This is a genomic window from Planctellipticum variicoloris, from assembly GCF_030622045.1.
Classification (GTDB): domain Bacteria; phylum Planctomycetota; class Planctomycetia; order Planctomycetales; family Planctomycetaceae; genus Planctellipticum; species Planctellipticum variicoloris.
This window is the reverse complement of the sequence record NZ_CP130886.1, coordinates 2,479,875-2,537,545: the sequence shown is the minus strand read 5'-3', so window position 1 is coordinate 2,537,545 and position 57,671 is coordinate 2,479,875. Positions and strand designations below refer to the sequence as shown.

Below are 57,671 nucleotides of genomic sequence, written 5' to 3'. Positions count from 1 at the left end.
TGACGACGTTCTCGACCGCCTTGTGACCGAATTCGTCCGTCGCGCCGTAGACGCAGCCCCGCTTGATCCCGCCCCCCGCCAGCCACATGCTGAAACCGTACGTGTTGTGGTCCCGGCCGATGTTCTTCTCGTTCTGAATCACCGGCAGCCGCCCCATCTCGCCTCCCCAGTGGACCAGCGTCGTATCCAGCATGCCGCGGGCCTTCAGGTCCGCCACCAGCGCCGCACCGGGCCGATCGACTTTCTTGCAGACCGCCGGCAACCCCTTTTCGATGTTGCCGTGATGATCCCAGGTCTGATTGCCGGTATGGATCTGCACGAAGCGGACTCCCCGCTCCACCAGCCTCCGGGCGATCAGGCACCGCGAACCGTAGTCGCGCGTCAGCGGATCGTCGAGCCCGTACAGCTTGTGGACCGCTTCGCTCTCCTGCGTCAGATCGAGGGCTTCCTTCGCCGCCACCTGCATCCGGGCCGCCAGCTCGTAGCTCTGAATGCGCGCCGCCAGATCGAGTTCTCCCGCGTGACGGTCGAGGTGCTCCCGGTTGATCTGACCCAGATACGACAGGAATCGGTCCTGCGCCGGTCCCTTGAGGTGGGCCGGCGGATCGAGGTTCAGAATCCGCGGTTCCTGCGGCCGGACGACCGTCCCCTGATACAGCGACGGCAGCCAGCCGTTTTGCCAGTTCTCGACCCCCAGCACCGGCAGCCCGGTCGGATCGGTGAGGACGACAAACGCCGGCAGATTCTGGCTCTCCGAACCCAGCCCGTAAGTCATCCACGACCCGAGCGCCGGCCGCCCAGGCGTCACCCGCCCGGTATTCAGCGCATTGATCGACTGGCCGTGGTTGTTAACCCCGGTGTGCATCGACCGGATCAGGCAGATGTCATCCGCCACCCCCGCCAGCCCCGGCAGCAGCTCGCTCAGGTCCATGCCGCATTCGCCGTGCCTGGCGAACTTCCACGGGCTGGCGAACAGCTTGGCGCTCGCCTCGGCCGCGTTGTCGTACTTGATGTCCCCGGTAAAGCTCTGCAGATGCCGCTTCTGCAGTTCGGGCTTGGGGTCGAACAGGTCGATATGGCTCGGCCCCCCCTGCATGAACATCGAAATCATCGCGCGCGCCTGCGGCTCCTGCTTAGGCCGCTTGGGAAGCAGATCGTACGTCGGCCGCTCCAGCGTCGGTTTGGCCGGCGCGGCGGAAACGCCGTCCTGCTTGAGGAGATAGGCCAGAGCAACGCCGGACAGACCGAAGGCCTGCTGGGAGAGGAAGTGGCGGCGGGAATGGTTCATCGGGCGGGCTTCGGGCTTCGGGTTTCGGGCTTCGCAGAGAGATGACGGAGATCTCTGCGACTATGATTCTTTCAACGACAGGGCAAGCTTCGTCAGCATCTGCCCCACATTCTGAGCAATGGGCCACGTGTCGGCGACAGGTTTTCTGTCAATCAGTTTTAAACGCACTGCCAGCTCAAGCTGGACTTCCAGTTCCATCAAAGATCCTCGCGCGATCAGGACATGCCTGCGATATCCGCCGGCTCCGAGGCCAAATCCTTCGGCGATGTTGGATGGCACGGAAACCGCTGCTCGCTGCATCTGAGAGATCAACCCATACTTCTCGTTTGACGGTAACTGCCGACAGATCTCGTAGACCAGCTCAACGAGTTCCATCGACTTCTGCCAGACGTCCAGATCTCGGTAACTGACTGGTTTCGCCATCTCGTGCTCCTACGTCTTCTCTGCGAAGCCCGAAGCCCGAGACCCGAAGCCCGCTAGTCCACGTACATTGCACCATTCGAACTCACCAACGCCTGACACAGCGTGCTCAGCGCCAGCGTCAGCGGCTCCGGCGGCGTCGCTTTTGGCTTCGCTGCGGGAGGATGCGCGGTGAAATGCTGAATCTGCTCGGTCAGGAACGCCGTCCCGCCTGCTTGTTCGGCCTCAGTCGGCATCCGGCCCAGCGTCAGCGTCCACGCTCGCGTAAACAGGGCCGCCGGATCGTCCCCCACCTCGCTTCGCAGCCGCACCGCCATCGCTGTCGTCTGGTCCACGACGAACTCGCTGTTCATCATCAGCAGCGACTGCGGGGCCACCGTCGACGACGCCCGCTGTTCGCAATTTGGGGCCATCACCGGCACGTCGAACGGCTCCAGCATCCCCAGCGGCATCGACCGTCGGGCCTGCACGTAAATGCTCCTGCGGTACTCGTCCTCGCCCAAGGGGATCACCTTGCCGCTCGGCCGGCCCGCCGAGTCGCGAGTGTCCACCCCCACCACGATCTGGCCGACGTCGTCGGGCATGACCACCACCGGCGTACCCGTCATCTTGTCCGACAGCCGTCCCGCCAGAGCCAGCAGCGTGTCGCGGACCGTTTCCGCTTCCAGCCGGCGGACCGACATCCGCCCCAGCAGCCGGTTTTCCGGATCGATCGCGTCGAGTTCGCTGGTCCGTTGCGACGACTGCCGGTAGGCCTGCGACGTCACAATCAGCCGCTGCAGCTTCTTGAGCTGCCACCCCGACTGCATGAACTCCGAAGCCAGCCAGTCCAGCAGCTCCGGATGCGAAGGCTTCTCCCCCAGCATGCCGAAGTCCCCCGGCGTCGCCACCAGCCCCCGCCCGAAATGATTCAGCCAGATCCGGTTCACCAGCACGCGGGCCACCAGCGGATGTTCGCCGCTGGTCAGCGTTTTTGCATACGCCAGCCGGCGCCCGCTGGTCGGCAGCGCAGGATCATCCACGGGCAACGACGCATTCACCGCATTCAGCACCGCCAGCTCCCCCGGCAGCACATCCTCGCGCGGCTGATTGAAGTCGCCCCGGGAAAACAGCTTCGTCGCCGGGATCTGCCCCGGCACTTCCGTCAGGCACTGGATAAAGTCATCCGCCGGCCGCTTCTTCTTTGTCTCTTCCGTCGTGGCGTCCCACTTCTTGTTGAACCCGGTCAGCCGGTCCTTCAGATAAAGGTACACCGTGCCGCGATTCACGTTGAGGAACGGATACTCCTTGATGAGCTGCTTGTGCTCGTCGGTCCGGTCTTTCTCGGCGGTTGCTCGAACCTCGCGGGCTTTGGGCTGAATCTCCTCGGGCAGCTTCGCCAGCTCCTGCTCGAACGTCTCGGCGACGATCTTGTCGAGCTCTTCGTTCCGCTGCTTCTGGACTTCGGCCAGTTCCTTCTCTGCCTCAGTCACCTTCTGCCGAGTCTCGTCCGACCACTGCGACACCAGCCGGGCGTTCGGCGCCCGCCACTGCTTCCAGTCGTACGCCGGCTCAAAGATCGCCCGCACACGGTAGTAATCAGCCTGCGTGATCGGATCGTACCGGTGAGCGTGACACTGGGCGCACCCCACCGTCATCCCCAGCAGCGACGTCGAGACAATCTTGATCGTCTCCGCCAGCACCTCGTTCCGGGCAACATTCTGGTCAACCGATCCGTCCCCGGTCCCGTCCGGCCCCATCCGCAGAAACCCCGTCGCAATCAGCTTGTCCGCTTGGTCGGGAGTCAGATTTGCAAACGGCTGCGTCAGCAGTTCGTCCCCGGCAAGCTGTTCGACGAGGAACTCATTCCACGATTTGTCCTCGTTGAACGCCCGGATCACATAGTCCCGGTACTTCCAGGCCCACTTCCGTTCCAGGTCCTTTTCGCTGTACCCGTCACTGTCCGCATAGCCCGCGACATCCAGCCAGTGCCGCGCCCACCGCTCACCGTAAGCCGGGGAATCGAGCATCTGATCGACCAGCCGCTCGTAGGCATCGGGAGACATGTCCGCAACGAACGCGGCAACAGCCTCCGGGCTCGGCGGCAATCCCAGCAGATCGAACGACAGCCTCCGGATCTGCGTCGCCCGGTCCGCCTCGGCGGAAAGCGTCAGCCGATCCCGCCCCAGCCGTTCGAGCAGAAACGCGTCGATCGGCGACCTCGCCTGCTCCGCATGTTCTGTGGTCGGAACGCCCGGCCGACGGATCGGCTGAAACGACCAGTGCGACCGGTCGTCGTCCGTGAAGATATCTCCCGCCGCCAGCGACTCCGGCTCCGGACGGGCCGTCTTCGCCCCTTCATCGATCCAGCGCGCCAGCAGCTCCTTCTCCCGCGGAGTAAGCTTCTTCTCGCCGGGAGGCATCTCGTCGCTCGCGACCCGCTGATAAACCAGGCTCTCGGCGTGCTTGCCCGCCGCGATGGCCGTCCCCGACTCCCCCCCCTTCTGCAGGAACCGCACCAGCCGCAGATCCAGCCCCCCTTCGGGCTTCTCTTCCTCGCCGTGGCAATGCCAGCATTGCGCCTTCAGCAGCGGCCGGATATCCGCTTCAAACGAGAGCGGACGGGAACCCGGCTCGGCGGCCGAGGCAGGAACAACCAGCACACACAGCGCCAGCAGGGGCGTGAATCGAAACATGGGCAGGCGACCGTCAGGCAGGAGGAAGCAGGCGGGATCAACACTTGTTGATTCTTCCAGATCCGCCCCTTTCCTTCAATCTTTTTGTCCCGTTTCTCAAGGAAGTCGGCAGAAAACGGCGGTTGGGCCGGGCGGCACGCCCAGAGGCTTTGCGATGGGTGTGGTCTTCCGACGATGACAAAACACGCCCTTCGAGGACTCAGGGCGTGCCCCCGGAACCACTCAGGACTACTTGCTCTTCGCGTCCCCAATGGCCCTTCGCAGCAAATTGTGCGTCATCTGCTGCACCCGCTCATCCGGACCGTGCGGACGCGACCAGTGCGACCACGGCAGCGTGTGCCCCGGCGGATGGCTCAGCCCCTGCGCCCAGAAGATCGTTGAGCCCTGAAACACGAAGTTCCCCTTCGGCCCCGGATAGATCGTCGCCTGCCACTGCTGCGGATTGACGCCCCCCTGGAACGCGGTCCCGCCGCCGACGATTTCCAGCCCCGGAATCGCCGGAGGATCGCCGTGATACTCCCAGCCGATCAGTCCCGGAATGCGATCCCCCTGCTTCATCCCCGTGTTCTTGAAGATCCAGTGCTCGGGTTTCACGGCCGTCCAGTCCCCTCCGCCGTTGACCGGCTCGATGTTCCGGGCGCCCATCAGAAAGCCCTCGTCCGGACCGCGATGCGGGAACGGCCCGTGATCCTTCTCGCGCCCGACCGCATACTTGTAATCGCCCCCATACGGACCGCCGCGGAAGATGATCCGGTTCGGCCGCCCGTCCCAGCTCTCGCGAAACGGCGTCACCCAGCAGACCGAATTTCCCGACAGGAAGATCAGGTTCACCCCGGCATCGCGCATCTTCACGGCGCTTTCGTACTGACGGAGATCCCAGTACTCGTCATGCCCGACGCTCAAGAACGACTTGCAGCGGAGGCCCCGCTCGGGGCTCACCATGTCGCTGTTCGAGCAGTACGTCACGTCGTAGCCGTGCTGTTCCAGAAAGTACGCCAGCGGAAACTCGAACGACAGCCACTCGCCCGCCCCCACCGACAGCGGATCGTTCACCACGCTGTTGTACTGGGCGTAGCGCCCGTACGGCCGGTCGAAGCTGACGTCGGCCCACGGTCCCTGGTTGCCTTTCGGATGCGTATAGATCGAGTAGTTCGACGGCCACGGGTTGTAGGCATGCCACGTGTTGTCCGAAACCTGCAGCAGCACGTCCGCCGGCCGGTCGTCGGTCACCAGGAACACGACGTAGCTCTGCCAGTACGGCGTCTGATCATCCTTCGGAATCGTCGTCAGGCGACCGAGGTAAACACCGCTCACCCAGTCGGCGGGGATTTTCAGGGAGGTCGTGGCCTTCCAGCGGCACTCGTGCAGATTCTTCTCACCAGGCGCCGGCGTCGGCTGCGCCGTCCCCTCGAACGGTCCCAGCGTCGTCATCAGCCGGGCCCCGCGTCCGCCGTAGTATCCCGTCCGAAAGATCTCGATCCGGAACGGCGACGGGGGATTCGTCGACACCAGGATGTCGATCGATTCGCCCGCTCCGACGCTCTGCTTCGAGCAATACCCCTCGATCACCGAGGACCGGCAACCGGTCGGACTGTCGAGTTTCACCCGCGTGAGCTGCCAGTCCGTCGACCCCGGCTTCGCATTCTCCGCTCGAATCAGATCTGGCCGCCGCTCCGCAGCCCCGGCCATCCCGCACGACACCACCAGAACAAACGCCAGCATCAGCCGCATCAATCGGTTCTCCACAAGGGAATCCATCGTGCAAGTCAGGAAGACGGATTTACCGCGTAGACGCGGAGGACGCGGAGGACGCGGAGTTAAGACGAGAAATCTCAGGAAAATGAACAGTGAGTATTGAGTAGTGATGAGTGCAAAGTGAGGGAATTGTGAGAGCCCGGCCTATCGCGGATCTTTGCATTCTGCACGACTCACTCTTCACGACTCACTTTTCACTTTCCTGACTCTTCTCCCGCATTTCTCCGCGTCCTCCGCGCCTCCGCGGTGAATCCTTCTTCCTCATCAGTCAGGCAAACAACCCATCCACGACGTTCCCCTCGACGTCCGTCAGCCGGAAATCCCGGCCGGCGTACCGGTAGGTCAGACGCTCGTGGTCGAGTCCCAGCAGGTGCAGAATCGTCGCGTGCATGTCGTGAATATGCACCTTGTCCTGCTGAGCATAGAAGCCGTACTCGTCCGTGGCTCCGTAACGCAGGCCCGGCTTCACGCCCCCCCCCGCCAGCCACATCGTGAAGCCTTCGGGGTTGTGATCCCGGCCGTTCGAGCCTTCGACCGTCGGCGTCCGACCGAATTCGCCCCCCCACCAGACCAGCGTATCTTCCAGCAGCCCGCGGGCCTTCAGATCCTGCAGTAAACCGGCGATCGGCTTGTCGACCTCCCGGGCGTTCTTTTCGTGGCCGGCCTTCAGATTGCTGTGCTGGTCCCACTGCACGTTGCTGTCGCTGTGCGTCACCTGGATAAACCGCACCCCCGCCTCCGCGAACCGACGGGCCTTCAGACACATCCGGCCGAAGTTCGCCGTCACTGGATCATCCATGCCGTAAAGGGCCTGCGTCGCGACGGATTCCTGCGACAGGTCTTCCACCAGCGGCATCTCCGCCTGCATCCGAAACGCCAGCTCGAACGAGTTGATCCTGGCTTCCAATGCGGAATCCGGAGTCCCCTCCGCCAGATGGGCGCGGTTCATCGCACTCAGCCGGTCGAGTTGCAGCCGCTGCACCTCGCGCGGCAGCCGGGGATTGCTGATGTACCGCACCGCCGCCTGGTCCGACGGCACACTGGCGTTCCCCAGCGGAGTCCCCTGATAGAGCGCCGGAAGAAACGCCGAGCTCCAGTTGCTGATCCCGCCATGCGCCAGCGTCGGGCAGATCGTAATGAACGCCGGGAGATTCGCGTTGTCCGTCCCCAGTCCGTAAGTCACCCACGAGCCCATGCTCGGCCGGACAAAGTTATCGCTCCCCGTGTGCAGCTTCAGCAGCGCCCCGCCGTGTGCCGGATTCGTCCCGTGAACCGAATGCACCATGCAGAGGTCGTCGACACATCCGGCCACGTGCGGAAACAGTTCGCTGACCGGGATTCCGCTCTCGCCGTACTGCTGGAACTTCCAGGGGGACTTCAGCAGGTTCCCGGTCGGAGCGAACTGCACCCGCGGCTTGGCGAAAGGCAGCGGCTTCCCGTCGTCACGATCCAGCAGCGGCTTCGGGTCGAACGTATCGAGGTGCGACGGCCCCCCCTTCATGAACAGGAAGATCACCCGCTTGGCGCGGGCGGGAAAGTGCGGCTGCTTCGCCGCCAGCGGGTCGGCCACGGCAGCCTTCGCCGACGACTGCTCGGCCAGCAGCGACGCCAGCGCCAGCGAACCAAATCCCACGGCGCTGCGCTGCAACAAGTGACGGCGGGAAAAGGGAGCAGAAAACATGGCAGATTCTCGAATTCAGGCGGGAAAGTCGTCGCAGTTCAGGCGGGTTCGTCAACGCAGGTAAACAAATTCGTTGGCGGCCAGCACCACCTGGCACAGTCCACTCCAGGCAGCCTGCTTGCGGGCAGCGTCATCCATGCGATCGGTCGGCATCGCCCCTTCCAGCGCCTGCTGGAAAGTCCGTGCCTCGGCCAGTTCTTCATCCGACGAGTCCCGTCCATACGCCAGCCGGTACATCCGCCGCACTCGCTCGGAGTCGTCGATCGCTAAGTCTGACAGCAGCCGCGCGGCAAACTTGTCCGCGGCCTGCATGACAAATTCGCTGTTGAGCATCAGCAGCGCCTGCGGCGCAATCACCGTCGTCGAGCGGTCCCCGCTCGGCACGGACGCATCGGGGAAATCCAGCAATTGAAACACGTCGTACAGATTGTTCCGGATGATCGGCAGATACACGCTCCGTCGCACGCTCGAATAATCCGTCAGGTCCTTCGACGTGTGATCGAACAGGTAACCCCGGTTCTTCACCTTCAGCACCGGACCTCCCGGCGTCCGATCGAGCTGCCCGCTCACCGCCAGCACCGCATCGCGGACCTCTTCCGCCTCCAGCCGGCGGAGCTCTCTCCGCCCGTAAAGCAGATTGTCCGGATCGGCCTGCAGCGTCGCGTCGGACGCACGGCTGTCCTGCTGATACGTTGCCGACAGCACGATCAGTCGGTGCAGCGACTTGACCGACCAGCCTCCCTCGACAAATCGCACCGCCAGCCAGTCCAGCAGCTCCGGATGTGTCGGTGCTTCCCCAAGCAGCCCAAAGTTGTCGGGCGTCCGGACCAGCCCCTTCCCGAAGTGCCACCGCCAGACGCGGTTCACCATCACCCGCGCCGTCAGCGGGTGCTGCGGATCGACCAGCCATCTGGCGAGCTCCATCCGCCCGCTTTGGTCCGACGGAAACGCCGGGCTGGCAGGTCCCCGCATCACCGCCGGCACGTGCCGCGGCACCACCTCGCCCAGCTTCAGGTGACTCCCCCGCACGTGGATCGGCACGTCGGCCACCGCGGCCTCCGTCGCCCCCATCGCTGACGGCAATTCTGGCGGCGTCTTCTCGAGCTGCGTCAGTTCATCCTTGAGCTGTTTCAGTTTCGCCTTCGTCTCCGCCGGGAACAGCGTTTCGAGATTTGCAGGCGGCTTTGCGTCTGCCGTCAGACCAGCCCGAGCGGCCACCTCCGCGGCCTCGGTGGCCTCGTTCAATGCCCTCTTTTTCGTCGCAATCTGCGCGACATACTCGGCCTGCATCGCCTCGCTCTCGGGAGACGGCAGGGGGTTTTCGTGCCACTTCGCAACCTTTTTGAAATGCTCCATCGTGCGGGTGCTCGTAAACACTCCCGCCAGACCGTAGTAGTCCGCAGTCGAAACCGGATCGAACTTGTGATCGTGACACCGGGCGCAGCCGAACGTCATTCCCAGGAGTGCCCGGCCCACCGTGTCGATCTGCTCGTCGACGATGTCCATCTGCATCTTGGTCTCGTCGACCTCAGCCAGCACCTTCGGCCCCAGCGCCAGGAATCCGGTCGCAATCAGGTTCTGCTGACGGTCCGCCGCGTCGGTCGGTGTCAGCAGATCCCCCGCAAGCTGCTCGACCACGAACTGGTCATACGGCAGATCCCGGTTGAAAGCGTCGATCACATAGTCGCGGTAACGCCACGCGTTCCCGTGCGCCACATTCTCATCCAGCCCGTTCGAGTCCGCATAGCGGGCCACGTCCAGCCAGTGCCGCCCCCAGCGCTCTCCATACGCCGGCGATGCCAGCAATCGCTCCACGAGCCGCGAGTAAGCCCCCTCCCCCGCATCGGCCAGAAACGCTGCGACTTCTTCGGGAGTCGGTGGCAAACCGGTCAGGTCGAATGTGACCCGGCGAATCAAGGTCCGCCGGTCCGCGGCAACGGCAGGCGACAACCCGGCCAACTCCAGCCGCGCCAACACGAAATGATCCAGCCCCGTCTGCGCCCACGTCGTATTCTTCGTCGTCGGAACAGCCGGATCGCGCGGCGGCTGGAATGCCCAGTGATTCGGATCGCGACTCCGATCCGCCTTTCCCGCGGCGCTGGCGGGGTATGGCGCTCCCTGCCGAACCCAGTCGACCAGGGTCGCAATCTGCCGGTCCGACAGCTTTTCGTCAGGCGGCATCTGCAGGTCGTCGGAATGCCGCACGGCCTGGATCAAACGACTCTCCTCCGGCTTGCCCGGCACGATTGCGGGGCCGTTCTCGCCCCCCTTGAGGAGCGCTTCGTGCGAATCGAGCCGCAGCGCCCCCCACTGCTTCTTTTCGCCGTGGCACTTCTGGCAATGCTCGACCAGCAACGGTCGCACGGACGTTTCAAAGAACTTGAGCTGCTCCGCCGTCGGCTCCGCACACTCCGCACGTCCCGCGACAGAGATCATTCCCAGCATCAGACACAACATCGACAACCGTGGCATTTCGGCCTCTCACCCGTTGAATTCCAGAGGGAAGTCTGCCCCAGGTCCGGTGTGTCATCGGCGGCGCTTCCGCCAGTGCTCTGCGACAACCGGTCGCCGGCGCGTTTTCTGCCCTTCACACTCGTCCCGAGGTTCCCATCAATTCCGGAATCGCCGCTCCCTCGCGGACGATCGGCACCGGTCGCCCGGCAAAGTTCGGAATCGCCACTCGTTCGTAGTCAATCTGCAGGTGTCGGTAAATTGTCGCCAGAAAGTCGCCGGGGGAAACCCTCCGGTCCACCACATCTTCGCCGCGGGCGTCCGTCCCGCCAATAATCTGACCGGTCTGAATGCCGCCGCCGGCGAACAGCATCGAATTCGCCCGCGGCCAGTGATCGCGCCCCGGCTGCACCGTCCCCGCCGGCGCGCTGGCCACCCCGCCGCCGCTGCTGGCGACATACGAAATCCGCGGGGTCCGCCCGAACTCCCCGGTCACCACCACCAGTACCCGTCGGTCGAGCCCGCGGGCATAAATGTCTTCAATCAACGCCGAGACGGCCTGATCGACCGTTGGCATGCGGAAGCTCAACGCATCGAAAACATGCTGATTGACCGCATGATCGTCCCAGTTAGCGACTCGACCGCACAGCGGACCGTCGAATTCCGTCGCCACGACATCCACGCCAGCTTCCACCAGCCGCCGGGCCATCAGGCACTGCTGCCCCCACGCGTTCCGACCGTAGCGGTCGCGGATCGGATCCGGCTCCCGCGACAGGTCGAACGCTTCCCGCGCCGACGCGCTCGTCAGCAAATTCAACGCCTGGGCCTCGAAGTCGTCGACGGCCCGCATCGCTCCCGACTGATCGAGACCGTCCCGCATCCGGTCGAAATCCCGGCTCAGGTGCACCCTCCGCAGCAGCCGATCCGCGACGGAACCATCTTTCAGTCCGATATTCGGCACCTCAAACGTCGGCTGACTGGGATCCCCCGTCACCCGGAAAGCCTCATAGGCGGGCCCCAGGTACGTCGGCCCGGCAATCGTGAAACTGTCGTAGTTGTCGACCGGATTGACCGCCACGTAGCTCGGCACCGTCCGGCGGGGATCCCGCCGCAAATAACTGACAATCGACATCCAGTCTGGATAAACCGGCTTGAGCTTGTCCTGAGCGTCGGGGTCGTCGCCGAGCACCTGCAGCGATCCGGCCGGGTGACCGCCCCCCGTATGTGCCATTGACCGCAGAATCGTGTACTTGTCGGCAATCTGCGCCAGCCGCGGCAGCAGTTCGGTAATTTGCATTCCGGGAACATTGGTCGCAATCGGATCAAACGGCCCGCGGTAGTCCGATGGAGCGTCAGGCTTCGGATCGAGCGTATCGAGATGGCTCGCACCGCCCCGCAGCCAGACCAGAATCACCGCCGTCCGGTCCCCGCCGCTCGCCGTCCCCGCCTGGACGCGCTGCTGCAGCAATTCCGCCAGCGACAGTGCTGAAAACCCCGTCAGCCCAGCCCGCAGCACTTCCCTTCGGGAAATCCCGCCTGCCGCGCCCGGCCCTCGGCACCTGCTCCCACGCATCCGCATCACCTGCAACTCCCAACCACCGCCCGCGCATCAGATCAACGCCAATTGATGTTACCAGATTCCCGCCCCCAACTTCCAGAACAGAACGAAATCGCAATCAAGGAATCGCGAATCGCCAGAGGACTCAGTCCGTGGTCAGTCGTCAGTCGTCAGTCGTCAGTGGTTGATTGCGGCTCGCGACGGCCTGGCTCTCGGCCATTGCCTTTCTTTCGAAATTCCACCTTCGACATTTCTCTCTTGTTGCGTCGTCGCGTCCCCGTCGCGTCGTTGCGTGAAACCTTCGACTTCTCTGCGAGCTCCTCTTCCCTCTGCCTGCGCCTCTGCGAGAAATCTTCGCCTGCTGGCATCAAAATTCGCAGTTGCGACGAACGCAGCAGAACTCCATGATGGGCCGGCAGTTGAATGGAATTTGCCCTCCGTCGCGGCGACGCGGCGGAGGGACAGCGCAGGACTCCCGGTAAAGGCCGCCATGAGACACTTCGACTATCACGCCCCGCAGTCCCTCGCGGGCGCCCTGGAACTCCTCGCGATGCACAAGGGCAAGGCCCGCCCGCTCGCTGGCGGGACCGACCTGATCGATCACGTCCGCATGGGCCGCCTCGAGCCCGACTCGATGATCGATATCAAGAAGATCGCCGAACTCAACATCCTCGAACTCGGCCCGGACGGCCTCCGACTCGGCGCATCCGTCCCCTGCTGCCGGGTTTACGAGCACGCGAAACTGGTTGAGCACTACTCCGCCCTGGCCGACAGCGCCCACATCATCGGCGGCGTGCAGATCCAGAGCCGGGCCAGTTTTGGCGGCAATCTCTGCAATTCCGGCCCGGCCGCCGATTCGACCCCCGCGATGATCGCCCTGGGAGGCAAGTGCGTGATCGCCAGCCACTCCGGAACCCGCGAAGTCCCGGTCGAGGAGTTCTGCTCCGGCCCCGGCAAGAACGTCCTTCAGCCCGGCGAACTTCTGGTCGAAATCCGCTTCCCCGCTCGCCCCGCAAACAGCGGCTCCCATTATCGCCGGTTCATTCCCCGCAACGAAATGGACATCGCCGTCGTCGGTGTCGGAGCCTCGGTGACTCTGGATGCGGGCGGCGAGAAATTTCTCGCCGCCCGCATCGCCCTCGGGGCCGTCGCCCCGACCCCGCTCTATGCGACGGCGGCCTCCGCCGCTCTGGTCGGGCAGCCCGTCAACGACGAAACCATCGCCAAAGCCGCCGCCGCCGCCCGGTCGATCGCCTCGCCGATCACCGACATGCGCGGCACCCGCGAATACCGCCTCCACCTGGTCGGCGTGCTGACCGAACGCGTCGTCAAAGCGGCAGTCGCCCGAGCCCGCTGCGAAACTCTCGTCTACCGACCGGGTCACTGAGTCGCGCACGCCATCCCTGACACAATCAGCCATCAGAAATCACCGGCCGCCGACAGGCCTTTTACGACAAGGACGCCTCATGTCCAAGAAGCACGTGGTGACCGCCACCGTCAATGGCGAAGAGACCGAATTCCTCTGCGAACCGCGACAGACGCTGCTCGAAGTCCTTCGCGACGTCCTTGAACTCACCGGGACCAAAGAAGGTTGCGCCAACGGTAACTGCGGCTCCTGCACCGTCCATATGAACGGCCGCCCTGTCACAAGCTGCCTCGTCCTGGCCGTTGAAGCCGAGGGGGCCGAGCTGAAAACGATCGAAGGAGTCGCCTGCGGCGGCCATCTCGACTGCGTCCAGCAGGCCTTTCTGGAAGGGGCCGCCCTGCAGTGCGGCATCTGCACGCCGGGCTTCATCATGCAGACGGAAGCCCTGCTCGCCGAGAATCCCAACCCGACCGAAGAAGACGTCCGCTTTTACCTCGCCGGAAATCTCTGTCGCTGTACAGGTTACGACAAAATCGTCCGCGCCGTCCTGACCGCCGCCGTCAAACGCCGCGCATCCGGCGAGCCTTGCAGCAAATAGCCTCTGAACATCGTCCTGCGGAACCCCCGATCATTCGACTCCAGCAGCCCGTGCGACCCGTCGGCCTGCCGTTTTTCAGGGAAGTCCACCATGTCCACCGCTGAACGCCCCAAGTACAAGGTCATCGGCACGCGCCCCATCCGCCACGACGGCGTCGATAAGGTCACCGGCCGCGCCAAGTACGGCGCCGACACCCATATGGCCGGCATGCTCCACGCCGCCATGCTCCGCAGCCCCCACGCCCACGCCCGCATCACGCGGATCGACACCTCCAAGGCCGAAGCCCTGCCGGGCGTCCGGGCCGTCGTCACCTCCAAAGACCTCCCCTACCACGGCGACCGGGTCGTCGAGCTCGGCGAAGGGGCGGTCAACATGAAGCACCTCAGCGCCAACGTGCTCGCCCACGACAAGGTGCTCTACAAGGGCCACGCCATCGCCGGCGTCGCCGCCGACAACATCCACATCGCCGAGCAGGCGGTGAAACTGATCGAGGTCGACTACGAACTGCTCCCCCCCGTCCTGGACGTGCTGGCCGCCATGCAGCCGGACGCCCCGATTCTGAACGACGACGTCCGCACGGAAATCCCCGGCGGAAAGGCACCCGATCCCTCGGCGCTGCCGTCGAACATTGCGAAGCAATTCCTGTTCGAGCGGGGCGACGTCGACGCCGCCTTTGATCAGGCTGCGGTGGTCGTCGAGCGCGAATTCCGCACGGCGACCGTCCATCAGGGGTACATCGAGCCTCACAACGCGACTGTTTTCTGGAACGCCGACGGCAAAGTGACCGTCTGGATGAGCACCCAGGGGACCTTTACCGCCCGCCAGCAGACCGCCGAACTGCTGCGGATCCCCGTCTCCGATGTCAAAGTCGTTCCGATGGAGATCGGCGGCGGATTCGGCGGGAAAATCTCCGTCTACCTGCCCCCGGTCGCCGCCGCGCTGTCCAAGAAGACCGGCCGGCCCGTCAAACTCATCATGGACCGGGCCGCGGTCTTCGAAGCGACCGGTCCGACGCCCGGGTCGTACATGAAGGTCAAACTCGGCGCCGACAAGACCGGCAAGCTCGTCGCGGGCGAGGCCTGGCTGGCGTTCGAAGCGGGCGCCTATCCCGGCTCGCCGATCGGACCGGGCTGCATGTGCGTCTTCGCCTGCTACGACGTTCCGAACGGGAGGGTCGAGGGCTTCGATGTCTGCGTCAACAAACCCCGCAGCAACGCCTACCGGGCGCCGGGATCGACACATGTCGCCTTCGCGACCGAGACCCTCGTCGATGAAATCTGCGAGCAGCTCAAGCTCGACCCCGCCGAGTTCCGCCTCATGAACGCGGCGAAGGAAGGGACCCGCCGGGTCGACGGCCCGGTCTATTCCCGCATCGGCATGGTCGAAACCGTCGAGGCCATCCGCGACAGCGAGCACTACCGCTCGCCACTCAGCGGCTTGAACTACGGCCGGGGGATCGCCAGCGGCTTCTGGTTCAACGCCGGCCTCAAATCTTCCGTAACCGCCACCGTCAACCCGAACGGCACCGTTTCGCTGATCGAAGGCTCGTCCGACATCGGCGGCTCCCGCGCCGGCATCGCCATGCAACTCGCCGAGACACTTGGCATCGGGGCCGAAGATGTCAATCCGCAGGTAGCCGACACTGACAGCGTCGGCTACACGGACGTCACCGGCGGCAGCCGCGTCACCTTCGCCACCGGCATCGCCGCGATCGAGGCCGCCCGCGACATTCAGCGGCAGATGATTCAGCGCTGCGCCGTCCTCTGGAACGTCCCCGCGGATCAGCTTCAGTTTGTTGACGGCGGAGTTGTCGGGGCCGGCAAGTGCGTCCCGTTCAAAGAACTGGCCGCCGAACTGCACGAAGCGGGGGGGCCGATCGTCGGCAACGGCACCTCCAGCACCGCCAACCAGGCGGGGGCCTTCGGCACGCACTGCGTCGATGTCGAAGTCGACATCGAGACCGGCAAGGTGCAGATCCTGCGTTATACCGTGGCGCAGGACGTCGGCACCGCGATCCATCCCAGCTATGTCGAAGGCCAGCTTCAGGGGGGGGCGGTTCAGGGGATCGGCTGGGCCCTCAACGAGGAGTACTGGTACGACGACAAAGGCTCGATGCGCAACGCGACTTACCTCGACTACCGCATTCCGACCTGTTACGACGTCCCGATGATCGACACGATCCTCGTCGAAGTCCCCGACCCCAATCACCCGTACGGCGTCCGGGGCGTCGGCGAAGTCCCGATCTGCCCGCCCCCCGCCGCCATCGCCAACGCCATCTACGCGGCTACGGGGGTCCGGATGCACCAGCTCCCGATGTCTCCTCCCCGCCTGATGGCCGCCATCCTCGAAAAACAGGCCGAACAATAGTTTCGAACGGAAAGAAATCCGGGCGACACGCCCTGAGTCAGCGGAGGGCGTGTCGTCTCCGGTTCGACGACGATTCGGCACACGGGAAAGGCATCGCGCCACAATGGCTCAGGTCCACCTCCCCAGCGCCCTGCGCGATCTCACCGACGGAACCGCCGTGGTCGTCGCGGGAGGTGCCACGGTCCGGGAGGTCGTCGAAAACTTGGAACGCCAGTTTCCCGGCATCACAGGCCGTCTCTGCCGTGGAGCCGTCCTCCGTCCGGGCCTGATGGCTGTTGTCGGCTCGAAGATGTCTGCCGGACTCAACGAACCGGTCGGACCGGACGACGAAGTCCACTTTCTCCCCGCGCTCGGCGGCGGCTGATCTCCGTCCCCGTCACAGAAGGACGCCCGATGCAACGCCTGACTCTGTTGACCGCCCTCTGTCTCACAGCATCCCCCCTACCCGCACAAGAGAAGCCGACCCGATTGACTCTGACTCCGGAGACGCAGGCGCGTTGCGTGCAGATTCTCCGAGACGGCTTCAAGTCCGACGAATTCTGGCCCTCCATGCATGCTGCCGAGGGACTCACCGTCGCCGGCTACGGGGCCGAAGTCCGCCAGGCCCTCCCCGCCCGCATTCCTGCCGAAACCGACGATCAGCGGAAGTGCGGACTCGCTCGCGAGCTCGTCCGGGCCGGGGACCTTTCCCGCACTCGCCTGATGCTCGACGTCCTCGCCAGCGAGAATCCGCACGGTCACGTCCACGCGTGCGAGAGTCTGTTCAAGGTGTGGCAGATTGGCGATGGCAGACTCCTCCGGGAATCGCTGACTTCCGACAATCCCAAACAGGTCATGATGGCGGCAGCGGCCCTGACCCGCTGGGGCCATCCCGGCGCCCTGCCCCTCCTGCGGAAGTACGTGCACCACGCAGAGGGCGAACAGGCCCGGATCGCCGCCTGGATTCTGGCCCGCGTCGGCGACGCCTCCGATCTCCCTGCCCTTCGCGAGGGGGCGGCACGCTTCGACGAACCGCTGACCAGGGCCTATTTCCAGTACGCCACGGCCTGTCTTGGGGATCCGGCCGGCCAGGCAACCTTGATCGCAAACCTGTCCCACGCCGATCCCGCGGTCCGGGTCTACGCCTGCGAATTCGCCCCCGATGCTCGCGTCCTCGGCGCGGCTCCGGCGCTGATGAAACTGCTCGACGATGAAGTCCTGGATGCGCGCATCCGGGCCGCCCAGGCATTGCTGGCGTTGTCGCAGGAGCCTGCGCCCGCGTGGACCGGGGAATTTTCCCGAGAGGTCTTCCCTGCGACCGCCGAGCATCCGCGCTACAGCGAGGGCTCCATCGCCGGGCTGGCCGACGGTCGACTGCTGTATGCCACCACCGAATTCGTGGGCGGCGGGTCCGATTTCGCCACCGCCCGCATCGTTGGCGTCGAATCTGCCAACGGCGGCCGTGACTGGTCCGCTCCACGGGTCCTGCAGGAAACGACTGGAAAACAGAATGTCATGTCGGCGACGCTGCGCCGATTGTCGCCCATGTCCGTGTTCGACGGTCCGCTGGGGTTCTTTTACCTCGTCAAGAATTCTCCGCAGGACCTGCGGGTTGAGCTGCGGACTTCCACTGACGAAGCCCGCACCTTCGGCCCGCCCGTCCGGGTCACCACGACCGAGGGCTACCACGTCCTCAACAACGACCGTGTGACCGTCCTCGGCAGCGGCCGGCTCGTCGTTCCGGTCGCCAGTACGGGTGACGTTCTGAAGGGAGGTCACTTCCAGTGCTGGTGCGAGCTTTCCGACGACGGCGGCAGAACCTGGCGCCGCAGCCGGGGGAGCGTGGATTATGCCAAGCGGGGGGCGATGGAACCGGAAGTTCTTGAACTGGCCGACGGCCGGCTGCTGATGCACGTCCGGACGCAGCTCGGCCACATCGCCGTCAGCGAATCGGCCGACGGCGGAGAAACCTGGAGCGAGGCCCGGTCCTGGGATGTCCGCGGCCCCGAATCCCCGGCGACGCTGCGCCGAATTCCGACCACCGGCGACCTGCTGCTGATCTGGAATGACACGTTCGTTCCCGGCGCCGGCCACGGGGGGAAGCGGACACCGCTGACCGCGGCCGTCTCGACCGACGAGGGAAAGTCCTGGACGTACAAACGCGATCTCGAAACCGATGGCGAGCAGACGTACGCCTACACGAGCGTGCTGTTTCACGAGGGCCGGGCAGCGCTGAGCTATTACGTGCGGGATGAGAAGTCGGGCTGGATCTCGTCCCGGTTCCGCTCCCTGCCGATCGGCTGGTTCTACGAGACTCGTCCGTAATAGAGGTGAACTCGGCCGATGGCGGTGCAACGCTGCCGACGCCCCGGGCCGCGCTGCGCCGCGACGAGGAACAAGAGTGTCGGGTGGGGGTGGAGCGCGCTGCTGCAAAGCCGCCCGGGCGCAACCCGTGGAATGATGCCGTACCGGGAATCGGGGAGATCCGGTGGAGCAAAGGAAACCGTACCGCGAAGCGCGGATCATGAATTCTCCGTTCCGCCGCCCCTTCCGGGGCCGTTGAGTCGGTGTGGCGTCGTCTTCCACGGGTTGCACTCCGTCCGCCTGTCGGCGGACTCCGTTTCACTCGTGGCTACAACCCTGCGCCCGCTTCGGGGCTCAAGACGCGGGCGGTCCATCTCGACGTCCCGAGCGCCGCCTGCTCTCGACCGCCGACGATCGACCACACTCCGCAACAGGGTTGGAGCGACGGCCGATTGTCGGTCCGGATAGCGAGGACTAAACTGGATTCGACGCAGAGCGAATGCGTCGCTCCGTCCGAATTTCGCGTGCCAGATTTCAGGGAGTGACTGTGCCATGACCGGCTACACCGTCCACACCGGCTCCAACGAAAAGTTCTCGTCCGGCTGGGACAACATTTTCGGGGGCAACAAGCCGACGACCGGCAATTCCAAGACGTCCGACGCCGAGGGGGCCAAACCGGCCAAGAAGATCTCCAAGCCGGGCAAGACGGGTAAACAGCGTTGACTTTGCCGTTGGCGCCGGTTCTGACCGGGACTCTGAGACTCTCCTGCGACTGCTGTCGGTTCCGCTGAACGGGGACGAAGTCGCACGCCGATACCTCCGCTGCAGACCGCCTTTCCCGCGTGGGTGGCGTATCGATCGTCACGGAGGAGGAACACGGTGTCTCAGGATCAAGAGTTCGATTACGAAGAGATTTCGAGCGACGAGGTCGACCGGGTGGTCGCCGCGCTCGAACAACTGAGCGAATCCGTCGCCAGCGAAACCATCAAGGGCTTCCTCGAAGAGTGTTCGACCAGCGTGTACTACCTGGTCTACGAGGACGACGAGACGGCGGAAGCCGCCTGATCGACCTCGGCATGCATTTCCCGGACATACCCCCGGCCGGACTGGTCGACTGAACTTGAAGTTGTGGCACGGCGGCCAGGACTTCTGCATCGCTGAACGGAGCCTCGGTTTCAAGCTGCGATGACTCACTGACCTGTTTCGGCGGTCTCCACGGACGGTGTTTACCGGGCCGTTTCGATAGGAAGCCCTCGGGTGGTGCAAGCCCCCCGAGGGCTTTCGCATTTTCAGACCTCCGGTTCCCGAGGGAGTCAGCTAGCGGCGGGGAGCTGGTCTATGCGGTCGGGACCTTTTCGCCGCGCCGGACCGTGACGGCCGAACCGTCGGCCGCAAACGCTGACGCGGGCATTTGGCTGAGGGCTGCGGCGAAGTCGTCCCCGTAGACTGCGGAAGCATCGATTTCGACGCTGCAGTCGCTGGTATTCCAGACCTTCCAGGGTGGGTGTTCCACGCTGTACTCGAGCGTCGAGCCATCACGCTGCCGGGCGTAGCCCCAGTAGTGCTCTGCGATGAATTCCGCTTCGGATCCGGGTCTCAACGGCTGCGGCGAACCGGTGACGCGCGCAGCCAGCGTCTGCCACTTTCCGCGGAACTCCCAGGAATAGGAGAGACTCTCCAACGAGTGATCCGAGGAGAACGGGGGCTCGAACGCGTGTCGCATGGGATGGGAAACGTAGTTTTCGTTGTAGACCCAGCGGGCCACGAAAGCGATCGCCGGCCGAGGGACGATTTCTTTGATGAAGACCACGCCCCGCCGGGCTCCCTCGGGATGGGGGCGGCGGACGTAGAACCGGAGATTGACTTCGTCGAAGTCCTGGTGTCCGGGAATGGCCAGCCCGCGGACGCGCGTTTCCAGGAAGCGGAAACCGACCAGACTGACGTAGGACTTTCCGTTGAACGTATCGAGCTCGGTTCCCCGCGGCAGCCAGCGTTCCAGGACTGCGGGATCAATCTGATAGTTGATCAGGAGCAGTCGCCGCCATTCTGCAGTTAGAAACACGGGAGCGGGCATGTGTTCTGTTCCTGTCTCAGGATTGAATCCCCGGCTTCATGCCGGACGCAGCCAGATCGAAAGAACCGATCAGAAATGAACCGCGGAAGACGTCCCCATATTCACCGAACTCGGGAGCAAATGCTCTATCAATATCTGCCGATGAATCCCGACTTTTTCGAAAAAGAAGCTTCGTCTGGGCGAGTTTCTTCCGGCGCGGACTCGCTGGCCCCCTTCCGCTAGAATGTCCGCCGCACGGATCCGCCACAGATCAAAATTGCACACCGCCTTTGCAGGAACTGCATCGCCATGTCCCCCCGCCAGGAGCTCGTCCGCCGCGCGCGAACCATTGTCGTCAAGGTCGGAACGAACGTGCTGTCGACCGACGACGATCGGCTGGATTCCGATCGGATTGCGTCCCTCGCCGAACAGATTCGACGACTGGTCGAATCGGGCCGGAAGGTCGTGCTGGTCAGCAGCGGCGCGATCGGGGCCGGTATGGGGCTGCTGGGACTCCGCGAACGCCCCAAAGACCTGTCGCACCTTCAGGCCGCCGCCGCGACCGGCCAGGCGCACCTGATCCACCTGTACGACAAACACCTTCGTCCGCACGGGTTTCACGCGGCCCAGCTTCTGCTGACCGCGAACGACTTCAAAAGCCGGGCCCGCTACTTGAACGTCCGCAACACGCTGTTGACGCTCGCGGAGTTTCCTACAGTCCCGATCGTGAACGAGAACGACACGGTCAGCACGGAAGAGATCAAGCTGGGGGATAACGATCGGCTGGCCGCCATGGTCGCCAATCTGATCCGCGCCGATCTGCTGATCGTTCTTTCGGTGGTCGATGGCCTCCTGACGGGCGATCCGACCGATCCCGCCAGCCGGCGGATACCGCTGGTCGAGCGGTTCGACGAAGAGCTGATGTCGCTGGTGGGGGCCTCAAAAAGCTCCCGCGGCACAGGGGGGATGCGGACCAAGCTGGAAGCCGTTCAGACCGCTACGGCCGTCGGCACGAACGTGATGATCGCCAACGGCAAACGCCCGCAGATCCTGGACGAGATCTTTGCGGGTGAGGACGTTGGCACGCTGTTCCTCGCCGAGCAGGAGGCGGTACCGGCCTGGAAGCGCTGGATTGGATACACGCTTCCTCCCAAGGGGAAACTGGTTCTCGACGACGGGGCTCGCCGGGCGGTTGAACAGCAGGGGAAATCGCTGCTGGCAATCGGGGTGACCGCCGTCGAAGGGGACTTCGAAAAGGGGGAGGTTGTTTCGCTGGTGGATCTCCGGGGCGAAGAGTTCGCGCGCGGGCTGACGAATTACGATTCGGGGACCGCCGGCCGGGTTGCCGGGAAGCGGGCTGACGAGATCTCCGCGTTGCTGGGAGCGATGCGATACGACGAAGTGATCCACCGGGACAATCTGGTGGTGAGAAGTTAGTTGCTGGTTATCGGATATTAGTTATTGGTTATTTGGTGTTGGAGGAATTGTTGCGTCCTGGGCGCGGACCTCTTCCGGAAGGAGGGGCTGCCGATTGACGACGGAAAGGCGCTGGCTGGCATTCTGTTGGCCTTGAAGAGCGGCATTCCCTGGGAATGCGCGGCCGCAGGAAATGGGGTGCGGCTCCGGCATGACCTGCTTGCTGGGGGCGACTGCGCGACTGGCGGGCCGACGACGTCTGGGATCGGCTGCACGAAGAACTGCTGAAGCGGCTGCGCGAGACCGATTAAATCGACTGGTCGCGGGCGACGGTCAACAATTTCTTCGGTGCGCGCTGTCGGGGGAGGCGAAAAGACTGGCCCGCCCCCTACGGGTCGGGGAAGCCGGGGAGTGAGCCTCACATCCTGACGGACGCCCGCGGCATTCCCTGGAACGTCCTCCTGACGGGTGCCGATCGTCACGACGTGACGCAGTTGCTCCCGCCGATTCTCCGCAGCCCGCTTTCCACATCAGTCGCGGTCTTTCTTCAGTTCCAGCCTCTTCGTCTCAAACGTCCGCTTGCCGGTGATCGGATCAACGTATTCAACGATCCAGGGGGCCTTGTCCGCTCCCAGTCTTTCGACGCAAGGTTTTCGTTGCATGATCCATGCTTTGTGAGCCATAAGCAAAGAGCGATCAGAACGGCAGGCCTCCGTCAGCTCGCCACTGAAATTCGAACCGACGCCGGGAGAAATCCGGGCTGCTTGCCGGGAGATTCAGGCGGAGTGGAGCGAACGGGTGGGTCTGTCACGTCCGGCGGCGGGCTCTCCATGTCTTCACCAGCCACTCATCACTCGCCACTTCTTCCCGGGATCGCCTTCCCGTGCGGATCTTCGACCGGGTGAGCAAGCTGCGCCGCCAGCTCCGCCTTCAGCCGTTCGTCGAGCAGGTGCTCGACCTCTTCCGCCGAGGCGTGCACGTGCTGGGGGCCGACCTGGATTTCCTGGGAGAGGTAGCTTTCCCAGAGCCGATGCGATCGGACGACTTCGACGGCCGCGTGACGGCCGGAATCGGTGAGCCGATAGTCCTCGCCACGGGCCGTGATCAGCCCCTCCCGGATCAGATGATCGAGCGCCGCGCGAATGGCCGCCGGCGAGTGCTGCGTATCGCTGGCGAATTCGGGGATCGTCAGGCCGATCGTCGTCGGACGGGGTTCTTCCTGGCGGTAAAGCCGGCCGAGGAGATCTTCGCGGATGATCCGGCGCCGGAGCCGGAGTCGATCGCGCCGAGCGCGGAGCACGCCGTAGCGGGGGCCGAGAACCCACGCCAGCACGAACAGGAGTCCGCCGGCGACCGCCATCAGACCGGAGGTGCTGGCGTCGGGGGCGTGTGGCATGCCGAGCACGGCGGATTCGAACCACGGCAGCAGCCGCGCGAGCGAGTGACCCAGCAGCGCGGCGGCCGTAGCGGCGACCAAGCTGAGACCGAGGACGGTCCGCAAGCGGTCGGTGAGAAGTAATGCCGTCGCCGCGGGGACGACGAGCATGGAGAGGACCAGCACGCTGCCGACCGTTTCAAACGCGGTGACGACGGTTGCCGAGGTGACGGCCATCAGGCCATAGTTCATCAGCCGGGCGGGGATTTCCAGCGACGTGGCCAGGGCCGGATCGAATGAGCTGAGCTGCAGTTCTTTAAAGAAGACTGCGGTCAGCAGCAGGTTGATCAGGCAGACGGCTCCCGCCGTCGCGGCGGCGAGCGGAATTCCTGTCGTGCCGAACGGGACGGCGACGACCATTTCGAGGTTGCCGTACAGGACGCAGCCGGGATCGACGTGAGCCTGATCGGCGAACAGGCGGACCAGCAGCAGGCCGAGGGCGAACAGCGACGTGAAGACCACTCCGAGTGCTGCGCCGGCTTCCACGCGGCCGATGTCGCGGACCGCCTCGGTCAACAGGGCGCAGAGCACTCCGGTGACTGCGGCGCCGAAGAACAGGACCAGTTGCCGCGTGCCGTCGTCGGCCGTCGCGAGCCAGCCGGCATGCCGGCCGTAGTTCCAGGCGAGATACGCCAGGACGATTCCGGGCAGGACGGCGTGGCTGAGAGCGTCTCCCATCAGGCTCTGCCGACGCAGGACGAGAAAACAGCCGGGGACGGCGCACGACATCGCCGTCAGCGCCGCCGTCACAACGATCCAGGTATCGAGCGATGTCCACGTCAGCAGCGACACGGCCAGAACGTTCATGCGACGCCTCCGGGAGGGACGATCGCCGGGGCGTGGTCGATGGGGGCATGGGGGTTGGGGGGCAACGGTGGAATCGTCCCGCTGAGCAATCGTTCGAGCTGTTCGATCTGCTGCGGATGCAGGGCGTGCTCGGTGAGATCGGCGCTGCTGTCGACATGGAGCGGCGGCAGTTCGGCGTAGTGGATCAGATAGAGCTCCCAGAGACGGTGCTGGCGGACCGCTTCGAGGGCTTGCCGGCCCCCTTCTTCGGTGAGGCGGTAACCGCCAGCGGAGTCGGGGCGGATGACGCCGACCAGGATTCCGTAGTGCAGCAGACTGGCGACGCGTGCCGGCGACCAGCTCCGAACCTGCCGGAGCAGATCCGCGGTGAAGGAGAAGTCGGATAACTCGGCGGCGCGCGGGACTTCGCCGGCGGACCAGCGGCGTTCCTGAAGTTCGTAGCTCGTCCGGAGGAGATCGAGCAGGCCGACGCGGACGCGGACCGAGCGTCGCCGGAGCCACTCCCAGACCGCGCCGCCGCGCGGGCCAAGGAGCAGGCTGACTCCGAAGACGGCCGTTGCGCTGAGCACAATCACGGCTCCGGCGGCGAGTCGCGGAGCGGCGGCGCTGACCAGCACTCCCAGCAGTCCGCTGAGCGCTCCCAGTCCGCCGGCGACCGCCACCATCACCGGCAGTCGGTCGGACCAGAAGCGGGACGCAGCCGAGGGGATGATGGTCAGCGCGACGACCAGCAGCAGTCCAACGCTCTGCATGCCGATGACGGTGACGCTGACAATCAGCAGCGTCAGGAGCCAGTCGAGCCCCCGCACGGGCCAGCCCTGGACCTCGGCGAACTCGCGATCGAAGCAGAGGAGCGTGAGGGCCTTGAAGGAGACGCCGCAGAGCACGACGACTACGACGGCGCACCCGGCGAGGACCTGCATGTCGGAAGCCACCAGCGCCGCCGCCTTGCCGAACACAAAGTCGGACAGTCCCGCCTGATGGCCCGACGGCAGCCCTTGTATGATCGTCAGCAAAACCACGCCGGCGCCGAAGAAGACTCCCAGCACCATCCCCAGGGCGGCGTCTTCGCGGATGCGGCGGATCCGGGTCAGCAGGTGAGTGCAGCCGATCCCGAGCAGGGCGGTCGCAAAGGCCCCGGCGAGCAGAATCGGCAGCGATTTGCCCAGTCCGGGGCGGAACGCCTCGGTCAGCAGAAAGGCCAGTCCGATGCCGGGAAAGGCGGCGTGGCTGGCGACGTCGGCTTCGAGCGAACGCTTGCGGAGCAGCATGAACGTCCCGACGACGCCCCCCGCGAGGCCCAGCAGGCACGTTCCGGCGAGCACGACGCGGGTGTTGTAGTCGCGCAGTGTCAGCGCCCGCCAGAAATCGGAGTTGGCAACGCTGCCGGGGCCGGTCTCGGCCGCGAAGGTGGCGCCGGTCATCAGCAGGAGAACCGTGGCCAGCGTGCCGACGACCGACAGGATCCTTCGTCGCCCTCTCATCGCGGCGGCCCGTTCAGCGTCATCTGATGTCCGACCTGATCCAGCAGCGCCAGTTTGCCGCCGTAGGTCCGGCGGAGGTTTTCGGGGGTGAAGGCGGTTGCCGTCGGTCCGGCGGCGACCAGCCGGGTGTTGAGGAGCATGACGTCGTCAAAATACTCCGTAACGGTCTGCAGGTCGTGATGGACGACCATCGCCGTCCGTCCCTGGCGCCGCAGTTCCCGCAACAGCTCGACGATGGCCCGCTCGGTGGCCGCATCGACTCCCGCAAAGGGTTCGTCCATCAGGTAGAAGTCGGCCTCCTGGACCAGCGCCCGTGCGAGGAAAACCCGCTGCTGCTGTCCCCCGGAGAGCTGGCTGATCTGCCGCCGGGCGAAGTCGGCCAGTCCGACCCGTTCCAGGGCAGCCAAGGCCCGCTGCCGGTGAGAGGAACTGACCGGGCGGAACCAGCCGATCTGGCGATAGAGTCCCATCGTGACGACATCAAGGGCGGTCACCGGGAACTGCCAGTCGACGCTGGTCCGCTGCGGGACGTAGGCGATTCGGTGGCGGGCGTGTTCGAAGGTGTCGCCAAAGAATCGCACCACGCCGGAGGCTCGCGGCACCAGGTTCAGGACGGCTTTGATGAGCGTGCTCTTGCCGGCTCCGTTCGGGCCGATAATCGCGATCAGCCGGCCGGCCGGAGCGTCGTAGTCGATGTTCCACAGGACCGGCTGCCGGTGGTAGGCGACGGTCATGTCGTCGATTGACAGGGGCGAACTGTGGTCGTGGACGTTGGCCAGTTGCGGTGAACCGTCGGGTAGCGGCAGATTGTCCGTCGAAGGCTGCATCGGCTGCTCATTCCTCCCGAGCCGCGGTGGCGTCCAGCGAAAGCGCGGCCGCCATCATCCGGGCGTTCGTTTCGATCATACCCGCATAGCTGCCTGCGGGACCATCGGCCGGTCCGAGTGCGTCGCTGTACAAGGGGCCGGCGAGCCGGACCTGCATGCCGCGCGACGCCGCCCCCTCGACGAGCGCCTGCAGAGACTTCTGGTTGACGCTGGACTCGATGAAGACGGCCGGCAGTTTGCGGCGGACGACCAGATCAACGAGCTGATTGATATCGCTGACGGCGGCTTCCGAGTCGGTCGTCACGCCCAGCACGGAGTGGACTTCGAGTTCATAGGCGCGGCCGAAGTAGCCGAAGGCGTCGTGCGACGTGACCAGGAGTCGCTGCGACTCGGGGATGCCGGCGATGATCTGCCGGACGCGGCCGTCCAGGGCCGTCAACTCCTGTTGATAGGCCTCACCCCGCTCTTGAAACTCGGCGGCAAACGCCGGGGCTCGTCCGGCGAGCGCTTTGACAACGGGACCGATTCCCTGACTCCAGAGCGACACGTCCATCCAGACGTGCGGGTCATGCACGTCTGGCGATTCCGGGGGATGTCTCAATCGTTCCGAGTCGAGGCCATCCGAAACGGCGACAACCGGCTTGCCGGGTTTGTGCAATTGTTCGAGCGTCTCCGTCATCCGGCCTTCAAGATGCAGCCCGTTATAGAACACCAGGTCGGCGTCCATCAGCAACTGCATATCGTTGCGGGTCGGCTTGTAGAGATGCGGATCGACTCCCGGCCCCATCAGGGCCGTCACCGTGACTCGCGGCCCCCCGACGGCCCGGACCAGATCGGCGACCATGCCGGTCGTGGCGACGACTTTCAGCGGCGCGTCGGCACTTTGTGGCGGAGATTCCGAGTTGCACCCGGCGACCATGAGAGCCGTGAAGGCCAGCGTGAGGAGTTTTCCTGCAGGGCAATGAACTGAGGTTTGAGACATTTGGGCGAACTATCTCCGGAGACTAAAAACCGACTTTTTGATTATTCAAAATTATCGGTAGTCTGTCAATCAGACTTCAATCATTGAGCGCCCGAGGGGCTCGTCCATACCCGCCGCGAGGCGACGGTTCTGTCACAACCTGTTGGTCGTTAAGAGGTTCAGCATTCGTCTGGAGCTGCTTTGCGATGACTGGTAGAAATCGACCTCTCAGCCCGTGGATTTTCTGAGGAGCCCCACGCAACGGGATCCGGAGAACTGTCATGGCATCACGTGGGATCACGTTGCTCGCCGGCCGGAAGTCGACCGTCGCACAGTCTGCCACCGTGTCACGTCGGGGCGAATTCCGACGATGCGTCATCGGCATCGCATTCTGGACCTTCAAAGAAGTCGTTCGTGCCACAGCTCTGTCTCTGGGTCTGTTCGCCATCACCAATGTCGCGGGGGACGCGGTCCGGCCCGGCTTCAGTGCCCGAGACTGGTGGCTCGACCTGGGACCGCTGTCAGCGACATTCGCCGGCTTCTGGGAGCTGCTGGCCGGCTTGTCGTTGTTGGCGGCCGTCTTTCCGGTGCCGTCAGTGCCTCTTCGACGAGCCAGCACCGCCGTGTTGACCGCGACGCTGCTGGTGGCCGTCAGCAACGCCCTGCAATTTCACCGACTGGTTCAGTCGAAAGCGATTCTCAGCGGAATTTCCCCGGTTGTCTCGCTGGTCGTTGTTCTGACAATCGCCGGTTCGCTCGCACTGGTGTGGAGCGAACCTCGTCGGGCCGGCCGGGCGTCGTGGTGGCTTCCGGTCGGCCTGGCACCCGTCGTCGCCGTGCTGTTTGCGCTCCTGCAGATTTCTCTGTTTAGCCAGGTCGACGATCGCAGGCCGGCCGACGCTGCCGTCGTCTTCGGCTGTCGGGTCTACCGGAGCGGGCAGCCATCGTATGCCCTGGCCGACCGGGTTCGGACGGCCGTAGAACTCTACCGCCTCGGGCTGGTTCGGGAACTCTGGTTGTCGGGCGGCCCCGGGGAGGGAAGTCTCCATGAAACCGAGGCCATGCGGAACCTGGCGATCTCGCAGGGCGTGCCTGCCGCAGCCATTCGCCTGGATCGGCTGGGGCTGGATACGGCCAGCACCGTTCGCAATGCCGTTGACTGGCTCGGACCGCGGCCATCGGGAAGGTTGCTGGCCGTTAGCCACGGCTATCATCTCCCGCGGATCAAGCTCTGCTTTCAGCGTTCGGGACGCGAGGTATTCACCGTCCCCGCCCGGCAGCGCTACGTCTTCCCCAATCAGAAGCTCCTGACGGCCCGCGAGGTGGCGGCGTTCTGGTGGTATTACCTGCTGCCGGGCCGCGGATGAGGGACTGACCGGACCAGAGATCGATGAAGGTCGATACTGTGATTCGTAACAATCGACACATCGCGACTGCCGCCTACAAATTCTTGCCCGGCCCGCACACGAATACTCTACGGAACGAACAACGCATTCGCCGATGCTGCAAGTGACGAGGTCGATTCGCGCTCCTATCCCCCTCCAAACTCGATCTGGTGCATCCCCACCGTGATCCTGTGCTCGATTGGCGGCAGCCTTTGGCGGACCGAAAAAGGCTCGATCAGCCTGGCTGCCGGATTCCGTTGCCGCTGTGCGGCAACGGAAGATGACATCGATTCAGTGGTCGGTTCTCCGGATGGATGGGCGCTCCACTCTCCCAGTGACGCCGCGGAGGTCTCACGGCCTCCGCGATCTCGGGAGATTCTGCGTCATGCTCCGAGCCTCGTCGTCTGTTCCCCGGCTCCGTCGCTCGTTTCTGCGACCCCGACTTCAGGCCGAATTCGATGTCGGCGCCACGGCAGCCTCGCTCGCGCCCCTCGAGTCGAACGCCTTCGACAGTGCGACCTCCGGGCCTGGAACGACCGAATTAGCACTCCGCCGGGAGGAGATCTGAAATGGATCTCGAACCGGGCGTTTCGAAAGCCGGGCGATCGGGGGCAGCAGCCGCTGTGAAGTCGCCGCTTGGCGGAATTCACGTGCTCGTGGTCGAAGACAGTCCCGCGAAGCAGCAGGCCCTGTCATCCATGCTGAGGAGGCGTGGAGCGGAGATCCTGATTGCCGCGAACGGCAGGCTGGGGGTCGAAGCGTTGACCGAAGATCGGACGATTGTTGGTCGACTGCAGGAGCCGCCGCCGGTCGACTTCATTCTGATGGACATGCAGATGCCCGAGATGGACGGCTACACGGCGACGTCGTTGCTTCGGGAAAAAGGGTGCCAACTGCCAATTCTGGCGGTCACGGCGCACGCGATGACCGGCGATCGCGAACTCTGTCTGCGGGCCGGTTGCGACGAGTACCTGGCAAAGCCCGTGGTCGCGGCCGATCTGGAACGGATGATTCTGCAGTTGATGGAGCGGTCAGCCACTGAAGCGACCTGAACGGTCGAGCAATCCTTGCATTCGGTCACGGGTCTGATATCCTGCGTCAGGAACTTATCAGACATGTGACAGGCGCTCGATGGCAGGTACCACACTACCGCTGCTCCGCTCCCGCCGGCTCGTCGAACAGACGGTCGAGGCGCTGCGGGAACGGATTGTTGCCGGCGTTTTCGGGCTGGACGGCGAGTTGCCGCCGCAGGGCGCCCTCTGCCGTGAACTGGGGGTCTCGCGAAGCGTCGTCCGCGAGGCCATGCAGCATTTGCAGTCGCAACGCCTCATCGAGGTCTCGCAAGGCCGCAAACCCCGCGTGCTCCCGGCTGGCTCGCAGCCGATCACCGACGGGCTGCGGCTGGTGATGGAGCGTTCGGCGGCTTCGCTGCTGCATCTGGCGGAAGTCCGGCTGCCGCTGGAAAGTGACATCGCCGCCCTGGCCGCGGAACGTCGCTCGCCCGAATTGATCGGCCGTCTCGAACGGTCGAACGAGCTACTGGCCGCCGCGCCGGACATTCCGCGAATGGTCGAAGCCGACATTCAGTTCCACCGGATTCTGGCGGAGGCCAGCGGCAATCCGTTGTTCGTTTTTCTGCTCGATTCGCTCGCCGAACTGCTGCGGGCGTCGCGGCAGACCACCATCGGCCGGGGCGGTCGCGAGCCGGCGCTCCAGGGCCATCTCGCGATTCTGGCGGCGATCCGGACCGGCGATGCGATTGCCGCCCGTCGCGCCATGCGGGAGCATGTGGAAGCGGCCCTGACCGATCTGCGTGCCGAACTGCAGGAGGGACAACCTTGATTCTTCAACGCGTCGTGCAACTCGGCTTGTTTCTGATCGCTCTGCCGGGTCCGCTGGCTATCGGCAGCGACCGGGGTGACGAGGCCGCCGACCGCCGGTTCCGCGAAGATGTCGCTCCGCTGCTGCAGGCGAAGTGCCTCGGCTGCCACAACTCGAATGAAAACCAAGGTCGGCTGTCGCTGGAGAACCGGCAGCAGTTGCTGGCGGGCGGTTCGAGCGGACCGGCGGTTGAACCTGGATCGCCGTCCGACAGCTATCTGCTCGATCTGGTGACGCCGGTCGATGGCAAGGCGGAAATGCCGCAGGGCGAGCCGCCGCTGACGGTGGCCGAATTGGCGACTTTGCGTCGCTGGCTCGCCGAGGGGGCGGCGTGGCCGGAAGACGTCGTGTTGCACGAACCGCAGGTTCGAGCCACGGACTGGTGGTCGCTGCTGCCGTTGTCCCGACCGGGAATCCCCGCGTTGCCCGCCTCGCGCCGAGCGTGGGTGCGGACGCCGGTCGATGCCTTCATTGCCGCCCGGCACGAGCGGGAGAATCTGCAGCCGGCTCCCGAGGCCGATCGCCGGACGCTGATCCGCCGCCTGTCCTTCGATCTAGTCGGTCTGCCCCCGAGCCCTGATGACGTCGACGCATTCGTCGCCGACGACAATCCGCAGGCCTATGAGCGGCTGGTCGATCGCCTGCTCGATTCGCCGCACTACGGCGAACGCTGGGCCCGGCACTGGCTGGACGTGGTCCACTTCGGCGAGACGCACGGCTACGACAAAGACAAGCTGCGTCTGAACGCCTGGCCCTATCGGGACTACGTGATCCGCAGCTTCAACGACGACAAACCCTACGGCCGGTTCGTCGCCGAACAGGTCGCCGGCGACGTGCTTTACCCCGACACGGTCGATGGAATCGAGGCGCTGGGATTCATCGCTGCGGGGCCGTGGGACTTCATCGGCCATGCCGAAGTCCCTGAAACCAAGATTGACGGCAAGGTGGCCCGGCATCTCGACCGCGACGATATGGTCGCCAACACCATCAACACGTTCTGCAGTCTGACCGTCCACTGCGCGCAGTGTCACAATCACAAATTCGATCCCATTGCCCAGGAAGACTACTACAGTCTGCAGGCCGTCTTTGCGGCTCTCGATCGCGCGGACAAGGCCTACGACGTCGACCCGCAGACCCGGCGGCAACGGTTGGAACTGACGGCGCAGAAGACCGAACTCGCCGCCCGGAAGCAGGAGCTTGAAGGCCGCGTCACGCAACTCGGCGGCGCAGATCTCGCGGCGCTGGACACGCAGATCCGGCAGGCCAGGCAACCGCCGAGCGAGCGGCCTCCGCAGCACGGCTATCACAGCCAGATCGAACGTTCCGCCGACGCCGCCAAGTGGGTGCAGATCGATCTGGGGGAATCCGTCGCCATCGAACGGCTGACCTGGGTGGCCTGTTACGACGATTTCAATGGGATCGGCGCCGGCTTTGGCTATCCCGTCCGGTTCCGGATCGAAGTTTCGGGGACGCCTGAGTTTGGGCCAGAGTCTGTGGTGGTTTTCGACCGGACCGGCGCGGACGTGCCGAATCCGGGGACGGCGCTGCAGAGCGCCGATGTCGGCGGCAAGTCGGCCCGCTGGGTCCGATTCACCGCGACGAAGCTCGCCCCGCGGCAGAACGATTTCATTTTCGCACTGTCAGAATTGTCCGTCCTTGATGCCGCCGGCAAGAACCAGGCGCTGGGCAAGCCGGTCGCGGCGCTCGATTCGATTGAAGCCCCGATTCGCTGGGGCCGGCAGAATCTCGTCGACGGGATCTTTCCCGGCGGAACGAAGAGCCCCGAGGACCTGCAGACGTTGCAGCAGCGTCGTGAAGAACTGCTGCAACGCGTGGTCGAGCCCGCCATCCGCAACGAATTGACGCAGGTTGCGGCGAAGCTCGGCCGGGTCGATGCGGACTTGAAGGCGCTGCCGCCTCAGCGCGTCGTCTTCGCCGGGACCGTCCATACCGGCAGCGGAGCGTTCACGGGGACCGGGGCCAGCGGCGGGAAACCGCGTCCGATCCATATCCTGAACCGCGGCAGCGTGCAGAGCCCCGGTCGCGAAGTTGCGCCGGGCTCGTTATCGGCGCTCGGTTTCTCTCCAAGTCGGTTCGATTCAACGCTTGGCCAGCCGGAGGGGACACGCCGGGCAGCGCTCGCCGAGTGGCTCAGTCACCGCGAGAATCCGCTGACCTGGCGATCGATCGTGAACCGCGCCTGGCAATTCCACTTCGGGCGCGGACTGGTCGACACGCCCAACGACTTCGGCCGGATGGGACAATTGCCGACGCATCCGGAACTGCTGGAATGGCTGGCGGTCGAGTTCCGCGACGGCGGGCAATCGCTGAAGCAGCTCCACCGGCTGCTGGTGACCAGCGCCGTCTATCGACAATCCGCCGAGTCGCCTTTCGCCGCCGACCAGCATCAGCGGGACGGCGATAACGAGTCGCTGTGGCACGCGAATCGTCGTCGGCTGGATGCCGAGTCGATTCGGGACAGTCTGCTGGCGGTTTCAGGCCGGCTGGATGCGAAGATGGGCGGCCCCAGCTTCCAGGACTTCGTGATCGAGCACCCGGAGCATTCGCCGCACTTCGAGTATCACCTGCACGATCCGGAGGACCCGCGTTCGATGCGGCGGTCGGTTTACCGCTTCCTGGTGCGGTCAAAGCAGCAGCCGTTCATGGCGACGCTGGACTGCGCCGATCCGTCAATGCTGGTCGAGAAACGCAACGAGACGATCACGCCGCTGCAGGCGCTGACGTTGCTCAATAACCAGTTGACGGTGGTGCTGGCGAAGCACTTTGCTGAGCAGGTGTCGGTCGAGGCGCAGATGCCGGCAGAGCAAGTGCGGACAGCATTCCGCACGGCACTGTCGCGCGAGCCGACCGCGGAGGAGTCGGCGGCGCTGACGGAATACGTGCAGCAGTTCGGCCTGGCCAATGCGTGCCGGGTGATTTTGAATCTGAATGAGTTTGTGTTTGTGGATTGAGCGGGGAGAGCTGATCGCGAATCGCTGATCGCTGATCGCCGGAAAAGACGAACGAAGAGGCGACAACATGACTCAATCGGCATTTCCACACGATGGCCGCGTTCCCGTCAGCAGTCGGCGGGAGTTTTTGTGGCAGAGCGGCGGGGGGCTCGGCGGACTGGCGCTGGCGGGGCTGCTGCAGTCCGAAGGGCTGCTGGGGGCCGAAGGCATGCCCGCGGGTCTGCATCATCCCGCCAAAGCCAAGCGGGTCGTCCAGCTCTTCATGGCCGGCGCAGCCAGCCATGTCGATCTGTTCGACTTCAAGCCCGAGCTGGTGAAACGCCACGGTCAGGCGTCGGACTTCGGCGAACCGGTCGAAGCCTTCCAGAACGGCCTCGGCCCCTGGCTGAAGCCGGTGTGGGATTTCCGACCGTACGGCGAGTGCGGAAAGGCGATCAGCGACATCGTCGCCCCGCTGGGAAGCGTCGTCGATGAGCTGGCCTTCATTCACAATCTCGTCGGCAAGACCGGCGTCCACAGCCAGGGGACGCTGCTGCAGGCTACCGGCTTCAACCGGCCGGGGTTTCCCGGAATGGGGAGCTGGATCAGTTACGGCCTCGGGAGTATGAACGAGAATCTGCCGACGTTTGTGGTCCTCCCCGATCATCGCGGATTGGCTTCGAACGGCACCAAGAACTGGGACAGCGCCTTCCTGCCGGCGCAGCACCAAGGGACGACGATCTTCCCCGGAACAGACACGCCGATCGCCGACCTCTTCCCGGCCCGGCAGGGAGACTACATCTCCTCGAAGGGAGACGCCGCCGGGCTGAACGTGCTGGCCCGGCTGAACGCGAAACACGCCGAATCGCGGGCCGATGACGAACGTCTCGAAGCCCGAATCCGGAGCTATGAGCTGGCGGCGAGCATGCAGCTTGCGGCGCCGGAAGCCCTGGACCTCTCCGGGGAACCGCTGCACATTCTCAAGATGTACGGTCTCGATCACATCCCGGCGGAGTTTCCCAAGGAAATCAACGCCCGGGAGGAAACGATTCACTTCGGCCGGAAATGCCTGGTCGCCCGCCGGCTGCTGGAGCGCGGCGTCCGCTTCGTCCAGATCTGGTCCGGCAACGACAATGGCTTCCCCCGGCGGAACTGGGACTCCCACGAGGACATCGAGCGGGATCACGGTCCCCTCGCGGCGGGGATGGCCCACGGGGCCGCGGCGTTGATCCAGGACCTCAAGCAGCGCGGCCTGCTGGAGGACACGCTGATTCTGTGGACGACCGAGTTCGGCCGGATGCCCTCGTCGCAGGGCGGCAGAGGACGGGATCACAACCCGTACGTCTTCACGAACTGGCTCTGCGGCGGCGGGATCAAGGGGGGCGTGTCATACGGCCCCAGCGACGACTTCGGTTACAAGCCGCAGGACCGGCTGCATCCGACGGAGGTTTACGACATCCACGCCACGATGCTGCACCTTCTGGGAATCGATCACACGAAGCTGACGTACCGGAACAACGGCATCGACCGCCGGCTGACCGACGTCCATGGACATCTCATTCGGGAGATTCTGGCATAGCACGAATGTTGGACAGCAAGTGGCGGAGCGAAGCACCGCTGTGGCGGACGCTGAAATCGCGGGCTGTTTTCTATTCTTTATCCAGCTCGAACGCGACCTCGTATTGCTCCCCCGTGATCTCCGCTTTGAGCGGGCTGGTGGCCATCGAGCGGTACTTCTGCGGAATGTCCGGCGGCTCCGGCAGCTTCTCGGCATCGTTCACGCCCGGGACGACCACGACCGGCGGCGGCAAGATCGCCACCGTGTAAGTTCCGACGGGGAGACCGACAATCGTTGCCTGACCCGACCCATCGATCTGCCCGCCGCCGGCGTCTCCGGTCTTTGCATTCTGGAAGTCGATCTGCCCCGCAATGACGGGCGTCCCTTCATACATCACGGTCACGACGACGTCGCGCCGCACCTTCGCCGCCCCGGGACCGCCGGTCGCCCCGCAGCCAATCGCCATCAGTCCGACAACGGAATACAGCCCGCATTGCCAGAAAACCTTGACTTTCCGCGACCCAATTCGAGCCAGCATCCGCACCATCCTGTCAGTTCGGGGCTTCGCCCCAGCTCAACGACGTTTGTTTGCAAACTGTTCGCGCCATTGCAGCCCCTTGTGACGGCGGGTTTGTTCCGTCCCATACAGGCGCCATGACAACTTCGGCCGGTAAGTCTTCAGCTAACACGCCGGACGCATCCGCTTAGAACTCGCTGAGCACCATGCCGTCGTTTCGCACGCACAACTGGCGGAGCGTCAGGAAATCGACGTTTTCGGAGATAAACCGGGTACTGCCATCCGCCATCAGGGCGTGAATTCCTCCCACGTGTTCCGAGTTCACCACCGTGTTGAAGGAATACTGCGTACTCGCCTGGCTGGGAGCTCCCGCCAGACGATAGGCGTTCGGCGGAAACCGCACCGTGGTGATCCCGGCCGGATACGCAAAACCGGTGATTCCGACCAGCGGAAGCGGAGACGCCGCGGTCCAGCCGGCCGGATAGTTGGCGATGCCGTGCCATCCCCCCAGCGCGTTCGCGCTGTTGTCGATCTTATTCACCTTGCCGGACTGCTCGGCCACGATGATGGTGTTCGAAGTCCCGTCGGTGCAGTCGCGGATGCCTTTGCTTTCCAGCGGAACGAGCAGGCCCGTGTTGCAGCTCGAGGCGCTGTTGAAGACGTCGCCGGTGCAGACGTTGCCCCGGCCGGCAGGATCCGGAGTGGCTCCGCTGATGCCGACGTAATGAATCGTCATCCCTTCGTAGCTGTTGCCGGAGACGTTGGTGAAGCTTGCATTGGTGCTCGACGGACATTCGTACGCCGCAATCTTCAGTCCCCGCAGGACGTTGTTGCCGGAGAAGCCGCGGGGCGGCCCGACCGGGGAGTGGGCGTAGAAGCCGGTGCCGCTGACGTTGATGGTGTTGTAAAGGGGCGCCTGGTCGAGATACGGAAGGATCGCGATCCGCCAGTTGGGGCGCGAGTGCTGGCCCACCGCCATCGGAAAGACGCCGAGGGTGTCGTGGTAGTTGTGCAGCGCCAGACCGAGCTGCTTCATGTTGTTCTTGCACTGCGTCCGCCGGGCGGCTTCGCGGGCCTGCTGCACGGCGGGCAGGAGGAGGGCAATCAAGATCGCGATGATTGCAATGACGACGAGCAACTCGATGAGCGTAAACCCGCGGCGGGCCGGTCTGGCAGAGAACATGTTTTTCGATCCTGAGTTCAAGGCGGTGGGTGAGTCCAGGGCGGGAGAACAAGCGGTGGGCGAACAGTCTAGCGGAAGTTCGGAGCAAACGCCGTCAGATTCCATTTCCCGACGCAAGAAAATCGTGCAGCAGATTCCATTCCGAAGCATGCCGTTTCGCGGAAACATCAGTCTCCGAGCCCCCAGACGCCACTCTACATTTCCAGGCTTTTCCTCACGCAGGCAGTTCGCCTGTTTGACGGCGATCCCTGGAATGTTTTCTGACGATGCCTGGACCTGGCTGCGCACTCGCTCGGCAGGTTTGCACGATTCCGTCGCAATTGTCCGTGGGTTCAATTCGCTCCGGCGCACTACCGTGCCCGAGTGACTTTTTTCGAAGTGCCGGGTGGCTTGGCCGTCCGCCGTCAGGTAGGTTGCATTTCAAGGTCCTGATCCTGGACTCGCGATCTGGCAATGCGTGGCGGATCGCGACGGACCAGTCCAGTTTCGACCTCAGGGCGTCGGCGACACCAGCAGCAGGACACACCACATGGCGAAGACCTATCGCGTCGGCATCATCGGGCGGACGGGCAAAGGGGACTACGGCCACGGCGTTGACGTCGCCTTTACGAAACTCCCCAATGTCGAGATCGTGGCCGTCGCAGACGAACATGAAGCGGGTCGGGCGGCGGCGCAGAAACGAACGAATGCTAACAAGTCCTATGCCAGCTATCGCGACATGCTGGCGGACGAAAAACTTGACATTGTCGCCATCTGTCCCCGCTGGATCGACCAGCATCGGGACATGCTCGTCGCCGCGGCGGAAGCCGGCTGCCACGTCTACATGGAAAAGCCCTTCTGCCGGACGCTCGCCGAGTGCGATGACGTTCTCAACCAACTGGAGATGCGGCATCTGAAACTGGGGATCGCCCACATCAGCCAGTATTCGCCCGTTGTGGACACGGTGAGGTCGCTGCTTCGCAGCGGGGAAATCGGCGACATCCTCGAACTGCGCGCCCGCGGCAAGGAAGACCGTCGGGGCGGCGGCGAAGACCTGTGGGTGCTGGGTTCGCACGTATTCGGTCTGATGCGAACGTTTGCGGGGGCGGACGCGACTTCCTGCACGGCGACGGTATTGCAGAGCGGTCACAAGGTCACGAAAGCCGATGTCGTGGAGGGCGCTGAGGGGATCGGGCCGCTGGCGGGGGACAATCTCCAGGCCCGGTACGCGTTCCCGAGCGGAGCCTTCGGCCATTTCGCCTCCCGGCGGGGTATGGGGGGCAGCCCCACGCGGTTCGCCATCCAGGTCTTTGGCTCGAAGGGAGTTCTTGAGATGGAGAGCGGCTATCTGGCGCCGGCCTACATCCTGCGGGACAGCAGTTGGTCGCCGGGGCGGACCGGGAAATCGTGGGAAAAGGTGACGTCGGCGGGCATCGGCAAGCCCGAGCCGCGGACGGACGGCAGTTACGAAGGGGGCCACATCGCCGCCATCAACGATCTGATCGACGCGATCGAACGCCAGCGAGCGACGCGTTGCTCGGCGGAAGATGCGCGGGCGATCATCCAGATGATTGCAGCCGTGTTTGAGTCGCACCGCTTCGGCGGCCCGGTCGACCTGCCGCTGAAGGCGCGCGAGAATCCGTTGACGCTGATGACGTAGAGAGCGGAAAGCGAAGAGCTGAAGGCGGAAAGCCAGAGCTTTGTCAGTGGTCAGTGGTCCGTTGTCACTGCCCACCTGCCGTGCGAAGCGCCAGTCTCTCTGACTCTCAACGACCTGACCTTCGACATTCCGCCTTCGTCATTCGACAATTCTTCTCTGCGGCCTCTGCGTTCTGCTCTGCGACTCTGCGAGAAATCTTCCTCTTCTGAAGACAGGTCACCTTGATGAACGCAAAAACGCTCAAGGAAAAACTTGTTCGTGGCGAGCGAGTGTTCGGGATGCTGATTCAGCATGCTGTGACGCCGGCGATGGTCGACTTTCTGCCAGTCGGCGCGCTCGACTTTGTGATCGTGACCGCCGAGCACAATGCGCTCGATATCGCCGATTTTCTGCCGTTGCGGTATGCCCTGGCGGCGAAAGGGATCGCCTGCCTGGCGCGGACGCACAGTCGCGATCCGGACGACGTCAGCAAGGTCTGCGATTCGTTCGACGGCGTCGTGGTCCCGTATGTGGAAGACGTCGAGCAGGCCAAGCGGCTGGCGGCTGCGGCTGTGTACCGACCGCTGAAGGGGAAGGCGCTGGAGCAGGTGCTGGCGGGCGGGGCGTGGCCGAGCAAGAAGACGCAGGACTACGTCGCCCACGAGCGATGTCCCGACACGGTCTTCATTCCGATGATTGAATCGGTCGAAGGGGTCAACAATCTCGACGCGATCTGCTCGATTCCAGGGGTGCATGCGGTGTTCGTCGGGCCGAATGACCTGACGGTCAACATGGGAATTCCGAACGAGTACGACCATCCCGACTTGATTGCGATGCTGCAGAAGGTGATCGACACCTCGGCGAAATACCACGTCGCCGCGGGCTGCTGGTTCGGCAAGCGGGAGCAGGCCCTGCGGACGATGCGCCAGGGCGCCCGGCTGGTGGTCTACTCGAACGATGCGTCGCTGCTCAAGGAAGCGATTGACAGCTCATTCACCGAATTGCGGCAGGGATAGTGAATCCGGCGAACAACAAAGAACCCCGCGCCGCCAATTGACGACGCGGGGTGCGAACTGCAGTCAGATTTGTCGGACAGGCGGCTTACGGAGCTGCATTGACCGCGTCGGTCCAGTTGTCTGAACGGAACGGCGAGGCGGGGAGCCCGGCTCCGTTGGCGAGATTGGGCTCGGCGAGCTGGTGCCAGCCGAAGCGGACGGCGACCGGTTTGGCGACGCCCTCGGCGCTGACGATGACCGTGTCCCCCTCGATCTTCGCCGTTGCTTTGACAAACTTCTTGTCGTCGCCGGCGATCGACCACCACGACAGGTCTTTCCCGTCGCGGGACTTGAGTCCTGCCGCGTGATCGAACGAGACGACGATCTTGTCGCCATCGGCCTTGATCGACTTGAAGAGCGGGCCGGAGTAGACGAGATCCGGCTTGCCGTAGGTCTTTGCCAGCGCCCACAGGGCGAGCCGACGGCCGACTTCCTGTTTGTTGGGCGGGTGGATGTCGTTGAGGGTCGTGATATCCGTCAGGACCGCCATGCCGGTGTTCTTGATACCCAACGTCGCCGTCTGAGCTTCCCAGATGCCGGGCAGCCGCGTGGGATCGCCGCCGTAGTTGAACGGAGCGAGCTGGGCGAAGAGGAACGGGAAGTCGCGGTTTCCTTCCTGGTTCCAGACCTGCCGCCAGCCTTCGATCAGGCCCCGCTTGAGCTGGTAGTAGTGCATCCCCTGGCCGTTGTTCGATTCCCCCTGATACCAGAGGAAGCCACGGATGCCGAATGGAACGATCGGATGAATCATCCCGTTGTACAAGCCGGTCCAGTGGTAGTTCGTATTGAGCGGGTGGCCCGGCGGAACGGGGGGCTTCGGCAGGGGCTCGCCCGGCTTGGCGGCGTTCAAGGCTTTGGCGTAAGCCTTGATGGCGTCATTCGTGCCGGCCAGCGCCTGTCCGTAGCCGTCGAGGGCGGCGAGCATCTGGGCCTTTTCGTCGGCCAGTTCGGGGATGGCGGTGTAGCCCTGCGGCGGAATCCAGGGCTGGATGCGCGTCCCGCCCCAGGCGGTCGTGATCAGGCCGACCGGAACGTCAAGCTTCTGGTGAATCTCGCGTCCGAAGAAGTAGAGAACGGCCGAGGAGGGGCCGACCGTCTGCGGCGAACACTCCACCCACTGAGCCACGACGTTTTCCGCGGGAGTTCCGGCTGGAACGAGCGGGATCATGAACAGGCGGATCTTGGGAAACTTCGCGTTGGCGATTTCTTCCTGAGCATTCATCGTCGAGTTGACGGACCATTGCATGTTGGACTGGCCGGAACCGGCCCAGACTTCGCCGACGAGGATGTTCGAGATCTTGATCTCGTTCTTCCCCTTGACGGTCATCTCGTGAGGCCCGCCTGCGGTTGCCACCGCGGGCAGCGTCACTTTCCACTTGCCGGCGCCATCGGCCTTGGCCGTGACGGTGTTTGCGCCGAACGTGACGGAGACGTCTTCGCCGGCGTCGGCCCAGCCCCAGATCGGGAGGGGGACGTCCTTCTGCAGGACCATGTTGTTGCCGATCACCGCCGGCAATCGGACGTTGGCCTGGGCGGCGGAGAGCCCTGCCAGCAGAACCACGGCGGCCACCCACAGACTTCGCTGCACAAACCTCATGCTGCTGCACTCCCGGAGACCTGGACGGATCGAGCGATGCGCATCGCATCAGCGGCCGGCGATTCTAATGCAGACGCGACGTCGCTGCATGCGTCCGTTCGAGAATCCCGCGGTTCAGCGATTGGGATCAATGTCTGGACGGACTGGCCGCACCGTCAAAACTCTCCGAGCACCTCGCCGCCCTGCTTCGAGCCCAGGGCCTGCCAGAGGACGTAATCCACGTTCTCGCTGACGAACCGCGTCGATCCGTCGCACATCAGAACATGAACGCCGCCGATGTGCCGGCTGCGGGCGGCAGTCAGCCCGGCGTTGTGGCTGTTGTTCCCGCAGTCGAACCGGTGGGAGTTCGGCGTCAGACCGTGATTGTAGAGCGTGTCACCGAAGTGCCCGTTCATCCATTTGGCGCCCCGGATGCCGGCCCAGGATCCGGCAGCGCCAACAACACAGTTCACAGGGCTGGGATCGGTGCCGGTAATCGTGTCGTTCTGGGCCGCCGTCAGATTCAACACCTGCAATGCCGGATTGACGGGAGGAGTGCTGGCGGGGATTGAGCCTGCGCCGTCTCCCCCGATCGCAGAGCCGTTCCCGAGGATCTGTTCGCCGAAGGCGACGGTATTTGACATTCCGTCGGTGATGGCGGCGAATTTGACGACTCCCAGCAGTTTGACATCCATCATCACGCCGTCTCCCTTGCGGATATAACGGGCGGCGGCGTTGGCGCCGCTGCCGGTGCAGGCGACGTAGTTCGTGCAGGCGTACGAATTCCCGGGGACGCTCCCCAGATCGCTCGGGCAGAGGTACATCGGAATCACGGTCATTGCTGCGACGACGTTCTGCGAGTAGGGGACCACCGGCGGCTCGACGAACGTCGGCTTCGTATTGAAATCGATCAGGTTGTAGAGACTGGCTCCGTCCATGTAGGGGAGGATCGCGGCGTGGGCCGAGAAGACCATCGGGTAGCCGACGCGGCCCGGCGGGAAGCTCATGTGACTCGATTCGTAGTTGTGGAGCGCCAGACCGATCTGCTTGAGATTGTTCTTGCACTGCGTCCGCCGGGCAGCCTCGCGAGCCTGTTGCACCGCGGGCAGGAGCAGGGCGATCAGGATGGCGATGATCGCGATGACCACCAGCAGTTCGATCAGCGTGAAGCCGCGGAAATCACGGCGCGAGAGGGAGGAATGGCGGGGCATGAAAGAAACCTCTCTCGGACATTTGCGGTGAGAACGGAACGCGCCGACGGGTTTCGTCGGGGTTCACGGAACATATGCGTCTGATGCCTCGCGACTCGTGCGTGGCCGTGCGGCGCGTGATGGCACGCTCACAAGGAGTCAAATGACCGAACTTGTGGAGAGCGATCCCTCGAAATCCTGTGAGCGTGCGAGCAGGCGTCGCACAGGCCGCCAGACCAATCAGCCTTCAGCCGGGGCCGAAAATGTCCGACGAAGTTGCAACTGGCGCGAAGTCAGGCCCGTGCAGATCAAACTGCAGCCCGCCGTGGCGGCGGCACAGGGGGGCGATGTGAAAGAGAGTCGGCGAACTCAGAGTCCGGCACGACTCGTCGCGCGACAGGCGCCATCGGGAGCGAGGGTGTCGACGCGAGCGGCATCATCCCGGCGGGAACGATCGCCAGCGACCAGTCCCGCCCTTGGCACTGCCCCGCCAGTGCGCCGATGACAATCTTCGCCGGAGCCAGCGTTTCCGCGCTCCTGCTCTTCGCGGCAACGCGGACCGATCGTTTGGAATTGCGAGACTGCGTGGCGCGGTTATGAATGGTCCGCTGCGGCAACGGCCGACTGATCACGGCGGGAGTCGGCGTGCTGCAGCAGACGTGCCGGGCTGTTTCCGCCGCCCGCTGCTCTTCGCGCCGCGCGGCCGTCACCACTTCTTCAGGAACTGCAACCCGATTCTGCTGCGCCCACGCCACCTTCTGGGCATTGGAAAAGCAGCAGCACTTCTGCCAGCACTGCTGCGCGGAACGGCAGCCGCAGGGTCGGTTCTGACAGGGAAAGGGCTGCGAGCGATCTTTCTGGACATCCCCGCCGGAGGGGAGCGGCAGCGGGAACGAGACGGCGACGAACGGCAACAACGCGATCAGGCCCAGCAGCCTGCGCGTCATCCGTCGGCCAGATGTCGTCCGCCAGAGACCCATTTGAAGCTCTCGCGTCGCCTCCCGAGGGGGACGTCGGTTCCTCAGTGGGGCTCGCTCTCCACGAACGTATCGTAACGACGCAAACCGGCGCCTGCCAGTCGCAGGATGCCGGTTTCTCACGGCCATGCGGACTGCGACTTCGTCGCGATTCGATGCGGCCGGCGGCAATCCCGATGTGGTATGCTCTGCGATTCGAAACCCGCCCGCCAGACGTTCGACCTCCGGAGTTCTGCATCATGCGCGCCCGGTCCCTTGCGCTACCGGTTTCATGGCCGGCATTGCTGCTCGGCCTGTTTCTGGCCTGCGGGGGAGCGGCGCCGAGTGACGCGCAGGAACCCGACGCTGGCAGGTTGGAGGCGGTCCGGGCGTGGGGGCAGGAGGGAACCGGCGACGGAGACTTTCATTCGCCCATCGGCATCGCAATCGACGCTCACGACGTGATCTACGTTACGGAGTTCAAGAACAACCGGATTCAGCGGTTCGACCGGGATGGCAAGTTTCTCGGCAAGTTTGCCGTGGACGAGATGCCGGGGGGGATTGCCGTCGACCGCCGGGGAGAAATCTACGTCGCCCCGATGATGAAGCACAAAATCTGCGTCTACGGCCAAGATGGAACTTTGCTGCGTGAGTGGGGGCAGAAGGGGACGGCGGACGGCGAGCTGGACCAGCCGGGGGGGATCGCCATTGGTCTCGACGATACCGTCTATGTCGCCGACCAGGTCAATCGGCGAATTCAGGCCTACTCGCGGGACGGCAAGTTCCTCCGCAAATGGGGCGAATATGGCACCGAGCCCGGCCAGTTTGATGGCGTCGAAAAACTTCCCAATCGGACCGGCGGCCCGAACTTTGTCGCCATTGATCGAGAAGGGCAGGTCTGGACGACCGAAGCGGCGCTCGGCCGGATCCAGAAGTTCTCAGCCGACGGAAAGCCGCTGTTCGCCTTCGGCAGCAACTCGACTGAGCCCGGCGGATTTGGCGGGCGTCCGAAAAATCTGCCTGGGCCGATCGCGGTGCTGGCGGACCCGCTGCAGCGGGTCTGGGTTTCGTCCACCAATCATCGCGTGCAAGCGTTCTCCACAGCAGGCGAACTGCTCTATGGTTTTGAGTCTCTCGATCCAGGCGACGCGCTCGGTCAGTTTCACACGCCGCACGGCCTGGCGATGGACAGCGCAGGATTCCTGTACGTCGTTGACACCCAGAATCATCGGATTCAAAAGGTCCGCGTTCCCGGCGGCAAGTAGCATCCGCGTCGCGCGCTCAGCGCGATGCCTGACGAGGACAGCAGTTTGACCGATTCAACGTGGCTGGCCGTCATGATCTTCGTGATCGACTGGCTGATCCGCCTCGGCCTGTCCGTCCGTGTGATCGTGCGCCGGTTACCGGTCGGAACGTCGCTGGCCTGGCTGTTCGTGCTGCTGGCGACGCCCCTCCTGGGTGTGCTCGCCTACCTGCTAATCGGCGAACTGCGGCTGGGAAGCCGACGAGCGCGGATGGCGGCGAAGCTCGCCCCGCTGTATCAGGCCTGGTGCGAAGAGCTGCAGGCCCGGTCTCACGTCGACTGGGAAGTCGCCGGACGGGAGGCCGAACCCGTGGCCCAGCTCGTGCAGGCCTCTCTCGGACTGCCGCCGCAATCCGGCAATGCCTTCACGCTGTTGGGCCGCTGGGACGAGGCGCTCGACGCAATCATTCGAGACATCGACGCCGCCCGGCGGTCGTGCCATCTGGCGTTCTATATCTGGAATGCGGGAGGCAAGGCGGACGAGGTCGCCGAAGCCCTGCTGCGGGCGGCGGCCCGCGGCGTCTCCTGTCTGCTGTTGCTGGATGACGTCGGCAGCCGACCGTTCCTGCGCGGTCCGTGGCCGGTGCGATTGCGCGCCGCCGGAATTCAGGTCGTCGCGGCGCTTCCGGCCAGCTTCTGGCGACTCCCCTTCACGCGGTTCGACCTGCGGCTGCACCGCAAGCTGGTCCTCGTGGACTGCAAAGTCGCCTATACCGGCAGCCTGAACCTCGTCGATCCGCGGCACTTCAAACAGAACGCCGGCGTCGGCCAGTGGGTCGACGCGATGGTCCGCGTGCGCGGGCCGGTCGTTGAGCCGCTGGCAATTCTGTTCCTGAGCGACTGGGCCTTCGCCACCGAAATCGCCGACGAACGTCTCCGCGAGGTGAGCGACGTCCATCCGGTCCGTCCCGCCGGCAGCGCCGCCATGCAGGTGATCCCCTCGGGGCCCGGGCTGGAAGGGGGACGAGTCGACCAGGTCCTGCTGACGACGATCTATCGCGCCCGCAACCGGATCGTTCTGACCAGTCCCTATTTCATTCCGCACGAACCGCTCCTGGCGGCGCTCATCGGCGCCGCTCAGCGGGGCGTCGCCGTCGAGCTCGTCATCCCGGAGCGGGTCGATTCCTGGCTGGCCCACAACGCGGGGCGGGCGTTTCTGCGCGATCTGCTGGCCGCCGGCGTACGGGTCCACCTATTTCGGGGCGGCCTGCTGCACACCAAGTCGGTGCTGGTCGACGACACTTGGGGACTGTTCGGCTCGTTGAATCTGGACCCGCGGAGCCTGTTTCTGAACTTTGAGCTGACGCTGGCGATCTATGACCGCGAGTTTTCCAGGGAACTCAACCGGCTGCAGGTCAGCTACATCGCCCAGAGCCGACCGCTCGAACTGGCCGAATGCCTGAGCCAGTCCTTTCCCCAACGGCTGATCCAGGACACGGCCCGCCTGCTGGAGCCGTTGCTGTAGAATTCCTTGAGCGTCTGCCTACTTCTTGTCGTTCCCCGTCTTCGAGCCCCCGTCCAGCATCTGCAGCCGGAGCCGGGCGATGGCCACCCACTCGCCAGCCGTCGGATGCAACTGATACAGCTCGATCACGCTCTTCCAGATCTGCTGCGCCCGCTCGGGGTCCTCCTGGGCCACCGCATCCGCAGCCTGGAGAATCCGTTTGAGGTATGCCTCGACGTCGGACGCCTCGGCGAGCTGAGTCTGCAGCATGTCGCTCCAGCGCGTCGCCAGTTTGCGCAACGGTTCGCTCTGATCGTCCGCCTCCAGCAGCGGGCGGACCTCGTTCAGCAGACGGTACGCGCCGGGCAGGTCGCCCGCATCCCAGCGGCTGCGAACCTGGCCTAGCCAGCGCTCGGGTTCGGACGCCTTCGTTCTGGCCCCGGAACGCCGGCGATTCGTGACCCGGCTCTCAGCTTCGTACAACGCGATGTCATCGAGGTAATTCGAGACCTGCGGCTTCCATCGCTCGGGATCTTCCTCGATCAGCGGCAGAAAGTAATCGTTGCGGGCCTGCAGCCATTCGCGCCCCGGAGGCTGCTCCATCAGCTTGACGCCGCGGGCGAACCGCTGCTCGGAGTTCAGCTCGCGACCGCGGAGCGTATAGATCCCTCCCGCCACGAGCAACGCGAGCAACCCCAGCAGCACCCAGAGATTGTTGAACAGCCCGTGCAGTCCGTCCGTCCGCGCGTCCCGCGAGAGCTCTCCCCGAATGACATCCCGCATCAGCGTCGCGCCGACAATCTGTTCGCCGCCTCCCGCCAGCCGGGTCTCCCCATCCGACAGGGGCGCCTCCAGGCTGTCCTGGCTTTTCTGCAATTCCACCTTGGCGACAATCTCCTGTAGGCGCTTCGAAACGACGTAGGCGTCGGGAGGCCGCTTTTCCGGATCCTTCTCCAGCATCTGGCAGACCAGCTCATCCAGCCACGACGGAAGTTCCGGCACAAAATTCCGCGGGCGGTCGAACTGTCCGAACTGATGCTTCTTCAGGACTTCAATCGCGCTCTCGCCCGAAAACGGCGGTCGACCGGTGAGCATGACATACATCACCGCCCCCAGCGAGTAGAGATCGCTCCGTCGGCTGGCCCGCTTTCCCTGGGCCTGCTCGGGGGACATGTACTCGGCGGTTCCGATAATTCCCCCCGTCACGGTCAGTCGCGAGGCTGCAAAAACCTGAGCGACCCCGAAGTCGCTCAGCTTGATGGTCCGGTCTGCCGAGATCAGCAGATTCGAGGGCTTCAGGTCGCGGTGAATGATTCCCGCATCGTGGGCCGCTTTGAGCGCGGCGCACATCTGGAGCGTCATCGCAATCACTTCGCGCCACGGCAGCCGGCGTTCGCGCTTGAGCAGGTCGGTCAGCGTTTCCCCGTCGACGTACTCCATCGCATAGTAGTACGTTCCATCGTCGGCGCCGTCGTCGTAGAGCTGCACGATATGCGGACTCTTGAGCTGGCGCAGAGCCTCGACCTCCCGCTGGAAGCGGACGACGAAACCCTCCTCCCGCGCCATCGCCGCCGGAAGCACCTTCACCGCCGCCAGGTAGCCCGCGTCACGGTGACGTCCCAGGTAGACGCTCCCCATGCCCCCGGTTCCCAGGAGGCGTTCCAGGTGGTAAGGCCCGATGCGTTCGGGAGTCATGGCGCTGACCGAAGGGAAGTGAGGAAGTCGAAATCCGGGGCGAGGCGGCCCTGTCACACTGCGGGTGATCTGCAACAATAGGGAAACCCGCCGGGCGCGTCGAGTCCCGGCAATCCCTGCCGCCGGAATGTGTGATGCCTGAATCGGCCGCTGACTCTACCGCCGTCCTGTTGATCGCTCACGGCAGCCGCCGGGCGGCCGCCAACGCGGATCTTCTGCAGCTTGCGAGCGACATCGCCCGCCAGGGGGCCTACGCGATCGTCGAGACCGCGTTCCTGGAATTGGCGGAGCCGGATATTCCGGCCGGCGGACGCCGCTGCATCGCCCGCGGAGCCCGGCGGGTCCTGATGCTTCCCTACTTTCTTTCTGCCGGCGTCCATGTCTCCAGCGACCTGGAAGAGCATCGACAGACGCTGGTTGCGGAGTTCCCCGCGGCGCAGTTCATCCTCTGCCCGCATCTGGGACTGCACCCGCTGATGACCCGGATCGTTCTCGACCGGCTGCAGGAAGGTCAGTCGCCCTGAATTCGCGTTTCAGGTGTCGATCACCTTGCCGGGACGAACCCTGACCGCCCCGACCTGATTGATCTTGATCCCGAAGTTTTCGCCGATCTTCACCGCTTCGCCGCGACAGTACAGCGAGTTGTTGACGTACAGATCGAGCAGATCTTCGCAGGACTTGTTGAAGGTGATCAGCGCGCCCGGAGTGATCGACAGCATCTGGCCCATCGGAATCCGTTTTTCCGCCAGCAACACGCTGATCTGCACCGGCACGCTGCTCAATCGGCCGATCCGACCGGAGGACTTGTCCGTCGGCGCCGCGGCCGGTGACGCGGGACTTGCCGGTCGAGGTTTTTCCGCGGCCGCTGGGGGCGGGGCTTCGCCGGCGAATACCGGAGCCGTCAGGGGCCACACCAGCTTGAGCGTCGTCGACGATGAACCGTCCGGCCGGCGGACGATCAGGTCGAGCGTCGCCGCCCAGTCTTCGGGTTGCATCCGCGCGATAGCCATGACTCCGCTGGGAACGGAAAACGTCGCCGTCTGGCCCGCCTCCAGCTCCTCCGGAAGCATGTTCAGCGACCACTCCATCGCCAAGGTGTCGAGCCGCGACTTTTCGTTTTCTCCAGGTCTCGTGTACCATCCCGGCAGCGGCAGACCCGCAGGGATGATCACCCCCAGCGCCTGGTCGCCGACCGCGATCACGGCCACCGCCCCCGGCCCCTGGAACTCGCTGGCCGCCTCATCCGGCAGCCAGCAGCCCGACTCACCCGCTTCGATCTGCACCGAAAGGTCGAAGCATTGGTTGAGCGACTCCGCCAGACCTGCCAGCGTTTCCTGGCAGCGCTCCAGAATTGCTTCGATATTCTGCTCGGTCAGCGGGTGCGACATGGTCGATCTTTAACGAGACGAGACCAGACGGACCGGATTTCCGGCAATCTGCTCGGCGACGGTGGACTTGCTCTTGAGCCAAAATCGGCCGTCAGAGCCGAAAAACTTCGCCCATTCCGCACGCTGCTCGGCCAGAAACCGGCTTCGCCACCTTTCCGTCTCGATCAGCCACGACCCGAGGGTCTGGGAGGTGTGGGCGGAGTATTCCAATTGTAGCCCGCGAAACCTGTGATAACCTGAATGTTTGGTTCTGTGGGGAGTTTCTCCAACTCCGTTCTGCCTCAGGAAACTCATCATGCAGCGACTCAGGATACTGGCCCTCGCCGCCTCCCTTGTCGGGACGGCCTGCAGCGACTTCACCCACGCTCAGGTCAACGATGGTGTCGGCGGAAGCCTGCTGCAGGGCGGCCCCGGCAAGACTCTCGTCGAAGTCATCCTGATCGCCACACCCGACGGCGGGGCCCAGCAGGCTCAGGACTGGCGGCCGGTCTTCGAGAAAATGAACATCGATCTGCGGATCCGCCAGCCCCTGCTGGATGACAAGCCGGAGATCAAAGAGACCCAGCTCGGTCGGTTGCGGCAGGTCACGGCGATCGGCGTGCTCGACCGCAGCGGCGATCTGACTTTCCCGAATCGGAAGTTCACCCGAGCGGACGGCGAGAAGCTGATTGAGTGGATCAACGAGCTGAAATCGTATGGGGCGCAGGGCACCCCGAAAGGAAAGCCTCTCTGGGGACTCTCCCAGGAACAGTTCGAGCTCGTTCTGAAGAAACTCTCCGCAGCCGCCCCGCCAGGTCTCAACGGCGAGTCGCTCAGCACTGTCATCGGAAGAATGGATTTTCCCGACGATCTTCCGGTCCGGTTCAGCACCGCCGGCGAAGCGGCCGTCCGACGTCTGCCAATGGAGACTCTGACGCTGCACCAGAACGTCGACGGATTCACGGTTGCAACGGCCTTGGCGATCGCGCTCAACGACTGCGGACTCGGATTCCGCCCCAACCGGACTCCCGCCGGGACCCTCGAACTGGTCATCGACGTTCAGAAAGATGGCGAGCTCTGGTGGCCGGTCGGGTGGCCTCTCGAACAGCCGAGGCCGAAAGCGGCCCCCAAACTGTTCGTCATCTCGCCGATTGTGGTCGAAAATCAGCCGCTGGACAACGTGCTCGCCGAAGTGGCTGCAAAGGCCGACCTGCCTCTGCTCTACGATCTGCCCGCCCTCAAAGCGGAAGACATCGATCCCGCCGGAATCCGCGTGACGCATGCCCGCAAACGGCAGGCCTGGATGGCCGTCCTGCCCAACCTCGCGTTTCAGGGAAAGCTGAAGGTCACCCTCTGGCAGGATGAAGTTGGCAAACCGTTCCTGTGGGTCACCACGCTGAAATCTAAACGGACCCTGCCGACCGACGAGGAACAGTAGCCCCGCGAGCTATCCGGCACGGAGCAAATTCACGCAGTGATCGGACCAACAAGCCGTCGCCGTCGTTGGCCGTTCACGAACTGACGGCTTCCGCATTCTCGGCTCGAAACCGGTAGCCGACGCCGCGGACAGTTTCAACGAGATCGGCCAGCGGCCCCATTTTCTGCCGAAGCGAACGGACATGCACGTCGATCGTCCGTTCGAGCGCGTTGGCGTCCTCGCCGCGGCAGCGGTCCATCAGTTCGTTGCGCGCAAACGGACGCCCCGGCGATCGAGCCAGCGTCCACAGCAGACGAAACTCCGTCGGAGTGAGCGGCAGCTCGTCGCCGTCGGCTCGCGCCGTGTGATTGGTCCGGTCGATCTCGATGCCGCAGGTGCTGATCACGTCGCGCGCCGTCTCGCCCCCCGGCCGGCGGAGCAGTGCTTTGATCCGATGGATCAGCGGCTTGATTTTGAACGGTTTGGTGACGTAGTCGTCGGCCCCCATGTTGAAGCCGACGATCTCGTCGACTTCTTCGCTGCGGGCGGTGAGCATCAGAATGCGGACGTTCTGGGTTTTCGGATCGCTGCGAAGCTGCCGGCAGACTTCCAGCCCGTCGATGATTGGAAGCATCAAGTCCAGAATGACGACGTCCGGCTGCTGAAGCTGAGCGCGCCTCAGCCCCTCCTGACCATCCGAGGCGAAGGAAGTCTCAAATCCCTCCTTCTCCAGGTTGTAGGCCAGGACATCCTGCAACGCCTTCTCGTCTTCGACAATCAGGATCCGCGGTTTGCTCATAGCTTCCTCAACCAGCTCTCGAAACGGAATCTGGAGTGAACGGCGTCCTGCGGGCGCATTTTCCACGCAGTCCGACCGCGAAGGTCTGTCAATAATTCCCGGTCGCCGTCTCCGGACCGGGCAGAAACTCTGCCTGGCCTGCGACGGGCGCCGGCTCGCATGTCTACAGCATTCGCGCGGGCCGCAGGGCTCCCGCGTTGGTCGCGTGTCAACTCTCGAGTTGTCGGGCTCGGCGGGCCGTCAACTTGCCCGCTGCACGGCATCGTCGGCATCGTTCCCGGTACGGACCCGGTTGCGATGGCGGATGATTTCTCCCTGGACGAGATACACCACGTCTTCAGCGATATTCGTCGCGTGGTCGGCGATCCGTTCGATCTGCCGGGACGCGGAAAACAGATGCATGGCCGGCTCGATCAGCTCCGGCTTGCGCTTCATCAGATTCGTCAGCTCCGAAATGATCTCCCGGTTGAGCTGGTCGACAATCTCGTCGTCCAGGCAGACCTGCCGGGCCAGCCGGACGTCGAGATGCACATAGGCGTCCAGGGCGCGGTGCAGCATATCGAGCGCCTGCCGCGACATATCCTTCAGATTATCCGGGACGGCAATCTCGGGAGACGACACGATCCCGCAGGCGCGCTCGGCGATGCTCACTCCCAGATCGGCGACCCGCTCCAGCTCCGCGCTGATCTTCATCACGGACGTGATCCGGCGAAGATCGATCGCGACCGGCTGGTGAAGCGCCAGCAGCTTCAGGCATTCCTCCTCGATCTCGACGTCCATCCGGTCGATCTCGTCGTCCCAGGTCGTAATCTGCTTGGCCCGCTCGTAGTCCGGAGTGTGGAGCGCCTCGACCGACGCATGGATCATCTCCTCGACACGCGCGCACATCCCCAGCACCATCCGGTGCAGGCTCGCCAGATCTCGAGTCAGATGGATCGACATGAATTTCCTCTTTCCTTCCCTGGGGAAAGGCGGCCGGTTTCCACCGGTCGTCGGACCGAAAAATCGCACGGTGTCTGAACTCAGCCGAACCGGCCGGTGATGTAATCTTCCGTCTCTTTTTCCGCCGGATTGCGGAAGAGCTGATGCGTCTGTCCGACCTCCACCAGCCGACCCTGGCAGAAAAAGGCGGTCCATTCGCTGATCCGCGCCGCCTGCTGCATATTGTGCGTCACGATGACGATCGTGTACTTCTGCTTCAGCTCGAAAATCAGGTCTTCAATACGCGCCGTCGACGCCGGGTCGAGGGCCGAGGCCGGCTCGTCCATCAGCAGAACCTCGGGGCTGGTCGCCAGCGCCCGAGCGATACACAGCCGCTGCTGCTGCCCCCCCGACAGGGCCAGCGCCGATTCGTTCAATCGGTCTTTGACTTCGTTCCAGAGCGCCGACTGATGCAGGCTCTGCTCCACCAGTTCGGCAAGCTGCGACCTATTGGTCTGCCCCGCGATCCGCGGTCCGAAAGCGACGTTGTCGAAAATCGACTTCGGAAACGGCGTCGACTTCTGGAAGACCATGCCGATCCGCTTGCGCAAGGCAACGACGTCGACATCCGGGTGATAGATATCCTGCCCGTCGAGCAGCACGTCTCCGGTGACGCGCGTCCCCTCGATGATGTCGTTCATCCGGTTCAGCGAACGCAGATATGTGCTCTTGCCGCAGCCCGACGGGCCGATCAGCGCCGTCACAGCCCGTTCGCGGATCACCAGATTGATGCCGTGCAGCGCCTGATGCGTCCCGTAGAAGAACCCCATGTTCTTCGTTTCCAGTTTGGCGAGCCGCGGAGGCTCGGTACTTTCCGCGACAGCGGCGCCCGCCGCCGTCGGCGGAATCGCACCGGCGACATTGACCGTAATCGGCGACTGAGCAGGAGGCTTCGTCACATTCATGCAGATACCGCCTACCAGCGAATTTTCTTCTGGAAATGATTCCGGATCAAGATCGCGCTGCCGTTCATCAGCACCAGCACCACCAGCAGCACGATAATCCCGGCGGCGGCCACATGGTGCTGAAATTCGCGTCCCTGATCGTTGACCCAACTAAAAATCTGCAGCGGAATCGCGGAAAAACTGTCGAACGGCGCCCGCGCCAGCTTCTCGGGATGCGTCAGCGCGTCGACCGGTCCGGTGATCCGCCCCGGCGCAAACGTCATCTGCGTCGCCGCCCCCAGCACCGCCAGCGGCGCCGTTTCGCCGATGGCGCGAGACATCGACAGAATCAGACCGGTCAGAATTCCGGGCATCGCCGCCGGCAAGACCTGATGCCAGATCGTCTGCCAGCGCGTCGCCCCCAGTGCGTAGGCCGCATGGCGGATGGAAGACGGAACCGAACGCAGAGCCTCCTGAGCCGCGATAATTACGACCGGCAGGCTGAGAAGCGTCAGGGTGAGCGCCCCGGAGAGCACCGTTCGCCCCAGTGGAACCGTGAATTCGAAGTCCACAAATCCCAGGGACACCGCCCAGGTCTGCTTCTCGACGCCGAACATCCGCACGAACACCGTGAATCCCAGGATGCCGTAGACGATCGACGGCACCCCCGCCAGGTTGGCGATATTGAGCTGAATCTGCCGCGTCAACCAGTTCGCCCGGGCGTATTCTTCGAGGTACACGGCGGCGCCAACCCCCAGCGGCACGCAGAACAACCCCGTCAGGCCGATCAGCCAGAGACTGCCCCACAGCCCCGGCATGATCCCCGCGTCGCGTGCTTTATAGCTGTTGGACTTCGTCAGAAAATCCCAGGTCAGCCAGCCCCAGGCCTCGCCGATCACGGCGAGGACCAAGACGCACAGCATCGCGACGGACCCCCAGGTCGCCAGCCGGCACGTCCATTCGAAGATCCAGCCGAGCCGGTGTCGCCCGGCCAGACCTCGGGAGAACTCATCGTGCACGCTCATTGATACACCTCGCGATACCGGCGGAGGATCATCTGCGACACGATATTCATCAGCAGCGTCATCACAAACAGCACCAGCGCGACCGCGTAAAGACTCTTGTAAACCTTCGTCCCTTCGACCGCGTCGCCACTCATCACGTTGACGATAAAGCTCGTCATCGTCTGGATCTCCTGCAGCGGATTGAGCGTAAGCTGCGGCTTACCGGACGCGCAGATGGTGACGGCCATCGTTTCTCCGATGCCGCGAGAAAGCGCCAGCAGGAACGATGCCAGAATGCCGGAGAGGGCCGAGGGGACGACAATTTTCGTCGAGACATCAAACTTCGTCGCGCCGAGCGCATAACCCGATTCCCGCAGGCTGCTGGGCACTGCCCGCAGGACGTCTTCGCTCAGCGAAGCGACGGTTGGAACGATCATCAGGCCGACGACAAGCCCTCCGCAGAGGGCATTGGCGGAATCGACCGTGATTCCCAGAACGCCTTCGAAGAAGGGTTTCAGGACCATCGGCGTTAGAAAGACCAGTCCGAAGTAACCGTAAACGACAGTCGGCACGCCCGCCAGCAGTTCGAGGACCGGCTTAATCCAGGTCCGATTGGAGGGAGAGGCGTACTCGCTGAGATAGACAGCGCAAAACAATCCGGTCGGCAGCCCCACGAGGGCGGACAGCCCAGTGATCAGCAGCGTCCCGCAAAGCAGCGGGAGAATGCCGAAATGCTGGTCGACATACTGCGGCGTCCAGCGGGTTTCAGTGAAGAACTCCCAGACCGAAACGTCCTGAAAGAACGAAGTGTGGGGCGGAATGGCCAGGACCGATTCGCTGAGCAGCACAAAGATGATGCTCAATGTGGTCAGGACAGACACGAGCGCGCAGCCGAACAGAATCCAGGAAATGGCCTGCTCTTTGGCGGTCTGCCAGGTAAATCGCCGCCTCAATGAGCCGGGGACGGCTCGCGAGGTATTCCGCGATTCGGAAGGGGCGTGACTCACACTGAGTTCCATGGCGACTCAAGTCATCGGCGAGCGGCGTCCATCGCGACTGCCAGTCGTTCATTCAGCAACTACTTCGCAGCGGCCAGTGCGTCGTCGAGCCGCTTCTGCATTTCCGCCAGCACAGTCGGATTGATCCGCATGTACTTCCGGTCGGCGACGAGATTCTGACCGGCCTCCGAGAGGTAGTACTTCAGAAACGCGGCGACTTCTGGACGCTTGAGGGATGCCTTGCTCACATAGATAAACAGCGGTCGTGCGAGGGGGGTGTATTCGCCCTTCTCGACGGTTTCCACCGACGGCTTGACGCAGACTGCCTTGCCGTCAGCCGAAGTAATTCCAAGCACCTTGAGCCGATCTGTGTTTTCCGCATAGTACGCGAACCCGAAATAGCCCAGAGCGAATTTGTTGTTCGAAACCCCCTGGACGAGCACGTTGTCGTTGGAGTTGAACGTATACTCGGTCCGGCTGCGTTTGGCCTTGCCGTTGATCACTTCCGTGAAATAGTCGAACGTCCCGCTGTCTGTGTCGGCGCCGAAAAGCTGGATTTTCTCGTCCGGCCAGCTCGGATCCAGTTCCTTCCACGTCTTGACCTGGCTCCCCTCGTCCCAGAGCTGATTGAGCTGCTGCACCGTCATGCATTCGGCCCAGTCATTCGCCGGATTGACCACCACAGCGAGCCCGTCGATGGCGACAGTCAATTCGAGGTATTCGATCCCCTTCTCGGCCAGAGCCTCCTTTTCCTTCTCGTCGATTGGACGGGAGGCGTCTGAAATGTCGATCTCGCCGGCAATAAACTTCTTGAAGCCGCCGCCAGTCCCTGACAATCCGACGGTCACTCGGATGTCGGCGTGCTCCTTTTCGAACTCCACCGCCATCGCCTGCGAAATCGGGTAGACCGTGCTGGAACCGTCGATCGCAATCGTGGTCTCGCCAGCCGCCTTAGCACCGCCGCCAGTTGTTCCACCTGCCGCAGTGCGGCCAGACTTTGACTCATCAACCTTACTCACGCAGCCGGCCGTAACGGCGCATGCCAGCAGAGCGACGATTCCGCAGGAGGACCCGATCCAAGATTTCATGGTTGACGATCCTGTCAATTCACCTGTGATTTCTCGAACACTTCGACACATCGCGACGCATTGAGCACTTTGGCCCAGAGCCGCAGGTATCGACATCGAATGTTCTTGCCTCAGTCAGCCGCCGAATCTTCGTCACGAACCATGAAGATCGTGTGAAGATCATCTTCAGAATCCGTGAGATTGTGAAGAAGGTTGTCGGGCGTGCAGGAGCCGGTGTCGCAGCAACCCCGGTGCGCTACGCAGCACCGACCCGGTTCGGTACGATACCGGTTCCAACGTCCAAAATCCTCCCACAGGCTCCCCTGCCAAGCCGCCCACCGGCTTCCAGGAGGCCACCTAACCCTCTAGAGAATCTCGCGTTATGAAACAGCACGACCTGGTTGTCATCGGCGCCGGCCCCGGCGGTTACGTCGCCGCGATCCGGGCCGCACAGCTCGGAATGAACGTCGCCTGCATCGAGAAAGAAGGGGCCCTCGGCGGAACCTGCCTCCGCGTCGGTTGCATCCCCAGCAAGGCCCTCCTCGAAGCCAGCGAGCTGTTTCGACAGGCAAAAACCAGCTTCTCCGAGTTCGGCATCGGCGTGGGCGAGGTTTCGCTCGACCTGCCGACCATGCAGAAACGCAAAGACAACATTGTCGCCGGTCTCTGCAAAGGGATCGAAGGGCTGTTCCGCAAGAACAAGATCACCCGGTACTTCGGACACGGCCGAATCGTCGCGCCGGGCCAGGTCGTGGTCGAAGGCGATCAGCCGGAAGAAATTTCGGCCAGGCACATCATCATCGCGACCGGCAGCAAATCGTCGCCCCTCAGAGGCGTCGCCGTTGATGGCGACCGGATCGCCACCAGCACCGAAGCCCTTTCCTTCCCGGAAGTTCCGGAACACCTGGTCGTCATCGGCGCCGGCGTCATCGGCCTCGAACTGGGTTGCGTCTGGTCGCGACTGGGGGCCAAAGTGACTGTCGTCGAGTACCTCGACCGGATTCTGCCGGGAATGGACGGCGAGATCGTCGCGGAAGCCCAGAAGACCTTTCAGAAACAGGGACTCGAATTCCGGCTGGGCCGACGGGTCACCGGCGCCCGCGTCGAAGGGAAGCAGGTCTTCGTCGAGTGCGAAGGCGAGCAGCCGCTGGCGTGCGACCGCGTGCTGCTGGCGGTCGGCCGGATTCCGAATACCGACAACCTGGGCCTCGACACGGTCAATGTCGGCGTCGATCAGCGCGGACGAATCATCGTCGATGAGCACTATGCCACGACGATTCCGGGGATCTACGCGATCGGCGACGTCATCGCCGGGCCGATGCTGGCTCATAAGGCCGAGGAAGAAGGGATCGCCTGCGCGGAACTTCTCGCCGGCAAGTACGGTCACGTCAACTACGACGCCATTCCGGGGGTCGTC

Annotated in this window: 46 protein-coding genes (2 of these 46 cut by a window edge); 20 read left to right on the top strand and 26 right to left on the bottom strand. The window is 64.1% G+C overall.

The window, feature by feature from the left end; all coding sequences use genetic code 11:
- The 7 genes from SH412_RS09915 to SH412_RS09885 form a co-directional block, all read right to left on the bottom strand.
- Positions 1-1,288 carry the 5' portion of a DUF1501 domain-containing protein gene (locus SH412_RS09915; protein ID WP_336523353.1) on the bottom strand. Its footprint begins 152 nt before the window's first position, so the window shows 1,288 of its 1,440 coding nt (coding positions 1-1,288); the start codon lies at positions 1,286-1,288; the stop codon falls past the left edge of the window.
- Between the two features lie 60 nt (positions 1,289-1,348).
- On the bottom strand, positions 1,349-1,711 hold the full coding sequence (locus SH412_RS09910) for a four helix bundle protein (protein ID WP_336523352.1): 363 nt from the start codon (positions 1,709-1,711) through the stop codon (positions 1,349-1,351).
- A gap of 53 nt (positions 1,712-1,764) precedes the next feature.
- On the bottom strand, positions 1,765-4,383 hold the full coding sequence (locus SH412_RS09905) for a PSD1 and planctomycete cytochrome C domain-containing protein (protein WP_336523351.1): 2,619 nt from the start codon (positions 4,381-4,383) through the stop codon (positions 1,765-1,767).
- 228 nt (positions 4,384-4,611) lie between these two features.
- Entirely contained in the window at positions 4,612-6,105 is a 1,494-nt protein-coding gene (locus tag SH412_RS09900) for a N,N-dimethylformamidase beta subunit family domain-containing protein (RefSeq protein WP_419555802.1), read from the bottom strand.
- 301 nt (positions 6,106-6,406) lie between these two features.
- Entirely contained in the window at positions 6,407-7,819 is a 1,413-nt protein-coding gene (locus tag SH412_RS09895) for a DUF1501 domain-containing protein (protein ID WP_336523349.1), read from the bottom strand.
- 51 nt (positions 7,820-7,870) lie between these two features.
- Complete coding sequence (locus tag SH412_RS09890) at positions 7,871-10,291, bottom strand: PSD1 and planctomycete cytochrome C domain-containing protein (RefSeq protein ID WP_336523348.1); 2,421 nt, start codon at positions 10,289-10,291, stop codon at positions 7,871-7,873.
- A gap of 115 nt (positions 10,292-10,406) precedes the next feature.
- Positions 10,407-11,849 (bottom strand): DUF1501 domain-containing protein, encoded by a 1,443-nt coding sequence (locus tag SH412_RS09885; RefSeq protein ID WP_419555801.1) that lies wholly within the window; start codon positions 11,847-11,849, stop codon positions 10,407-10,409.
- 469 nt (positions 11,850-12,318) lie between these two features.
- Here SH412_RS09885 and SH412_RS09880 point away from each other — a divergent pair, with 469 nt between their 5' ends.
- The 7 genes from SH412_RS09880 (at position 12,319) to SH412_RS09850 (ending at position 19,507) form a co-directional block, all read left to right on the top strand.
- Positions 12,319-13,215 carry an FAD binding domain-containing protein gene (locus SH412_RS09880; RefSeq protein ID WP_336523346.1) on the top strand — a complete coding sequence of 299 codons (897 nt, stop codon included), beginning with the start codon at positions 12,319-12,321 and terminating at the stop codon, positions 13,213-13,215.
- Positions 13,216-13,294: 79 nt separating this feature from the next.
- On the top strand, positions 13,295-13,792 hold the full coding sequence (locus tag SH412_RS09875; RefSeq protein ID WP_336523345.1) for a (2Fe-2S)-binding protein: 498 nt from the start codon (positions 13,295-13,297) through the stop codon (positions 13,790-13,792).
- 90 nt (positions 13,793-13,882) lie between these two features.
- Positions 13,883-16,159, top strand: a complete 2,277-nt coding sequence (locus tag SH412_RS09870) for a xanthine dehydrogenase family protein molybdopterin-binding subunit (protein WP_336523344.1) — start codon at positions 13,883-13,885, stop codon at positions 16,157-16,159.
- Between the two features lie 103 nt (positions 16,160-16,262).
- On the top strand, positions 16,263-16,523 hold the full coding sequence (locus tag SH412_RS09865; protein ID WP_336523343.1) for a MoaD/ThiS family protein: 261 nt from the start codon (positions 16,263-16,265) through the stop codon (positions 16,521-16,523).
- A 137-nt stretch (positions 16,524-16,660) separates the two neighbouring features.
- Positions 16,661-18,463, top strand: a complete 1,803-nt coding sequence (locus SH412_RS09860; protein WP_336523342.1) for an exo-alpha-sialidase — start codon at positions 16,661-16,663, stop codon at positions 18,461-18,463.
- Positions 18,464-18,994: 531 nt separating this feature from the next.
- Positions 18,995-19,165: a hypothetical protein gene (locus tag SH412_RS09855; protein WP_336523341.1), complete on the top strand. Its 171-nt coding sequence runs from the start codon at positions 18,995-18,997 to the stop codon at positions 19,163-19,165.
- A gap of 156 nt (positions 19,166-19,321) precedes the next feature.
- Positions 19,322-19,507, top strand: coding sequence for a hypothetical protein (locus SH412_RS09850; RefSeq protein ID WP_336523340.1), 186 nt, complete (start codon positions 19,322-19,324; stop codon positions 19,505-19,507).
- A 271-nt stretch (positions 19,508-19,778) separates the two neighbouring features.
- Here the strand turns inward: SH412_RS09850 and SH412_RS09845 are convergent, their stop codons facing one another.
- On the bottom strand, positions 19,779-20,516 hold the full coding sequence (locus tag SH412_RS09845) for a YqjF family protein (RefSeq protein ID WP_336523339.1): 738 nt from the start codon (positions 20,514-20,516) through the stop codon (positions 19,779-19,781).
- A 288-nt stretch (positions 20,517-20,804) separates the two neighbouring features.
- Between SH412_RS09845 and proB the strand changes: the two genes are divergently transcribed.
- Positions 20,805-21,932 (top strand): glutamate 5-kinase, encoded by a 1,128-nt coding sequence (gene proB, locus SH412_RS09840; protein ID WP_336523338.1) that lies wholly within the window; start codon positions 20,805-20,807, stop codon positions 21,930-21,932.
- Between the two features lie 509 nt (positions 21,933-22,441).
- On the opposite strand, the gene SH412_RS09830 is transcribed toward proB, so the two are convergent.
- The 5 genes from SH412_RS09830 to SH412_RS09810 all read right to left on the bottom strand — a co-directional run bounded on the left by SH412_RS09830 (position 22,442) and on the right by SH412_RS09810 (position 27,446).
- Positions 22,442-22,573 carry a hypothetical protein gene (locus tag SH412_RS09830; RefSeq protein ID WP_336524194.1) on the bottom strand — a complete coding sequence of 44 codons (132 nt, stop codon included), beginning with the start codon at positions 22,571-22,573 and terminating at the stop codon, positions 22,442-22,444.
- 188 nt (positions 22,574-22,761) lie between these two features.
- Positions 22,762-24,153 (bottom strand): metal ABC transporter permease, encoded by a 1,392-nt coding sequence (locus tag SH412_RS09825; protein WP_336523337.1) that lies wholly within the window; start codon positions 24,151-24,153, stop codon positions 22,762-22,764.
- Positions 24,150-25,637: a metal ABC transporter permease gene (locus SH412_RS09820; protein WP_336523336.1), complete on the bottom strand. Its 1,488-nt coding sequence runs from the start codon at positions 25,635-25,637 to the stop codon at positions 24,150-24,152. Before SH412_RS09820 ends, SH412_RS09825 begins: the two co-directional genes overlap by 4 nt.
- Positions 25,634-26,371, bottom strand: coding sequence for a metal ABC transporter ATP-binding protein (locus SH412_RS09815; protein ID WP_419555800.1), 738 nt, complete (start codon positions 26,369-26,371; stop codon positions 25,634-25,636). Before SH412_RS09815 ends, SH412_RS09820 begins: the two co-directional genes overlap by 4 nt.
- A 100-nt stretch (positions 26,372-26,471) precedes the next feature.
- Complete coding sequence (locus SH412_RS09810) at positions 26,472-27,446, bottom strand: metal ABC transporter solute-binding protein, Zn/Mn family (RefSeq protein WP_336523334.1); 975 nt, start codon at positions 27,444-27,446, stop codon at positions 26,472-26,474.
- Between the two features lie 260 nt (positions 27,447-27,706).
- Between SH412_RS09810 and SH412_RS09805 the strand changes: the two genes are divergently transcribed.
- The 5 genes from SH412_RS09805 (at position 27,707) to SH412_RS09785 (ending at position 35,221) form a co-directional block, all read left to right on the top strand.
- Positions 27,707-28,792, top strand: a complete 1,086-nt coding sequence (locus SH412_RS09805; protein ID WP_336523333.1) for a YdcF family protein — start codon at positions 27,707-27,709, stop codon at positions 28,790-28,792.
- 587 nt (positions 28,793-29,379) lie between these two features.
- Entirely contained in the window at positions 29,380-29,862 is a 483-nt protein-coding gene (locus tag SH412_RS09800; protein WP_336523332.1) for a response regulator, read from the top strand.
- A gap of 79 nt (positions 29,863-29,941) precedes the next feature.
- Positions 29,942-30,652 carry a FadR/GntR family transcriptional regulator gene (locus SH412_RS09795; protein ID WP_336523331.1) on the top strand — a complete coding sequence of 237 codons (711 nt, stop codon included), beginning with the start codon at positions 29,942-29,944 and terminating at the stop codon, positions 30,650-30,652.
- Positions 30,649-33,663 carry a PSD1 and planctomycete cytochrome C domain-containing protein gene (locus tag SH412_RS09790; protein WP_336523330.1) on the top strand — a complete coding sequence of 1,005 codons (3,015 nt, stop codon included), beginning with the start codon at positions 30,649-30,651 and terminating at the stop codon, positions 33,661-33,663. The genes SH412_RS09795 and SH412_RS09790 overlap by 4 nt, the downstream gene beginning before the upstream one ends.
- A gap of 67 nt (positions 33,664-33,730) precedes the next feature.
- Positions 33,731-35,221 (top strand): DUF1501 domain-containing protein, encoded by a 1,491-nt coding sequence (locus SH412_RS09785; protein WP_336523329.1) that lies wholly within the window; start codon positions 33,731-33,733, stop codon positions 35,219-35,221.
- A 70-nt stretch (positions 35,222-35,291) separates the two neighbouring features.
- Here the strand turns inward: SH412_RS09785 and SH412_RS09780 are convergent, their stop codons facing one another.
- Entirely contained in the window at positions 35,292-35,738 is a 447-nt protein-coding gene (locus SH412_RS09780; protein ID WP_336523328.1) for a hypothetical protein, read from the bottom strand.
- Between the two features lie 166 nt (positions 35,739-35,904).
- A complete protein-coding gene (locus tag SH412_RS09775; protein WP_336523327.1) occupies positions 35,905-36,900 on the bottom strand; it encodes a DUF1559 domain-containing protein in 996 nt (331 codons plus the stop codon).
- 529 nt (positions 36,901-37,429) lie between these two features.
- Between SH412_RS09775 and SH412_RS09770 the strand changes: the two genes are divergently transcribed.
- Complete coding sequence (locus SH412_RS09770; RefSeq protein WP_336523326.1) at positions 37,430-38,539, top strand: Gfo/Idh/MocA family protein; 1,110 nt, start codon at positions 37,430-37,432, stop codon at positions 38,537-38,539.
- Positions 38,540-38,763: 224 nt separating this feature from the next.
- Positions 38,764-39,534: an HpcH/HpaI aldolase family protein gene (locus tag SH412_RS09765; protein WP_336523325.1), complete on the top strand. Its 771-nt coding sequence runs from the start codon at positions 38,764-38,766 to the stop codon at positions 39,532-39,534.
- An 85-nt stretch (positions 39,535-39,619) separates the two neighbouring features.
- Here SH412_RS09765 and SH412_RS09760 read toward each other — a convergent pair whose 3' ends face one another.
- The 3 genes from SH412_RS09760 to SH412_RS09750 all read right to left on the bottom strand — a co-directional run bounded on the left by SH412_RS09760 (position 39,620) and on the right by SH412_RS09750 (position 43,286).
- Positions 39,620-41,170, bottom strand: coding sequence for a sialate O-acetylesterase (locus SH412_RS09760; protein ID WP_336523324.1), 1,551 nt, complete (start codon positions 41,168-41,170; stop codon positions 39,620-39,622).
- Between the two features lie 155 nt (positions 41,171-41,325).
- A complete protein-coding gene (locus SH412_RS09755) occupies positions 41,326-42,360 on the bottom strand; it encodes a DUF1559 domain-containing protein (RefSeq protein WP_336523323.1) in 1,035 nt (344 codons plus the stop codon).
- 287 nt (positions 42,361-42,647) lie between these two features.
- The gene (locus SH412_RS09750) at positions 42,648-43,286 is read right to left on the bottom strand and encodes a hypothetical protein (RefSeq protein WP_336523322.1); all 639 of its coding nucleotides are present in this window, start codon (positions 43,284-43,286) and stop codon (positions 42,648-42,650) included.
- A gap of 269 nt (positions 43,287-43,555) precedes the next feature.
- Between SH412_RS09750 and SH412_RS09745 the strand changes: the two genes are divergently transcribed.
- Complete coding sequence (locus SH412_RS09745; RefSeq protein WP_336523321.1) at positions 43,556-44,560, top strand: NHL repeat-containing protein; 1,005 nt, start codon at positions 43,556-43,558, stop codon at positions 44,558-44,560.
- A gap of 45 nt (positions 44,561-44,605) precedes the next feature.
- Positions 44,606-46,063 (top strand): cardiolipin synthase, encoded by a 1,458-nt coding sequence (cls, locus tag SH412_RS09740; RefSeq protein ID WP_336523320.1) that lies wholly within the window; start codon positions 44,606-44,608, stop codon positions 46,061-46,063.
- A gap of 18 nt (positions 46,064-46,081) precedes the next feature.
- On the opposite strand, the gene SH412_RS09735 is transcribed toward cls, so the two are convergent.
- Positions 46,082-47,737 (bottom strand): serine/threonine-protein kinase, encoded by a 1,656-nt coding sequence (locus SH412_RS09735; protein ID WP_336523319.1) that lies wholly within the window; start codon positions 47,735-47,737, stop codon positions 46,082-46,084.
- A gap of 134 nt (positions 47,738-47,871) precedes the next feature.
- On the opposite strand from SH412_RS09735, the gene SH412_RS09730 reads away from it, so the two are divergent.
- A complete protein-coding gene (locus tag SH412_RS09730) occupies positions 47,872-48,261 on the top strand; it encodes a sirohydrochlorin chelatase (RefSeq protein WP_336523318.1) in 390 nt (129 codons plus the stop codon).
- 9 nt (positions 48,262-48,270) lie between these two features.
- Here the strand turns inward: SH412_RS09730 and SH412_RS09725 are convergent, their stop codons facing one another.
- Entirely contained in the window at positions 48,271-49,125 is an 855-nt protein-coding gene (locus tag SH412_RS09725; protein WP_336523317.1) for a FliM/FliN family flagellar motor switch protein, read from the bottom strand.
- A gap of 295 nt (positions 49,126-49,420) precedes the next feature.
- On the opposite strand from SH412_RS09725, the gene SH412_RS09720 reads away from it, so the two are divergent.
- Positions 49,421-50,542, top strand: coding sequence for a hypothetical protein (locus tag SH412_RS09720; RefSeq protein ID WP_336523316.1), 1,122 nt, complete (start codon positions 49,421-49,423; stop codon positions 50,540-50,542).
- 73 nt (positions 50,543-50,615) lie between these two features.
- Here SH412_RS09720 and SH412_RS09715 read toward each other — a convergent pair whose 3' ends face one another.
- The 6 genes from SH412_RS09715 to SH412_RS09690 form a co-directional block, all read right to left on the bottom strand.
- Complete coding sequence (locus tag SH412_RS09715; RefSeq protein WP_336523315.1) at positions 50,616-51,320, bottom strand: response regulator; 705 nt, start codon at positions 51,318-51,320, stop codon at positions 50,616-50,618.
- A 240-nt stretch (positions 51,321-51,560) separates the two neighbouring features.
- The gene (phoU, locus tag SH412_RS09710) at positions 51,561-52,262 is read right to left on the bottom strand and encodes a phosphate signaling complex protein PhoU (protein ID WP_336523314.1); all 702 of its coding nucleotides are present in this window, start codon (positions 52,260-52,262) and stop codon (positions 51,561-51,563) included.
- 80 nt (positions 52,263-52,342) lie between these two features.
- Positions 52,343-53,206 (bottom strand): phosphate ABC transporter ATP-binding protein PstB, encoded by an 864-nt coding sequence (gene pstB, locus SH412_RS09705; protein ID WP_336523313.1) that lies wholly within the window; start codon positions 53,204-53,206, stop codon positions 52,343-52,345.
- 11 nt (positions 53,207-53,217) lie between these two features.
- Positions 53,218-54,210, bottom strand: coding sequence for a phosphate ABC transporter permease PstA (gene pstA / locus SH412_RS09700; RefSeq protein ID WP_336523312.1), 993 nt, complete (start codon positions 54,208-54,210; stop codon positions 53,218-53,220).
- Positions 54,207-55,196: a phosphate ABC transporter permease subunit PstC gene (pstC, locus tag SH412_RS09695; RefSeq protein ID WP_336523311.1), complete on the bottom strand. Its 990-nt coding sequence runs from the start codon at positions 55,194-55,196 to the stop codon at positions 54,207-54,209. The genes pstA and pstC overlap by 4 nt, the downstream gene beginning before the upstream one ends.
- Before the next feature lie 71 nt (positions 55,197-55,267).
- On the bottom strand, positions 55,268-56,275 hold the full coding sequence (locus tag SH412_RS09690) for a PstS family phosphate ABC transporter substrate-binding protein (protein ID WP_336523310.1): 1,008 nt from the start codon (positions 56,273-56,275) through the stop codon (positions 55,268-55,270).
- A 361-nt stretch (positions 56,276-56,636) separates the two neighbouring features.
- On the opposite strand from SH412_RS09690, the gene lpdA reads away from it, so the two are divergent.
- Positions 56,637-57,671: the 5' portion of a dihydrolipoyl dehydrogenase gene (gene lpdA / locus SH412_RS09685; protein ID WP_336523309.1), read on the top strand. 348 nt of this gene lie beyond the right edge of the window; 1,035 of the gene's 1,383 nt are visible here — the first part of the coding sequence; the start codon lies at positions 56,637-56,639; its stop codon lies beyond the right edge, outside the window.

Excerpts from the sequence above, each read along its gene's own strand:
- SH412_RS09910 (WP_336523352.1), bottom strand. The coding sequence starts at position 1,711 with ATGGCGAAACCAGTCAGTTACCGAGATCTGGACGTCTGGCAGAAGTCG.
- SH412_RS09905 (WP_336523351.1), bottom strand. The coding sequence starts at position 4,383 with ATGTTTCGATTCACGCCCCTGCTGGCGCTGTGTGTGCTGGTTGTTCCT.
- SH412_RS09900 (WP_419555802.1), bottom strand. The coding sequence starts at position 6,105 with ATGCTGGCGTTTGTTCTGGTGGTGTCGTGCGGGATGGCCGGGGCTGCG.
- SH412_RS09895 (WP_336523349.1), bottom strand. The coding sequence starts at position 7,819 with ATGTTTTCTGCTCCCTTTTCCCGCCGTCACTTGTTGCAGCGCAGCGCC.
- SH412_RS09890 (WP_336523348.1), bottom strand. The coding sequence starts at position 10,291 with ATGCCACGGTTGTCGATGTTGTGTCTGATGCTGGGAATGATCTCTGTC.
- SH412_RS09885 (WP_419555801.1), bottom strand. The coding sequence starts at position 11,849 with ATGCGGATGCGTGGGAGCAGGTGCCGAGGGCCGGGCGCGGCAGGCGGG.
- SH412_RS09880 (WP_336523346.1), top strand. The coding sequence starts at position 12,319 with ATGAGACACTTCGACTATCACGCCCCGCAGTCCCTCGCGGGCGCCCTG.
- SH412_RS09875 (WP_336523345.1), top strand. The coding sequence starts at position 13,295 with ATGTCCAAGAAGCACGTGGTGACCGCCACCGTCAATGGCGAAGAGACC.
- SH412_RS09870 (WP_336523344.1), top strand. The coding sequence starts at position 13,883 with ATGTCCACCGCTGAACGCCCCAAGTACAAGGTCATCGGCACGCGCCCC.
- SH412_RS09865 (WP_336523343.1), top strand. The coding sequence starts at position 16,263 with ATGGCTCAGGTCCACCTCCCCAGCGCCCTGCGCGATCTCACCGACGGA.
- SH412_RS09855 (WP_336523341.1), top strand. The coding sequence starts at position 18,995 with ATGACCGGCTACACCGTCCACACCGGCTCCAACGAAAAGTTCTCGTCC.
- SH412_RS09845 (WP_336523339.1), bottom strand. The coding sequence starts at position 20,516 with ATGCCCGCTCCCGTGTTTCTAACTGCAGAATGGCGGCGACTGCTCCTG.
- proB (WP_336523338.1), top strand. The coding sequence starts at position 20,805 with ATGTCCCCCCGCCAGGAGCTCGTCCGCCGCGCGCGAACCATTGTCGTC.
- SH412_RS09830 (WP_336524194.1), bottom strand. The coding sequence starts at position 22,573 with ATGCAACGAAAACCTTGCGTCGAAAGACTGGGAGCGGACAAGGCCCCC.
- SH412_RS09825 (WP_336523337.1), bottom strand. The coding sequence starts at position 24,153 with ATGAACGTTCTGGCCGTGTCGCTGCTGACGTGGACATCGCTCGATACC.
- SH412_RS09820 (WP_336523336.1), bottom strand. The coding sequence starts at position 25,637 with ATGAGAGGGCGACGAAGGATCCTGTCGGTCGTCGGCACGCTGGCCACG.
- SH412_RS09815 (WP_419555800.1), bottom strand. The coding sequence starts at position 26,371 with ATGACCGTCGCCTACCACCGGCAGCCGGTCCTGTGGAACATCGACTAC.
- SH412_RS09810 (WP_336523334.1), bottom strand. The coding sequence starts at position 27,446 with ATGTCTCAAACCTCAGTTCATTGCCCTGCAGGAAAACTCCTCACGCTG.
- SH412_RS09805 (WP_336523333.1), top strand. The coding sequence starts at position 27,707 with ATGGCATCACGTGGGATCACGTTGCTCGCCGGCCGGAAGTCGACCGTC.
- SH412_RS09800 (WP_336523332.1), top strand. The coding sequence starts at position 29,380 with ATGGATCTCGAACCGGGCGTTTCGAAAGCCGGGCGATCGGGGGCAGCA.
- SH412_RS09795 (WP_336523331.1), top strand. The coding sequence starts at position 29,942 with ATGGCAGGTACCACACTACCGCTGCTCCGCTCCCGCCGGCTCGTCGAA.
- SH412_RS09785 (WP_336523329.1), top strand. The coding sequence starts at position 33,731 with ATGACTCAATCGGCATTTCCACACGATGGCCGCGTTCCCGTCAGCAGT.
- SH412_RS09780 (WP_336523328.1), bottom strand. The coding sequence starts at position 35,738 with ATGCTGGCTCGAATTGGGTCGCGGAAAGTCAAGGTTTTCTGGCAATGC.
- SH412_RS09775 (WP_336523327.1), bottom strand. The coding sequence starts at position 36,900 with ATGTTCTCTGCCAGACCGGCCCGCCGCGGGTTTACGCTCATCGAGTTG.
- SH412_RS09770 (WP_336523326.1), top strand. The coding sequence starts at position 37,430 with ATGGCGAAGACCTATCGCGTCGGCATCATCGGGCGGACGGGCAAAGGG.
- SH412_RS09765 (WP_336523325.1), top strand. The coding sequence starts at position 38,764 with ATGAACGCAAAAACGCTCAAGGAAAAACTTGTTCGTGGCGAGCGAGTG.
- SH412_RS09760 (WP_336523324.1), bottom strand. The coding sequence starts at position 41,170 with ATGAGGTTTGTGCAGCGAAGTCTGTGGGTGGCCGCCGTGGTTCTGCTG.
- SH412_RS09755 (WP_336523323.1), bottom strand. The coding sequence starts at position 42,360 with ATGCCCCGCCATTCCTCCCTCTCGCGCCGTGATTTCCGCGGCTTCACG.
- SH412_RS09750 (WP_336523322.1), bottom strand. The coding sequence starts at position 43,286 with ATGACGCGCAGGCTGCTGGGCCTGATCGCGTTGTTGCCGTTCGTCGCC.
- SH412_RS09745 (WP_336523321.1), top strand. The coding sequence starts at position 43,556 with ATGCGCGCCCGGTCCCTTGCGCTACCGGTTTCATGGCCGGCATTGCTG.
- SH412_RS09735 (WP_336523319.1), bottom strand. The coding sequence starts at position 47,737 with ATGACTCCCGAACGCATCGGGCCTTACCACCTGGAACGCCTCCTGGGA.
- SH412_RS09730 (WP_336523318.1), top strand. The coding sequence starts at position 47,872 with ATGCCTGAATCGGCCGCTGACTCTACCGCCGTCCTGTTGATCGCTCAC.
- SH412_RS09725 (WP_336523317.1), bottom strand. The coding sequence starts at position 49,125 with ATGTCGCACCCGCTGACCGAGCAGAATATCGAAGCAATTCTGGAGCGC.
- SH412_RS09720 (WP_336523316.1), top strand. The coding sequence starts at position 49,421 with ATGCAGCGACTCAGGATACTGGCCCTCGCCGCCTCCCTTGTCGGGACG.
- SH412_RS09715 (WP_336523315.1), bottom strand. The coding sequence starts at position 51,320 with ATGAGCAAACCGCGGATCCTGATTGTCGAAGACGAGAAGGCGTTGCAG.
- phoU (WP_336523314.1), bottom strand. The coding sequence starts at position 52,262 with ATGTCGATCCATCTGACTCGAGATCTGGCGAGCCTGCACCGGATGGTG.
- pstB (WP_336523313.1), bottom strand. The coding sequence starts at position 53,206 with ATGAATGTGACGAAGCCTCCTGCTCAGTCGCCGATTACGGTCAATGTC.
- pstA (WP_336523312.1), bottom strand. The coding sequence starts at position 54,210 with ATGAGCGTGCACGATGAGTTCTCCCGAGGTCTGGCCGGGCGACACCGG.
- SH412_RS09690 (WP_336523310.1), bottom strand. The coding sequence starts at position 56,275 with ATGAAATCTTGGATCGGGTCCTCCTGCGGAATCGTCGCTCTGCTGGCA.